This window comes from Streptomyces sp. NPDC003284, assembly GCF_053589675.1.
This window is the reverse complement of sequence record NZ_JBSFSI010000002.1, coordinates 230,687-288,109: the sequence shown is the minus strand read 5'-3', so window position 1 is coordinate 288,109 and position 57,423 is coordinate 230,687. Positions and strand designations below refer to the sequence as shown.

Here is a 57,423-nt window from a genome sequence, read left to right as displayed (position 1 = left end):
GGAGAAGCGCGTGGCCGTGCCGGAGATGCGCAGCACGGACTACGTCAACACCATCCCCACCAAGAGCGAGCCGTTCTTCCCGGGCAACGAGGAGATCGAGCGCAAGATCCTCAACGCCACCCGCTGGAACGCCGCGGTGATGGTCTCCCGCGCCCAGCGCCCCGGGATCGGCGTCGGCGGCCACATCGCGACCTTCGCCTCCTCCGCCTCGCTCTACGACGTCGGCTTCAACCACTTCTTCCGCGGCAAGGACGACGGCCGGGGCGGCGACCAGGTCTTCTTCCAGGGCCACGCCTCACCGGGCATCTACGCGCGCGCGTACCTGCTGGACCGGCTGAGCGAACAGCACCTGGACGGCTTCCGCCAGGAGAAGTCCAAGGCGCCCCACGCCCTGTCCAGCTACCCGCACCCGCGCTCCATGCCGGACTTCTGGGAGTTCCCGACCGTCTCCATGGGCCTCGGCCCGATCGGGGCGATCTTCCAGGCCCGGATGAACCGGTACATGCAGGCGCGCGGCATCGCGGACACCTCCGACTCGCACGTGTGGGCCTTCCTCGGCGACGGCGAGATGGACGAGCCGGAGTCGCTGGGCCAGCTCTCCATCGCCGCCCGTGAGGGCCTGGACAACCTGACCTTCGTGGTCAACTGCAACCTCCAGCGCCTGGACGGCCCGGTGCGCGGCAACGGCAAGATCATCCAGGAGCTGGAGTCGGTCTTCCGCGGGGCCGGCTGGAACGTGATCAAGCTGATCTGGGACCGCACCTGGGACCCGCTGCTCGCCCAGGACCGCGACGGCATCCTGGTCAACCGGATGAACACCACCCCGGACGGCCAGTTCCAGACCTACGCCACCGAGTCCGGCGCCTACATCCGCGACCACTTCTTCGGCGACGACCACCGGCTGCGCGCCATGGTCGAGAACATGACCGACAACCAGATCCTGCACCTGGGCCGCGGCGGTCACGACCACCGCAAGATCTACGCGGCGTTCAAGGCGGCCGTGGAGCACAAGGGGCAGCCGACCGTCATCCTGGCCAAGACGGTCAAGGGCTGGACGCTGGGCCCGAACTTCGAGGGCCGCAACGCCACCCACCAGATGAAGAAGCTGACGGTCGACGACCTCAAGCGCTTCCGCGACCGGCTGCACCTGCCGATCTCCGACAAGGAGCTGGAGTCCGGCGCGCCGCCGTACTACCACCCGGGGCGCGACTCCGAGGAGATGCAGTACATGCACGACCGCCGCAAGCAGTGCGGCGGCTATGTTCCGACCCGGGTCGTGCGCGCGAAGCCGCTGCCGCTGCCCGACGACAAGACGTACGCGTCCGTGAAGAAGGGCTCGGGGCAGCAGGCCATCGCGACCACCATGGCCTTTGTGCGGCTCCTGAAGGACCTCATGCGGGACAAGGAGATCGGCAAGCGGTTCGTGCTGATCGCGCCGGACGAGTACCGCACCTTCGGCATGGACTCGTTCTTCCCGAGTGCGAAGATCTACAACCCGCTCGGCCAGCAGTACGAGTCGGTCGACCGCGATCTGCTGCTCGCCTACAAGGAGTCCCCGACCGGGCAGATGCTGCACGACGGCATCTCGGAGGCGGGCTGCACCGCCTCCGCCATCGCGGCGGGCTCGGCCTACGCCACCCACGGCGAGCCGCTGATCCCGGTCTACGTCTTCTACTCGATGTTCGGTTTCCAGCGCACCGGTGACCAGTTCTGGCAGATGGCCGACCAGCTCGCGCGCGGTTTCGTCCTGGGCGCGACCGCGGGCCGTACGACCCTGACCGGCGAGGGGCTCCAGCACGCCGACGGCCACTCGCAGCTGCTGGCCTCCACCAACCCGGCGTGCGTGGCCTACGACCCGGCGTACGGCTACGAGATCGCGCACATCGTGCAGGACGGCCTGCGCCGGATGTACGGCGGCGACGAGCAGCACCCGCACGGCGAGGACGTCTTCTACTACCTCACCGTCTACAACGAGCCGATCCGCCAGCCCGCCGAACCGGCCGACGTGGACGTCGAGGGCATCCTCAAGGGCATTCACCGGATCTCGGCGGGCACGGCGGGCGAGATCCCGGCGCAGATCATGGCCTCGGGCGTGGGCGTGCCCTGGGCGCTGGAGGCGCAGCAGATCCTCGCCTCCGAGTGGAACGTCAGGGCGGACGTCTGGTCGGCCACCTCCTGGAACGAGCTGCGCCGCGAGGCCGTGGCCTGCGAGGAGCACAACCTGCTGCACCCCGAGGAGGAGCAGCGGGTGCCGTGGGTGACGCGGAAGCTGAGCGGCGCCGAGGGGCCGTTCGTGGCCGTCTCCGACTGGATGCGCTCGGTGCCGGACCAGATCGCGCGCTGGGTGCCCGGTCCGTACCAGTCGCTGGGCGCCGACGGGTTCGGCTTCGCCGACACCCGCGGGGCGGCCCGGCGGTTCTTCCACATCGACGCCCAGTCGGTCGTGGTGGCGGTGCTGACCGAGCTGGCGCGCCAGGGGAAGGTCGACCGCTCGCTGCTCAAGCAGGCGATCGACCGCTACCAGCTGCTCGACGTGACGGCGGCGCACCCGGGCGCGGCCGGGGGCGACGCGTAGCGGCCGGGCCCGCGCACCCGCACACCGCGAAGGGGCGGTGGGGCCTCGGCCCCACCGCCCCTTCGGCGTACGTCCGTCCCGCGCGCGGCGGGCGCCGTCCGTCCGGCCGCTCAGAGCACGCCGTGCCCCCAGGCCACGGCTCCGGCGAGCGCGACCAGTGCGAGCAGGGTGTCTACGGCGCCCAGGACGAGGGCGACCAGGGCCGGGACGGAGCGGCTCGCGCCGGTCCAGCTGCGGCCCATCGACAGCCATCCGCAGACGACCGCCACCGGGCCGAGCACGATCCCGAGGGCGAAGAAGCCCGCGACCGCGCAGACGGTTCCGATGATCCCGAGCGTCGCGCGGTCCGGCCCCTCCCGGTGCCACGTCCGGCCCCGTGAACGGGGGTACCCGCGCGTTCGGTGTCCGAAGCCCGCCATCATCAACTCCCCGAACCCCGGGTCGGGTTGGAGTTCCATCGGGGTTCGGGAAGCGGGTACCCCGGTTCTGACGGGCCATCCGTACGGGCCATTCGTACGGGCCGTACGCGCGAGCCGCACGGCGCCCGCCGGTCCGGCCGGCGCGCCGCCCCCCTCCGGCGGCGTGCCGCGGACCGGCGCCCGCTGTTCCGCTCGGCCCGCTCGCCGGGCCCGTCTCCCCCGTACCGGACGTGGCCCACTGTCGCCCGCGGCCGGGACCGGGGGCGGCGATTGCGCGGTGCGGTCACCCTGATAGGGGAAACCGCACCGGACCGACCGCCGCGCGTCAGATGTGGCCGACGCCCGCGCCCGCCTCCGCGTTGACGCCGCGCTTGGTGAGCAGCGCGACCAGGACGGCCACCACGGCGACACCGGCGGCGACCAGCGAGGCGAGGCTCATCCCGGAGATGAACGTGTCGTGCGCGACCGAGGTGATCTTCGCGGCGACCTCCGCAGGCACCCCCTTCGGCACCGGGGCGACGCCGACCTGGACCGCCTCGGACGCCTGGTCCGCCTGGGCGGGGGTGAGCGGCGGCAGGCCCGCGTCCTTCCAGTTGCCCGGCAGCGCGTGGTCGACCTTGGAGGCCATCACACCGCCCAGCACGGCCGTACCGAGGCTGCCGCCGATCTGCATGGCGGCCTGCTGGAGACCGCCAGCCACACCGGACAGCTCCATGGGGGCGTTGCCGACGATGACCTCGGTGGCGCCGACCATGACCGGGGCCAGACCGAGGCCGAGCAGGGCGAACCAGACCGACATGGTGGCGCTGCCGGTGCCGGTGTCCAGGGTGGACATGCCGAACATGGCGAGGGCGGTGACGGCCATGCCGCCCGCGAGCGGGATGCGCGGTCCGGCCTTGGTGATCAGCGCGCCCGCGAGCGGCGAGCCGACGATCATCATGCCGGTCAGCGGCAGCAGGTGCAGACCCGCGCTGATCGGGCTCAGGCCGTGCACGTTCTGGAGGTAGAAGGTGACGAAGAAGAGGCCGCCGAGGAAGGCGATGGCCATCAGCACCATCAGGACCACACCGGCCGACAGCGGCACCGAGCGGAAGAGCCCGAGCGGGATCAGCGGCTCCTTGACCTTCGTCTCCCAGACGGCGAAGAGGACGAAGCCCAGCACGGACCCGGCCAGGAAGGCCCAGGTCTTGCCGTCGCCCCAGCCCCAGGCCGGGGCCTTGATGAGCGCCCACACCAGGCAGAACATCGCACCGGAGAGCAGCGCGATGCCGGGTATGTCGAAGGAGCGCGGCGCGTTCTCGGCGCGGTGGTCGAGCAGGATGAGCAGGCCGAGCACCAGGGCGAGGGCGCCGACCGGCACGTTGATGAAGAACACCGACTGCCAGTTGACGTGCTCGACGAGGACACCGCCGAGGATCGGGCCGCCGGCGGTGGAGGCGCCGATGACCATGCCCCAGATGCCGATGGCCATGTTGAGCTTCTCGGCCGGGAAGGTGGCCCGCAGCAGGCCGAGCGCGGCCGGCATCAGCAGCGCGCCGAACAGGCCCTGGAGGACACGGAAGACGACCACCATGGCGATGGTGCTCGACAGGCCGATCGCGCCGGAGGCGGCGGCGAAGCCGGTCACGCCGATCAGGAAGGTCTGCCGGTGCCCGAAGCGGTCACCGAGCTTGCCCGCGGTGATCAGGGAGACGGCGAGCGCGAGGAAGTATCCGTTGGTGATCCACTGGACGTCGGCGAAGCTGGCGTGCAGGTCCTTCTGGATCGCCGGGTTGGCGATGGCCACGATGGTGCCGTCGAGGGCCACCATCATGACCCCTACGGCGACGGTGATGAGCGTGAACCACGGGTGTCCGCGCATCCCCTTGGCCGGTGCGGGGTCCGACAGGGCTGACGCCTTGTCCCCCGGCCCTGTCGTGTCGACGGTGGTCTGACTAGTCATACATTCGAGGCTAATGTCAGCGACTGACAAATGACAAACCAATTCACAAGTCGGTAACTGACATGTCAGCCTCCTATAGGCTGAACTGGGGAAACAGTTCGCCGAGAGGTCCGGAGAGGCACATGGAGACGGCGGGGACCGCCGAGGCGGCACCACCACCGGGGCTGCGTGAGCGCAAGAAGCAGCGCACCCGGGACGCCCTGCTGCGGGCCGCGCTGGAGCTGTTCACCACCGTCGGCTACGAGCGCACGACGGTGGACGGCATCGCCGAGGCCGTCGGCGTCTCGCAGCGCACCTTCTTCCGGTACTTCCCCGGCAAGGAGGAGGCCGCCTTCGCCGTGCAGGACATGGTGGAGGCGCACTTCGTCGAGGCGCTGCGCGCCCGTCCGCCGCACGAGGCCCCGCTGGAGGCGCTGCGCCAGGCGGTCCTGGAGGGCTGGGACACGATCAGCGACGCCGTGCTGAGCGTCGTGCCCGTCGAGCTGTATCTGCGGATGTTCTGCACCATCGAGTCGACGCCCGTCCTGCTCGCCGCACAGCTGCGCCGTGCGGCGGAGACCGAGGAGCAGGTCGCCCGGCTGCTCGCCGCCCGCGAGGGCCTGGACGCGGACACCGATCCGCGCCCGCGGCTGCTGGTCGCCCTCTTCGGCGGGGCGATGCGGGTGACGGGCCGTCAGTGGAGCGCGGGCCCGGACCTCAGCCTGGAGGCGATCCGGACACTCACCGCCGCGTACCTCGATCAGGTGGGTCCGGCGCTCACCGGGAACTGGCGCACCACCCGTCCGTGACCCCGCGGCACTTACCGCGCGGATCTTGAACTTCCGTATGTGCGGCCGATCTTGAACAGCCGTGCGGGCGGTGACACACGGCACGCCACGTGAAACGTGATCCCGGTCACTCGATTGACGCGAGACCGCTCCGTTCTCCTAGTGTGTCCTCCCAGTGACTTCCTTCGACACCTCCCCGCAGCTCAACGTCTGGCGCGCGCTGCTCGCGCTGGCCGTGGTCTTCGTGATGCTGGCGACCACCGGCTGGACCGCCGTGCGCCACCAGCGCGGGACCACCGCCCTCCAGGCCTCCCTGTCCGCCTGGGAGCACGGGAGCCTGCACGGGCACCGGCTGCCGGACCCCGAGGCGGGCCCCGCCCGGCTGACCCGCTTCTTCACCTCGCTCACCGCGCAGGACCGCACCCGGCTCGCGCACCGCTACCCGCTCGCGGTCGGCAACATGAACGGCGCCCCGGTACCGCTGCGCTATCTGGCCAACCGGGTCGCGCTCGGCCAGGCCCGGGACGTCGAACGCGAACGCATGCACGACAACAGGCTCTCCCCCGCCGGGCAGCAGGCCGCCGGCCGGCGGATGCACCGCTTCGCCTCGCTGCTGGGCACGGGCCGCCAGATCCTCGCCTTCGACCCCACCGGCTCCGGCCGCGTCGCCGAGGTCTTCGGCGACCTGCCCCGGGCACAGCGGGTCTCCGTCGTCGTCCCCGGCGTCGACACCGACCTGATCACGTTCCGCAAGACCTACCGCCCCTACTCGGCGCCGTACGGCATGGCGCAGGCGCTGTACGCCGCCGAGCGCACCGCCGCCCCGGCCACCCGCACCGCCGTGATCGCCTGGGCCGACTACACCGCGCCCAGCGGCATCGGCGTGGACGCGGCCACCGCGATGCGCGCCGAGGAGGGCGCGGTGCGGCTGAACAAGCTGCTGCGCGCGCTGCCCGGCAGCGCGCCCGTCGCCCTGTTCTGCCACAGCTACGGCTCGGTGCTCTGCGGGGTGGCCGCCCGGGAGGTGCCCGGCCGGGTCACCGACATAGCGGTCGCCGCCAGCCCCGGCATGCGCGCCCAGAAGGCGTCCCGCCTGAACACCTCGGCGCACGTCTGGGCGATGCGGGACGCCACCGACTGGATCCGCGACGTGCCCTACCTGGAGCTGGGCGGTCTCGGCCACGGCGCCGACCCGGTCTCCGGCGCCTTCGGCGCCCGGGTGCTGTCCGCCGAGACGGCCGAGGGCCACGCCGGCTACTTCGAGCCGGGCACCGACAGCCTGGCCAACTTCGCCGAGATCGGCGTCGGCGCGTACGACGCCGTGCGGTGCGCCCATGACAACGACGGATGCCGGGCGGGTTTGTCCGGCACGACGACGGCCGAACGCGCGTAGAGACAGCAGGAAGTGCGGTCCGCGAGGGGAGGGACGAAGCAGCGCGTGCCCCCTACGATGAGCCGCATGGGTGACGTACTGGCCGGATTTCATGCTGCCTGGGAGTTCGCGTCCGATTCCGTGCTCATCCGTTACGAACGGGGGATACGGACACCGAAGCTCTTCCAGGCGCTCGGCGAGCGCCGCGTTCCGCTGGCCGCGCTCGCGTCGGTGACACTCACGCCGGGGCGGCGCGGGACCGTGGTCCTGCGCGCCGAGCCGCGGCCGGGCGCCGATCCGCTGATGGACGCGGCCGGCGGACAGCTCAAGGAGGGCTGCGACCCCTACCGGCTGGTGCTGCCCGCCGACCACGAGGCCCTCGCCGGGCGCTGCGCCGACGAACTGACCGCCCGGCTCACCGGGAGCGGACCCGCCGACCGCCATCTGGTCGCCGCGCCCGAGCCGCCGCTCCACTTCAAGGCGTACGACGGCAAGGCGTCCTTCGACGGCGCCGCCGTGCGCTTCCGCTGGTCCTGGACCGGGGCGTCCTCGGCCAAGTGGAAGACGGGCGACCAGCACTTCCCGGTGACCGCGCTGAGCGGGGTGGAGTGGCGCTCCCCGGAGTCCTTCGAGGGCCATCTGCGGCTGCTGCCGCGCGAGGGCTGCGGGGCGGCCGGTGCCGCCGGGGGCGCGGGACAGCCGCCGCAGCCCGACCAGGACCCGGCGGCGGTGGTGTTCGGCCGCGGCTACGGGCCGGTGCACGAGTCGCTGCCGTTCGCGGCGGCGGTGCTGGCCGCGGTGCGGGTGGCCGCGCCCGCGCCCGCGCTGTCGGTCCCGGCGGCCCGCCGCGACCCCGCCGACATCGCGGAGCGGATCCGCCACCTCGGGGAACTGCACCAGGCGGGTCTGGTGACGGACGAGGAGTTCTCGGTGAAGAAGGCGCAACTGCTCGCCGAGCTGTGAGCCCGCCACCGGGCCGTACGGCTGGGGCGGGCCCGGCGGTTCAGCGGGCCCGGCTCCCGGCCGCCGCGTAGAAGCCGATCTTGCCGTCCAGCACGGCCAGGGTGTCCTGGAGTTCGGCGATCCGGGACAGCACGTCCCGGCGGGTCGCCTCCAGCAGCGCGAACCGCTCGCCGTACGTCTGCTCGCCCTGGCGCACCAGCTCCGCGTACCGCACCATGTCGGCCACCGGCATCCCGGTCCGCCGCAGCTTGCCGACCAGGTCGAGCCAGTCCAGGTCGCGGTTGCTGTAGCGGCGCTGGCCGGTGTGCGAGCGGTCGACGTGGGCCATCAGACCGATCCGCTCGTACCAGCGCAGGGTGTGCGCGGTCAGCCCGGTGAAGGCGACGACCTCGCTGATGGTGTAGCTGTCCTGTCCGTCCGGGCGCGGACGCCGCCGCGGCTCGGCGCACAGGCCGGTGCTGGTGTCCTCGCTCTGCGGCGTCTCCCGGGTGGTCACGGCCGTGGTCTGCGTCACCGTCATGGTCCCCACGCTAGGGCCTTGGAGTGCGCTCGAAGCAAGGGCGGTCCCCCGGCCGGGCGGCAAAAGCGCGGGACACGGGCGGCCGGTGGTGACTAGCGTGCGAAGGCATGAGTCTCGTACGACGTGCCGAACCCGCGGACGCCGCCGAAGTGCTGCGGCTGCGCCAGGTGATGATCGACTCGCTGCCCGGTTCCGATCCGTCCACCGCCTGGCACCAGGAGTCCCTGCCCGCCCTGCGGGCCCGGCTGGGCGATCCGGACGGCGGCTTCGCGGCCTTCGTCGTCGACCACCCCGAGCGGCCCGGAGCGCTGGCGGCGCTGGTGGCCGGGACGGTCGACTACCGCATCGGGAAGGCCGGCGACCCCACCGGCACGGTCGGCTTCGTCTTCAGCGTCGCCACCGACCCCGACGCCCGCAGGCGCGGGTACGCGCGCGCGTGCATGGACACGCTGCTGGAGTGGTTCCGCGAGCGCGGCGCGCGCCGCGTCCAGCTCACCGCCTCCGCCGAGGCCGCCCCGCTGTACGCCTCGCTCGGCTTCCGTCCGAAGCCGGACCCGCTGCTGGAACTGCTGCTCTGAGACCGGGGCCCGCCTTTCCCGGCCGGGTCAGCCCGCGGTGCCGGGCTTGGTGCCCCAGACGTAGACGGCGTCGTGCAGGACGAGCAGGTCCCACAGGGCCGCCGCGTCGCTCACCGTGAGGTTGACGCAGCCGGCCGAGCCGCCGCCGTCGTAGAGGTTGCCCGGGTGCCCGTGCAGGGCCTGCCCGCCGTCGAAGAACTGCGAGTACGGCATCGGGGCGTCGTCGTACAGCGAGGAGACGTGGTCCTTGTCGCGCCAGTAGACGGAGTGCCAGCCGGGCCGGGTCTCCTGGGTGTCGCGGCCGGTGCGGATGGGCACCGGGCGGAAGTCGACGCGCGTGCCGGTCTGCACCCACAGCAGCTGCCGGTCCATGTCGACACAGGTGACCCGATAGCTGCGCACCGGGCAGTGGCCGGCCGCGTTGGGGTCGGCCGCGGCCTGCGCGGCGAGCATGTAGCGGTAGGTGGCCAGGTCCGCGTAGCCGTCGGTGCGGGGGACCTGGTGCGCGCTCTGGAAGGCGCGCACGGCCTCGCAGTCCGCCGGGGACTGGATCCCGTCGACGGGCAGGCCGAGGTACTGCTCCAGCGGCCGCTGGTAGGGGCCGGTCGGCGCGGTGCACTCGGCGGCCGCGCCGCCGGGAGCGGCGGCGGCGCCCGGCACGGCGAGCGCCACGCAGGCCAGCGCCGCCACCGTTGCGGTGGCGGCGCCGGATATGCGGATACGGGCAGGACCCACGGCGGAGACCTCCTGAGCGGAGCGGGCTTCTCCTGCCAGTGAAGCGCCGGGCCGGTCAGGCCGCCCTGGGGAGGACGGCCGAACCGGTGAACCGGCCGGGCCCGGACCGCCCGTCAGCGGGTCGGCAAGGCCGCCCGGTCAGTACCCGTACGAGCAGTCCTTGCCCTTGCAGGGCTCGCCGCGCTCGTTGGAGAGGCTGACGTCCACGGCGGTGGAGCTGTCGGTCACCCGGTAGGGACCGGAGACCGGGTTGCCGGGCAGGACGTAGCCCTCGGGCACGGCCGTCTCGCGCAGGTAGTACTCGCCGGCCGGGAGGTCGTCGAAGGCGCAGTGGCCCGCGGAGTCGGTCGAGCAGCCGCCGCCGACCCGGGTGTCCGGGTCCGCGCCGGTGGTCTGGAGACCGGGGACGCCGTTGGTCTCGCGCCAGGCCTCGAACACCGCGCCCGCCAGCGGGCTGCCGTCCTTGCGGTCGGTCTTGGTCAGGTGGATGGCGCCGTTGCCGTGCGGGACGCTGGAGCGGGTGTCGGCGGCCACGGCCTGCACACCGGCCTCCGCGTTGGCCTCGGTGAGGGTCAGCGGGCCGAACACGTTCGGGTCGGGCAGGTCGTAGCCGTCGGGGGCGGCGGTCTCCCGCCAGTAGTACGTGCCCGTCTCGACCGTGACCGAGCAGCGGCCGTTGGTGCCCGTGGTGCAGGAGGTGACCTGGGTGTCCGGGTTGGCGCCCGTGGTCTGGAGACCGGCCTCGCCGTTGGTCTCGCGCCACAGCTCGAAGTCCGCGCCCTCCAGCACGTCACCGGTGTCGGCGTCGGTCTTGAGGATGCGCACCTCGCCGCTGACCGGCGGCACGGTGCTGCGGGTGTCCTTGGCCACGGCCTGCACGCCCTGCGCCGCGTTGTCTGCGGTGAGGGTCAGCGGGCCGAAGACGTTCGGGTCGGGCAGGTCGTAGCCGTCGGGGGCCGCGGTCTCCCGCCAGTAGTACGTGCCGGTCGCCACGGTCACCCCGCAGCGGCCGTCGTCGCCGGTGGTGCAGGAGGTGACCCGGGTGTCCGGGTCGGCGCCCGTGGTCTGGAGACCGGGGACGTCGTTGGTCTCGCGCCACAGCTCGAAGTCGGCGCCCGGCAGGGTGTCGCCGGTGGTCGCGTCGGTCTTCACCACGCGCACCTCGCCCGTGGTCGGGCCGGTGCCGCCGCAGTCGGGCAGGTCACCGTCGAAGGGGTAGGCGTGGAACTCCTGGCCGCCGCCGCCCGTCGCCGCGCTGGTGTGGGTGAGCGAACCGGTCGTGAAGAAGCGGCCGTTGATGCCGGGCAGGGTGACGGTCGTCATCGACGCCTGGTCGCCCATGAGGAAGCTGCCCTGCATCTGCCCGGTGCCGCTGAGGTGGACCGTGGTGGCGTCGGGGAAGTTCCACAGCAGCCGCTCGCGGTAGGCGTTGAGCGGGTCGGTGCTGTCGTCGATGCCGCCGCTGTAGGTGTTGATGGTGCGGTCGCCGCCGACGATGTTGACCAGGACGGTGGCGTCGGCGGGGACGTTCTCGAAGACGATGCCCTGCTGGCCGCCGCCGGGCGCGGCCAGGTCGAAGTCGACGTTGAAGACCTGGAGGGCGGAGGTCCCGTCGCCCCGGAACACCGTCCGGGTGCCCTCGTTGACGGCGGTGCCGGTGGCCTGGCGGGGCTGGCCGCCGACGCGGGCGTAGCACTGGCTGGCCGCGGTGAGCTGGTTCCTGAGAGCCGTGTACGGCTGGGCGGCGGCCGGGTCGTGGACGAGTTCGCCGTTGACCGTGCCGGACTCGGTGCCCGCGTAGCGCACGATGCCCCGCTCGCCGACGATCCCGCCGGTGGTCTCCAGCCGCTGGCCGGGCGCGATGGTGACGTTGCCGCCGGTGGTCAGGAAGTCCGCGTCGGTGGGCGGCGGTACGCGCGAACCGACGCCGACGATGCCGAGGTTGTACAGGCTGCTGCCGGCCGGGTCCTTGTTCTGGTCGAAGTTGTCGAGGACGACGACCCGGCCCTCCGCCTCCGCGGCCCGGCCGCGCACCAGGAAGTCGTCGCCGACGAAGATGTTGATGGCGTTGTCGCGGCCGGCGAGGGGCCCGTTGTTGATGCCGGGGAACGGGTTCGGGCAGGAGCCGGGGACACACGGGCCGAGGCCGCCCGGCAGCGGCGCGGCGTGGGCGGGGGCCGCGCCGAGCCCGAGGGCGAGGGCGGGCGCCGCCGCCGCGGCCAGGGCCCAGGCGGTTCCGGTGGCACCGACGCGGGTACGCAGCGCGCCGAGGTGCTGGGAGAAGCGTTTCATGAGGGGCATGGTGGTCAGCCCCGGTGGCCGAACCGGTCGCGTGACACGTGCGGCTGAGCGCATCTTGCGACGTTTCTCATTCGACCGGAGCACCACGGAGGGGTATTTGTCACACCGGTGGTCCGGATCCTGGGAGCGCGGCCCGGCCGCGTAGGCTCGGCGCATGTCGTTGAACAGCCTGGCGTCGATCGAGAACTGGCCGGTGCCCACCGCCGCAGCGGGCGTGGTCCGCGCGGACGGCACGGTCGCCGGCACCCACGGCCCCACGGGGCACCGCTTCCCGCTGGCCTCGGTGACCAAGCCGCTGGCCGCCTACGCGGTCCTCGTCGCCTACGAGGAGGGCGCCGTCGAGCTGGACGAGCCGGCCGGGCCGCCCGGCGCCACGGTCCGCCATCTGCTCGCCCACACCTCGGGGCTGGCCTTCGACGAGCACCGGGTGACGGCGCCGCCCGGTGCGCGGCGGCTGTACTCCAACGCCGGTTTCGAGCAGCTCGGCGACCATGTGGCCAAGGCGACGGACATCCCCTTCGGGGAGTACGCGCGCCAGGCGGTCCTGGAACCGCTGGGCATGACCGCGACCGTCCTGGACGGCTCACCCGCCAAGGACGGCGTCTCCACCGTCGAGGACCTGCTGCGCTTCGCCGCCGAACTCCAGGCCCCCCGCCTGCTGGACCCGCGCACGGTCGCCGGGGCGATGACCGTCCAGTACCCGGGCACCAAGGGCGTCCTGCCGGGCTACGGCCACCAGAACCCCAACGACTGGGGTCTCGGCTTCGAGATCCGCGACGCCAAGTCCCCGCACTGGACGGGTACTTCCTCCTCCCCGCGCACCTTCGGCCACTTCGGCCAGTCCGGCACCTTCCTGTGGACCGACCCCGACGCGGGCGCGGCCTGCGTCGCCCTGACCGACCGCGCCTTCGGCCCGTGGGCGATCGAGGCGTGGCCGGTCTTCACGGACGGGGTGCTGGCGGAACTCCGGGGCGTGTGAGGAGGTCTGCGGCCTGCCGTCCGCGCAGCTCCCACACCAGCACCTCGGCGGCGCCCACCGCCACCGCCTCCCGCTCGGCCCCGGCCGGGTCGGTGAGGCGGGCCGCGTCGCCCGGGGCCAGGAGGTGGCCGGGCAGGCGCAGTTCGCCGCGCACGACGTGCACGTACACGTGCGCGGCGGACGGGAGCAGGGTGCGTCCGCCCGCGCGCAGCCGCAGGACGCGCAGCGTGGCGCCCGCCCCGGGCACGGGGTACGGGGTGTCGGCGGGCAGGGCGCGTACGGCCTCGTAGCGGGGCTCGCCGCCGGGGTGCGGCGGGGTCAGCCACATCTGGACGAAGGTCAGCGGGACGTCCGCGTCGTTGCGTTCGGTGTGGCGCACCCCGGCCGCCGCCGACAGGTGCTGGAGGTCGCCGGGGCGGATCACCGTGCGGCGGCCGGTGGAGTCGCGGTGGGTCAGTTCGCCCTCGACGACCCAGGTGACGATCTCGGTGTGGCTGTGCGGGTGTTCGGCGAAGCCCGCGCCCGGGGCCAGGTGCTCCTCGTTGCAGGCGATCAGGGCGCCGTGGCCGAGGTTGTCCGGGTCGTAGTGGGGGCCGAAGGAGAAGGCGTGCCGGGTGCTGATCCCGGCGCTCTCGTCGCCGCCCGGGTAGCGGTCCGCGGCGCGTCGTACGTCCGTGCTCACGCGCACCACCGTAGCCCCGCGGGACGGGACCGCGGGCCCCCGGTCCGACCCGCGGCACGCACGCACGTCCGGATAAGGCAGTCTTGTCCCCGTGCCCGAACCCGAGTCCCACCGCCCCGAAGCCGCCGCCCGCCCCGCCCACCGGCACTCCGCGACCCTGAAACGGCTGGAGAAGTCCTCCGGGTCGCTCGCCGCGCAGGCCATCGCGCGGATGGACGAATCGCTGCCGTGGTACCGGGCCATGCCACCGGAGAACCGGTCCTGGATCGGACTGGTGGCCCAGGCGGGCATCGCCGCGTTCACCGAGTGGTTCCGGCACCCGGACGCCCCGCAGGCGATCTCCACCGATGTGTTCGGGACGGCGCCGCGCGAGCTGACGCGGGCGATCACGCTGCGGCAGACCGTGGAGATGGTGCGCACCACCATCGAGGTCATGGAGAGCGCCATCGACGAGGTGGCCGCGCCCGGCGACGAGAACGTGCTGCGCGAGGCGCTGCTCGTGTACGCCCGGGAGATCGCCTTCGCCACCGCCCAGGTCTACGCCCAGGCCGCCGAGGCACGGGGTGCCTGGGACGCGCGCCTGGAGTCGCTGGTGGTGAACGCGGTGCTCAGCGGCGAGGCCGACGAGGGCGCCGTGTCGCGGGCCGCCGCGCTCGGCTGGAACTCCCCCGACCATGTGTGCGTGGTGCTGGGCACCGCGCCCGAGGGCGACTCCGAGCTGACCGTGGAGGCCATCCGGCGGGCCGCCCGGCACGCCAAGCTCCAGGTGCTCACCGGGGTGCTCGGCGACCGTCTGGTGGTGATCGCGGGCGGCGACGACAATCCGCTGGCCGTCGCCAGGTCGCTGATCGGGCCGTACGCGGCGGGGCCGGTGGTGGCCGGGCCGATCGTGCCCGATCTGCTGGCCGCCACCCGGTCCGCGCAGGCCGCCGCGGCCGGTCTGAAGGCCTGTTTCGCCTGGCAGGACGCGCCCCGCCCGGTGCTGGCGGACGATCTGCTGCCGGAGCGCGCCATCGCCGGGGATCCGAGCGCCCGTGAGCAGTTGGTAGAGGAGATCTACAGACCGCTGGAGGAGGCCGGGTCCGCGCTCCTGGAGACGCTGAGTGTCTATCTGGAGCAGGCGAGCAGTCTGGAGGGGGCGGCCCGGATGCTCTTCGTTCACCCGAACACCGTGCGCTACCGGCTCCGACGTGTGACTGACGTCACCGGATGGTCCCCCTCCGATGTACGATCCGCGTTCACGCTGCGGATCGCCCTGATCCTGGGGCGTCTGGCCGATGGAGATCCCCAGGCCTAGCCTTTTGTCGGGGGTCCACAAAACCCCTTCGTGTTCTTCGTCCCTGTCCTCACGGGCGGCCATGCCCGTCCCCAAGAGAGAGTGTGAGAGTGCTCGTACTCGTCGCTCCCGGCCAGGGCGCCCAGACGCCCGGCTTCCTGACCCCCTGGCTCGAACTGCCCGGTGCCGCCGATCGTGTGGCCGCCTGGTCGGACGCCATCGGCCTGGACCTCGTCCACTACGGGACGCAGGCCGACGCGGACGCCATCCGTGACACCGCGGTGGCGCAGCCGCTGCTGGTCGCCGCCGGGATCCTGTCGGCCGCGGCACTCGGTGACGTGGCACCCGGTGCCGTCGCCGGGCACAGCGTGGGCGAGATCACCGCCGCGGCCTTCGCGGGCGTGCTGGGCGACACCGCGGCGCTGACCCTGGTCCGCCGGCGCGGGCTGGCGATGGCCGAGGCCGCCGCGATCACCGCGACGGGCATGTCGGCGCTGCTCGGCGGTGACCCCGAGGTCTCCGTCGCGCATCTGGAGAAGCTGGGCCTGACCCCGGCGAACGTCAACGGCGCGGGCCAGATCGTGGCCGCCGGGACCCTGGAGCAGCTCGCCGAGCTGGCCGAGAACAAGCCGGAGGGCGTGCGCAAGGTCGTGCCGCTGAAGGTGGCCGGTGCCTTCCACACCTCCCACATGGCCCCCGCGGTCGACCGGCTCGCCGAGGCCGCGAAGGCGCTGGAGCCGGGCGACCCGAAGGTCACCTACGTCTCCAACAAGGACGGCCGGGCCGTGACGAGCGGCGCCGAGGTCGTGGAGCGGCTGGTCGGCCAGGTCGCCAACCCGGTCCGCTGGGACCTGTGCATGAAGACCTTCGAGGAGCTGGGCGCCACCGCGCTGATCGAGGTGTGCCCGGGTGGCACGCTGACCGGTCTGGCCAAGCGGGCGCTGCCCGGCGTGCGGACGCTGGCGCTGAAGACCCCCGACGACCTCGACGCGGCCCGCGAGCTCATCGCCGAGCACGCGAACGCCTGACGACCGAAGGAGCCGACGTTCATGTCGAAGATCAGGCCCAGCAAGGGCGCCCCGTACGCGCGCATCCTCGGTGTCGGCGGCTACCGCCCGACCCGGGTGGTGCCCAACGAGGTGATCCTCGAGAAGATCGACTCGTCCGACGAGTGGATCCGGTCGCGCTCCGGTATCGAGACCCGGCACTGGGCGGGCCCCGAGGAGACCGTCGCGGCCATGTCGATCGAGGCGGCCGGCAAGGCCGTCGCGGACGCCGGGATCACCCCCGAACAGATCGGCGCCGTGGTCGTCTCGACCGTCTCGCACTTCAGCCAGACCCCGGCCGTCGCGACCGAGATCGCCGACAGGCTGGGCACGGACAAGGCCGCCGCCTTCGACATCTCGGCGGGCTGCGCGGGCTTCGGCTACGGCCTCACGCTGGCCAAGGGCATGGTGGTGGAGGGTTCCGCCGAGTACGTGCTCGTCATCGGCGTGGAGCGGCTGAGCGACCTGACCGACCTGGAGGACCGCGCCACGGCCTTCCTGTTCGGTGACGGCGCCGGCGCGGTCGTGGTCGGCCCCTCCCCGGAGCCGGCGATCGGCCCGACGGTCTGGGGCTCGGAGGGCGACAAGTCCGAGACGATCAAGCAGACCGTCCCCTGGGACCGCTTCCGCAGCGGCGACCTCGACGGTCTGCCCCGGGACAGCGAGGGCGACGTCAAGTTCCCCGCGATCACGCAGGAGGGCCAGGCGGTGTTCCGCTGGGCCGTGTTCGAGATGGCGAAGGTCGCCCAGCAGGCGCTGGAAGCGGCCGGGATCACCCCGGACGACCTGGACGTCTTCATCCCGCACCAGGCCAATGTGCGGATCATCGACTCGATGGTGAAGACCCTGAAACTGCCGGAGCACGTCACGGTCGCCCGTGACATCCGCACCACCGGCAACACCTCGGCCGCCTCGATCCCGCTCGCGATGGAGCGGCTCCTGGCGACCGGCGAGGCGAAGAGCGGCGACACCGCGCTCGTCATCGGCTTCGGGGCGGGTCTCGTCTACGCCGCTACGGTCGTTACCCTCCCCTAGGCACTCCGTGCCGGATCATGGGGTCCGGTACGGCACTGCCCCACCTGCCGCTGCCGCGGCGGGCGCCACACCCTCTGAACATCTACGAAGGAGCGCCGACATGGCCGCCACTCAGAAGGAGATCCTCGACGGTCTCGCCGAGATCGTGAACGAGATCGCCGGTATCCCCACCGAGGACGTCCAGCTGGACAAGTCCTTCACCGACGACCTGGACGTCGACTCGCTGTCCATGGTCGAGGTCGTCGTCGCCGCCGAAGAGCGTTTCGACGTCAAGATCCCGGACGAGGACGTCAAGAACCTCAAGACGGTCGGGGACGCCACCGACTACATCCTCAAGCACCAGAGCTGATCTACCGATCACTGCTGTGGGCTGATGCCCCGCCACCCGGCGGTGGCGCCGTTTTTGATCCTCGTTCCGTTGGAGAAAGAATTCCCGTGAGCCCGACCAATCGCACCGTGGTCGTCACCGGTATCGGCGCAACCACACCGCTGGGTGGCGACGCAGCCTCTACCTGGGAGGGTCTGATCGCCGGCAAGTCCGGGGTCAAGCCCCTCACCCAGGACTGGGCGGCCGAGCAGGCCGTCCGTATCGCGGCTCCGATCGCCGTCGAGCCGACCGAGATCATCCCGCGTCCGCAGGCCCGCAGGCTGGACCGTTCGGCGCAGTTCGCGCTGATCGCCGCCCAGGAGGCGTGGCAGGACGCCGGTTTCTCCGGCAAGGCCGGCGAGGACGGCAGCGACGGCGCCGTCGACCCCGACCGGCTCGGTGCGGTCATCGCCTCCGGCATCGGCGGCGTGACGACCCTGCTGGACCAGTACGACGTGCTGAAGGAGAAGGGCGTACGCCGCGTCTCCCCGCACACCGTCCCCATGCTGATGCCGAACGGCCCCTCGGCCAACGTCGGCCTGCTCGTGGGCGCCCGCGCGGGCGTGCACACCCCGGTCTCCGCCTGCGCCTCGGGCGCCGAGGCCATCGGCTACGCCATCGAGATGATCCGTACCGGCCGGGCCGACGTGGTCGTCGCCGGCGGCACCGAGGCGGCGATCCACCCGCTGCCCATCGCCGCGTTCGGCAACATGATGGCGATGTCCAAGAACAACGAGAACCCCGAAACGGCGTCGCGCCCCTACGACGTCGCCCGGGACGGCTTCGTCCTCGGCGAGGGCGCGGGCGTGATCGTGCTGGAGTCCGCCGAGCACGCCGCGGCGCGCGGCGCCCGCGTCTACGCGGAGGCGGTCGGCCAGGGCATCTCCGCCGACAGCCACGACATCGTGCAGCCGGAGCCGGAGGGCCGCGGCATCTCGCACGCCCTGCAGAACCTGCTGGACCGCAACGACCTGGACCCGGCCGAGATCGTGCACGTCAACGCGCACGCCACCTCGACGCCCGCCGGTGACATCGCCGAGCTGAAGGCGCTGCGGAAGGTGTTCGGCGACGACGCCGACCACATGGCGGTCTCCGCGACCAAGTCGATGACCGGTCACCTGCTCGGTGGCGCGGGCGGTGTGGAGTCGGTGGCGACCGTGCTGGCCCTGTACCACCGGGTGGCGCCGCCGACCATCAACCTCGACGACATCGACCCCGAGGCCGAGGCCAACGCGGACGTGGTCCGCGGCGAGGCGCGCAAGCTGCCGGTCGAGGGCCGGATCGCCGCGCTGAACGACTCGTTCGGCTTCGGCGGACACAACGTCGTCCTGGCGTTCCGCACGATCTGAGGACGCCCGGCACCGTCCGAGTGAACGGCTGCGGCCCGGACCCCGTCGGGGGTCCGGGCCGCAGCCGTCGCCGTTCGTCCGCGCCCGCCCGCCGGGCTCAGACCACCTGGTGGAGCCAGCGGACCGGGGCGCCTTCACCCGCGTAGCGGAACGGCTCCAGTTCGTCGTCCCAGGGCTTGCCGAGGAGCTTGGCGATCTCGGCCTCCAGATCGGTCTCGCCGCGCTGGGAGCGGGTCAGCGCGGCGCGCAGGCGGTCCTCGGGGATGAGGATGTCGCCGTGGATGCCGGTGACGGCGTGGAAGATGCCCAGCTCGGGGGTGCAGCTGTAGCGCTCGCCCTCGGCGCTCGCGCAGGGCTCGGCGGTGACCTCGAAGCGCAGCAGGTGCCAGCCGCGCAGCGCGGAGGCCAGCTTGGAGGCGGTGCCGGCCTGGCCCTGCCAGGAGAACTCCGAGCGCCAGGTGCCGGGGGCGGCCGGCTGGCGGATCCAGTCCAGGCTGACGCGGGTGCCGAGCACCCCGGCGACGGCCCACTCGACGTGCGGGCACAGCGCGCGCGGCGCGGAGTGCACGTACAGAACTCCACGTGTCGTCACCGGGACCTCCGGGCAGAGCGGGGAAGGGGGCGGGCGGGCGGCAGTGGCGCGGGGCCACGTTGAGGGCGAGGCTACCGTGCGACGGGCCGGGGAGTGTGACGTACGGTCGGTCCCGGGGCCTGGAAACACCCGCCATTCACCCGGGGGGACGCTTGTACGGGTGTGCGCCGTCACATCGGGTGAGGCTGGGAACCCTCAGGCGTTGTTCTGGAAGGGACCACCGCACGACGACCGAGGGGAAGACCGGCATGCCCAAGCGAAGTCACCGGCTGCGGGCCGCCCATGCCGTCGTGGCGGCCGCCGTACTGACCGCGGCGGGCTGCGACGCGGCCGGTGCGGGCGCCTCCGGCGGGCGGGAGGCGGGCACCGCGGCCGGCCGGTCCGCGTCGCCCGCGCCGGTGTGGAACACCCGTCCGGACTCCATCGCCGCGGTGGGCGACTCCATCACCCGCGGCTTCGACGCGTGCATGGTGCTGACGGACTGTCCGGAGGTCTCCTGGGCGACGGGCAGCGACGCGGGCGTGGACAGCCTGGCCGTGCGACTGCTCGGGGTGACCGGGGCGGCGCAGCGCAGCTGGAACGACGCGGTGACCGGTTCCCGGATGGCCGATCTGCGCGCGCAGATGGAGCGGGCGGTGCTGCACCGGCCGGAGCTGGTGACGGTGATGGCCGGGGCGAACGACGCGTGCCGGGACTCCACCGGCCAGATGACGCCGGTGGCGGACTTCCGCCGCCAGTTCCAGTCCGCCCTGACCGCCCTGCGGCAGGCGCTGCCGAAGACGGAGGTGTACGTCTCCAGCGTGCCGGACCTGAAGCGGCTGTGGTCGCAGGGCCGGACCAACGCGCTGGGCAAGCAGGTCTGGAAGCTGGGCATCTGCCCGTCGATGCTGGGCGACGCGGACGCGCTGGACGCGGCGGCCACCCAGCGGCGGGACACGGTGCAGGCCCGGGTGGTGGAGTACAACAAGGTGCTGGCCGAGGTGTGCGCGAAGGACCGCCGCTGCCGCTTCGACGGCAACGCGGTCTTCGACTACCGGTTCGGCACCAAGCAGCTGAGCCACTGGGACTGGTTCCACCCCAGCCGCAACGGCCAGGCCAGGCTGGCGGAGATCGCCTACCGCACTGTCACGGCCACAGATCCGTGACCTAGGGTTCCCCCATGAACGAACTTTTCAGCACACTTTCCGACGGCACGCCGGTGCACCGCTGGACACTGGAGCGGGCCGGGGTGCGGGTACGGGTGCTGTCCTACGGCGGGATCGTGCAGTCGGTCGAGGTCCCGGACCGGGACGGGCGTACCGCGGACGTGGTGCTGGGCTTCCCCTCGGTGGACGGCTACCTCGCCCATCCGGAGCCGTATCTCGGCGCGCTGATCGGGCGGTACGCCAACCGGATCGAGGGCGGCCGCTTCGCCCTGGACGGGCGGACGTACACGGTCACGCCGAACGAGGGGGCCAACACGCTGCACGGCGGCGCGCGCGGCTTCGACAAGCGGGTGTGGGACGCGGAGCCGGTCGAGCACGGCGTACGCCTGTCCCGGGTCAGCCCGGACGGCGAGGAGGGCTTCCCGGGGCGGCTGGAGACCGCGGTCACCTGCACGCTGGACGCGTCGGGCGCCCTGCACCTGGCCTACGAGGCCGTCACGGACGCGCCGACCGTCGTCAACCCGACCAACCACACCTACTGGAACCTGGCCGGGGCCGCCTCCGGGACGCCCGCGACCGGGCACACGCTGCGCCTGGCCGCCTCCCGGTACACCCCGGTCGACGCGCGGCTGATCCCGGCGGGCGACGCGGCGGACGTCTCCGGCACCCGCTTCGACTTCCGCGCGCCGCGCTCGGCGGGCCCCGGCTACGACCACAACTTCGTCCTGGACAAGGGCGTCACCGCGGGCCCCGAGGAGGCCGCCGAGCTGTACGACGCGGAGTCCGGGCGGGTGCTGACGGTGGCCACCACCGAGCCGGGACTCCAGGTCTACACCGCCGACCACCTGGCCGCGGGGCCGTTCGCGTCCGGCGCCGGGATCGCCCTGGAGACCCAGCACTTCCCCGACTCCCCCAACCGCCCCGGCTTCCCGAGCACCGTGCTGCGCCCGGGTGAGGTGTTCCGCTCGGAGACGGTGTACGGCTTCTCGGTGCGCTGATTCCGGTGGGCCGGTCCGTCGCTTCCGGTGGGCCGGTGCGCTGATCCCCGGTGGGCCGACCGGGCGGGCCGCCGCGCGTCCGGGCGCGGGGCCACGGGCGTCGGGCCACGAGCCACGGGCCCCGGTCCAGGGGTCAGGTCCCGGGCCGGGGCGGTACGCGGGGGAACCCGTCCCGGACCCGACCCTAGTCGCGCCGGCCCCCGCGCCGTCCGGCACCCCGGCGCCCGGCCGCAACCTCGTACGAACCCTTCACATCTACGCGGCCTTCACCTCCGCGCCGGTCACGCGCGGCCGGGCACCGCCGCCACGACCTCCACCTCGATCAGCGCCTCGGGCCGGAACAGCCGGGGCACCTCGACGGTCATGCTGGTGGGCGGGGTCCCGGTGAGGTGGCGCCCGCGCACGGCGGCGTACTCGGCGATGCCGCCGATGTCGGTCAGATAGGTGCGGATGCTGATGACGTCCGCCAGACCCGCGCCGTGCGGCTCCAGCAGCGCGGCGAGGGTCTCGAAGATCCCCTGGCTCTGCTCGGCGAGCGTGGCGCCCTCGGCGATCTGGCCGGAGACGAACAACAGGGCCCCGCCGCCGGCCTGTTCGACCCGGGCGACCTGGGAGTAGTAGGGGCTCAGCGGCTGCGGGGCGCCGGCGGGGCTGTCCAGGGTGATCTGCACGGTGGTGCTCCTCAAGCGGGGATGCGGGTACGGATCCGGGCGGCGGCCCGGGAGAGGTCGGCGGCGGCGAGGGCGGGTTCGTCCTCGGCGGCCCGCCGGTAGGCGTCCGACGCCGCCCGGACGACGGGGAGTTCGGCGCGGGCGGTGGCCAGCGCCAGGTCCTTGACGGCCAGGGCGGTGGTGAAGCGGGCGTCGGCGGAGAAGGCGCGGGCGACTGCTCCGGCGAGCGGTCCTGCGGCCAGCGCGCGCCGGGCGGTGTCCTCGTCGAGGCCGAGGGCGTCGGCGAGCCGCAGCGCCTCGGCGACCAGCGCGACACCGCTGACCGCGGCGGTGTTGAGGACGAGTTTCAGCGCGGCGCCCGTGCCGGAGGGGCCGGTGCGGGTGACGGTGCCGAGGTGCGACAGGACGCGTTCGACTCCGGTGCTGTCGCCGCCCGCGAGGATGCCGAGACGGCCCTCGGCCGCCCGGTCGGTGCTGCCCATGACCGGGGCGTCCACGAGGCGGGCCCGGCCGTCCAGACGGGCGGCGAGCGCGTGCACCGCGTCCGGTCCGACCGTCGACATCTCCACCCAGTGGGCACCGGCAGGCAGCGCGGGCAGCACCGCGTCGGCGACCTCGGCGAGCGCGTCCGGACCGGTGAGCATCGTGATCACCACATCGGCGTCCCGGACCGCGTCGGCGGGCCCCTCGGCGGCGCGGGCGCCCTCGGCGGCCAGCGGGGCCGCCCTGGCCGCCGTGCGGTTCCAGACGGTCAACGGGTGCCCGGCCGCCAGGAGCCGGCGGGCCATGGGCGTGCCCATGCTGCCGAGCCCCAGGAAGGCGATCTTCTCGTTCTGCTCCATGACGCCGACGCTAGGGCGGCCCGAGGGATGCGACAAGCGAATGTCTAGCATGACAGCCATGCCGAACCCGCATGATTCTGCCGTGCCCGCGCCCGATCCCGGCCCCGGCCCCGGCCCCGGCCCCGGCCCCGGCCAAGAGGGTGCCGCCCCCGAGGGTGCCGTCCCCGATCTGTCCACGCTCTGGCTGCGGGTGTTCCTGGAGGTGGCCCGGCACGGCTCGTTCACGGTGGCGGCGCGGGACCTGGGCTGGACCCAGTCGGCGGTGTCCCGGCAGATCTCCGCGCTGGAGTCGGCCCTCGGCGGCGGCCCGCTGTTCGACCGGCTGCCGCGCGGGGTGCGGCTCACCGCGGCGGGACAGGTGCTCGTGCCGTACGCGCGGGCCGTCGCCGAGTCGCTGCGCGGCGCCGTGCGCGAACTGACGGCGCTGCGCGAAGTGGCGGGCGGGCGGCTGCGGTTCGGCGCGTTCGCCTCGGCCGACGTGGCGCTGGTGCCGTGGGCGCTGGCCGCCTTCCGGGCCCGCCATCCCGGTGTGCGGATCTCCCGGGAGGAGGGCCTGACCCCCGGTCTGCTGGACCGGCTGGGCGCCGGGCACCTGGACCTGGCGGTGGTCTCGACCACCGGTGACGCCCCGCTGGCGGCGTACACGCTGCACCATCTGCTCGACGAGCCGCTGTACATCGCCGTACCGGCCGGGCATCCGCTGGCGGGGCGGCCGGGACCGGTGCGGCTGCGCCGCTTCGCGGACGCCGACTGGGTGTCGGGCGGCCCCCGCCCGGAGGGCACCCTGCTCGACGCGGCGCTGCGTGCGGGCTTCCGCCCCCGGGTGGCCCATGTCGTCGCCGAGTGGACCGCCAAGCAGGGGTATGTGGCCGCCGGTCTGGGCGTGGCCCTGGTCCCGGCCCTCGCCGCCGCCTCCGTACGCCCGGACGTCGCCCTGCTCCCGCTGTGCGCGCGGGACACCCCCGCCAGGGCGGTCTACGCCGCGACCGCCCCCGGCCACTCGCTGTCCCCGGCCGCCCGCGCCTTCCTGGGGGCCCTGCGGGAGGCGGCCGCGACGGTGCTGGAGGCGCCGGGGGCGACCGGGGCCGCGGGAGCCTAGGTGTGCTGTCCGGCCGGTACGGGGGCCGGGCGCCGGGGCCGGGTCAGGGGCGGGGGTGGCTGCGGGCGCCCGGGGCCGGTTCGGTGTCCGGGGTGCCGGTGGTGTGACCGTGGGCGGGGGCGGGGCGGCCGTCCGCGGGGGCGGCGTCGCCGTCGTCGCCGGTGCCGGTGTCGCCGGTGCTCCCGTTCGGCTCCGTCTCCTCCCCCAGGAGGTCGCGGGCGAGCAGGGTCGCACCGGCGACCGCGCCCGGCATCAGGAGGACGGCGACGAAGGGGACGAGGAAGGCGAGGCCGAGCGGGGTGCCGAAGCCCCAGACGAGGGCCTTGCGGGAGCGCAGGAGCCCGAGCCGGGCGCGGAGGTCGACGTCCCGGCGCTGGAGGGCGACGGCGGCCAGTTCCTCGGTGAGGAAGAAGCCGGTGACGAAGAAGCCGATCACCGGGACCGCCGTCTGCCCGACGAACGGCAGGAAGCCCAGGGCGAAGAGCAGCACGGCCCACAGCGCCGCCCGGACCAGGACCCGCAGGCTGTCGCGGGCCGAGATCCACAGCTCGCGCCAGAGCGGCAGGCCGGACTCGGGCGCCGTGCCGTCCGGGGAGACGTCCCGGTCGACCTGCTCGGAGAGGCTGTCGTAGAAGGGCTGGCCGATGAGCAGGGTGACGGCGGTGAAGGTGACGACGGCCAGCAGCAGGCCGAGGGCGAACAGCACGGCCGTCAGGAAGCCGCGGAAGAGCCCGAGCCAGGGGCTGGGCCAGCCGTCGGCGAAGGGGGTGGCCCAGCCGACCGCGTCCGCGCCCCACAGGGCGAGTGCGGTGAGCGCGGCGGCGTACAGGACGAGGGTGATCAGGCCGGGGAGCAGGCCGAAGCCGTACGACCGCCCGTGCCGGGCCACCCATCGCTGGCCCTTCAGGAGATACCCGAAGCCCACCCCAAGATCACGCATGCGCACACTGTAGCGACGGCGGCGGCCGCACCCCACGTCCAGAGGTACGACCGCCGCCGCCCTGGGCAACGAGCCGGTTCAGGCCAGCGTCACGGTCACGTCGCCGCGGGTGGCCTTCGAGTACGGGCACACCTGGTGCGCCTTCTCCACCAGGCTCTTCGCGGTGGCCGCGTCGACGTTCGGGATGGCGGCCGAGATCTCGACGATGATCCCGAAGCCGTCGTCGTTCTTGCCGATGCCGACCTTCGCGGTGACGGTCGAACCGGAGATGTCGGCGCCCTCCTGGCGGGCGACGACACCGAGGGCGCCCTGGAAGCAGGCGCTGTACCCGGCGGCGAACAGCTGCTCGGGGTTGGTGCCGGCGCCGCTGCCGCCCATCTCCTTGGGCGGGTTGACGACGATGTCGAGCCTGCCGTCGTCGGTGGCGACCCGGCCGTCGCGTCCGCCCTCGGCGGTGGCGACGGCGGTGTACAGGACGTCGGACTGCTGGATGGCCATGGCTGCGTTCCTCCTCGGTCCGCGGCGACTCGCGCCCACGATCGCCCACGGTTTCGGAAAGAAGTTACCGCATGTCGGAAACTGAGGGAATGCCGGCCGGGCGCGGGCCGCCCGCGGGGGTCAGAGCTCGACGATCATCTTTCCGGTGTTGTCGCCGCGCAGCACGCCGAGGAACGCCTCCAGGGTGTTCTCCACCCCTTCGACGACCGTCTCGCGGTACTTCAGCTCGCCCGAGCGCACCCACGGGCCGACCTCCTGGACGAACTGCGGCTGGAGGTCGTAGTGGTCGCCCACGAGGAAGCCCTCGATACGGCCGCGGGTCTGGATCAGCCGGGCCATGTTCCGCGGGCCGGGGGCGGGCTCGGTGTTGTTGTAGACCGAGATGGCGCCGCAGACGGCGATGCGGCCGTCCCGGTTCAGGGAGCCGATGGCGGCCTCCAGGTGGTCGCCGCCGACGTTGTCGAAGTAGACGTCGATGCCGTCGGGGGCGGCGGCGCGCAACTGCTCGGCCACGGGGCCGTTCTTGTAGTTGAAGGCCGCGTCGAAGCCGTACTCGTCGACGAGCAGCGCGACCTTCTCGTCCGACCCGGCCGAGCCGATGACCCGTGCGGCGCCCTTCAGCCGGGCGATCTGCCCGACCTGGCTGCCCACGGCACCGGCCGCGCCGGACACGAAGACGATGTCGCCCTCCTTGAAGGACGCGGTGCGCAGCAGTCCGGCGTAGGCGGTCAGACCGGTCATGCCGAGCACACCGAGGTACGTCGACAGGGGTGCGGCCTGCGGGTCGACCCTGACGGCCTGGGCGGCGTCCACGGCCGCGTACTCCCGCCACCCGGCGAAGTGCAGGACGTGGTCACCGGGGCTGATCCCCTCGGCGCGCGAGACGACGACCTCGCCGACGGCGCCGCCCTGGAGGGGCTTGTCCAGCTCGTACGGCGCCACGTACGACTTCGCGGCACTCATCCGGCCGCGCATGTACGGGTCCACGGAGAGGTACTCGTTCCGTACGAGGACCTGGCCCTCGCGGGGTTCCGGCATCGGGGACTCCACCAGGGCGAAGTCCTGGGGCTCCGGCCAGCCGACGGGGCGGCTGAGCAGGTGCCATGCGCGGTTGACGGCGGGCAGTGCGGGGGTGTCGGTCACGGTGCGCCTCTCCTCGGTGGGGGGCTCCGCCCGGTGCGGCCGGGCGCGGGAGCGAGATGCTTCAGGTTCTGAAACAACCATGCGCCTGAATATTTCAGGTTGTCAAGTAACGCGGTACCCTGGACCCCATGGCACCGACTCCCCCGCCCGCCCGCCGCCCCGACGCCCTGACCATGGAGGTCGTCGAGCTGATCGGTGACGTGGTGGCGCGGTTCTACGAGGACTACGAGGAGGCCGCGGGCGAGCACGCGCTGACCGGCCCGCAGGCGCGGCTGCTGAGCCTGCTGTCCCTGGAGCCGCTGCCGATGCGCAAGCTCGCGCAGCGGCTGAAGTGCGAGCCGTCGAACGTGACGGGGATCGTGGACCGGCTGGAGGCGCGCGGGCTGGTGGAACGGCGGCCCGACCCGGACGACCGGCGGGTGAAGGTGGCGGCGGCCACCGAGCAGGGCCGCCGGGTGGCCCGGGACCTGCGGGAGGGGCTGCGCTTCGCGCGCGAGCCGCTGGAGGGCCTGAGCGACGCGGAGCGCCGGGCGCTGCGGGATCTGCTGCGCAGGATGCTGGGCGGCGGCTCGACGGACTGAGCCGGTCCGGCCGGTGGCCGGGAGAAACACGAAGGCGAGGAGAACATTCTCCTCGCCATGCTCAATTTATAGCGCACCTGGGGGCTTGCGGCAAGGCCCCCGTCATGCCGCACAATCGACGGCCGAGCCCACGACCTGCGGAAACGAGGGCGATGTGGGCCGGTGCGTGCGGCGGGCCACGCCGCCCGGGAGGTGTCGCCATGACCGAGCAGTACGTCCTGGATCTCCAGGAGATCCACGCAGGAGAGGCAGCAGAGGCGGGAGAGGCGGGAGAGGCGGGAGAGGCGGGAGGCGCCGAGTTCGACAGGACGGCCGCCCTCGTCGGGGGCAAGGCCGCGGGCCTGGGCCGGCTGGCCGGGATCGAGGGCGTCCGCGTGCCGGGCGGATTCTGTGTGACGACGCACGCCTTCCGGCGCGTCCTGGCGGCGGCGCCCTCGCTCGGCGGCCTGCTCGACCGGCTGGCGCGCCTCGGCCCGGACGACGTGGAGGCGGTCCGCGCGCTCAGCGCGGAGATCCGCCGGACCGTCGAGGAGACCGCCGTCCCGGACGACGTCGCGGCCCGGATCACCCGCGCGCTCGCCCGCGACGGCGCGAGCGCCGCCTACGCGGTCCGCTCCAGCGCGACGGCGGAGGACCTGCCCACGGCGTCCTTCGCGGGCCAGCAGGACACGTATCTGAACGTCGTGGGGACGGAGGCGGTCCTCGCGCACATCAGCCGGTGCTGGGCCTCGCTCTTCACCGAGCGGGCCGTCGTCTACCGCCGTCGGCACGGCATCGACCACCGCGGGGTGCGCATGGCCGTGGTGGTGCAGCGGATGGTCTTCCCGCGGGCGGCGGGCGTCCTGTTCACCGCCGACCCGGTGACGGGCGACCGGCGGGTCGCCACCGTGGAGGCGGCGTTCGGCCTCGGTGAGGCGCTGGTCTCCGGGGCGGTGAACCCGGACGTGTTCCGCGTACGGGACAACGAGGTCGTCAGCGAGACGACCGGCGCCAAGGAGCGTGCCGTGCACGCCCTGCCGGGCGGCGGTGTGCGCGAGGAGGCGGTCGCCGCGGAGCTGCGGGAGCGGCCCGCGCTGACGCGGGCGCAGGCCGTCCGGCTCGTGCGGCTGGGGCGGCGGATCGAGGAGCGCTTCGGCTGCCCGCAGGACATCGAATGGTGCCTGGCCGACGGGGAGTTCCAGATCGTGCAGAGCCGGCCGGTCACGACGCTGTTCCCCGTCCCCGGGGACACGGGGGACGAGGAACAGCGGACGGACGGGACGGACGGGACCTCCGGGACGGACGGGCGGGACTACCGCGTCTATGTCTCGGTCGGCCACCAGCAGATGATGACCGACCCCATGAAGACGCTGGGGCTCTCCGTGTGGCGGCTGACGGCCATGGTGCCGATGCGGGTCGCGGGCGGCAGGCTGTTCGTCGATGTGACGCCGCGGCTGGCCTCGCCCGGGAGCCGCGGCGCCCTCCTGGACCTGATGGGCCGGGGCGATCCGCTGGTCAGGGACGCACTGGAGTCCGTCCTGGCACGCGAGGGCGAGCGCGTCGCCCTGGCCGCGCCGTCCCCGGCGCCGGGCTCCGCCGGGGCCGCTCCGGCGCGCGCCGGGACCGCCCCGCCGCCGCTGGAGACCGATCCGGCCGTCGTCGCCGGGCTGATCGCGCGCAGCGAGGCGTCCGTCGCCGCCCTGCGGCGCGAGATCCGGACGAAGAGCGGACCGGAGCTGTTCGACTTCCTGCTCACGGCCTTCGAGGAGCACAAGCGGGTCCTCGGCGATCCGCTGAGCATCCGGGTGATCATGGCGGGGATGGAGGCCACCTGGTGGCTCAACGACAAGCTGGCGGAGTGGCTCGGTGAGACGAACGCCGCCGACACGCTCACCCTGTCCGCGCCCGGCAACATCACCTCGGAGATGGGCCTCGCCCTGCTCGACGTCGCGGACGTGATCCGGCCGCATCCGGAGGTGGTCGCCTGGCTGCGGGACGCCCGGGACGAGGACTTCCCGGACGGGCTGGACAAGATCGCGGGCGGCGCCGAGGCGCGCGCGGCCGTCGAGGGCTATCTCGACCGGTACGGCATGCGCTGCGTCGGCGAGATCGACCTCACCAGGCCGCGCTGGAGCGAGCGTCCCACCGCGCTCGTCCCCGTACTCCTGGACCACGTACGGAACTTCGGGCCGGGGGCCGCAGCGCGGCGCTTCGAGGAGGGGCGCCGGGCCGCGCGGGAGAAGGAGGAGGACGTGCTGGCGCGGCTGCGGGCGCTGCCGGACGGTGCGCGCAGGGCCGCCGAGACCAAGCGGATGATCGACCGGGTCCGGACCTTCATCGGGTACCGGGAGTACCTGAAGTACGGGATCGTCAGCCGCTACTTCCTCTACCGGCAGGCCCTGCTGGAGGAGGCCGGGCGCCTGGTACGGGACGGGGTGCTCGCCGCGCGGGAGGACGTGTACCACCTGACGTTCCAGGAGTTCGCCGACGCGGTGCGCACGCGCCGGGTGGAGCCGGGGCTCGTGCGGCGGCGCCGGGAGGAGTTCCGCTCCTACCGGGCGCTGACGCCGCCGCGGGTGCTGACCTCGGACGGCGAGTGCGTCACCGGGGAGTACCGGCGCGGGGACGTGCCGGACGGTGCGCTGACCGGTCTGCCGGTCTCCGCCGGGACCGTGGAGGGGCGGGCCCGGGTGGTCACGGACCTCGCCGGGGCCGCACTGGAGGCGGGCGACATCCTGGTCACCGCGTACACGGACCCCAGCTGGTCGCCGCTGTTCGTCGGTGTCGCGGGCCTGGTGACGGAGGTGGGCGGTCTGATGACCCATGGCGCCGTGATCGCCCGGGAGTACGGCCTGCCCGCCGTGGTGGGGGTGGACGGCGCCACCCGGCTGATCCGGGACGGGCAGCGGATCCGGGTGCACGGGAGCGGGGGGTACGTGGAGATCCTCGGCTGACCGGCCGCCGCACCGGTCGCGGGGCCGCCGTCCCCTATGTGCACCACCCCTATGTGCACCACCACAGGAAGCGGTTGCAGGTGTGGGTCGGGGACGGGCTGGGCGGCGGCGGGGCCGGGGCGGAGGACGCCGGGGCGGGCGGGGACTGCGGGTCCTGCGGGGTCGCCCGGGGTGACGGTCCGTCACCGGTGGAGCCGCCGGGGCCGGTCACCGCGCCCGCCGGGGAGGTCGGCGCGCCCGCCGAGCGCGACGCGCTCGGGTCCGCTCCCGGGGAGCGGTCCGGCGCGGAGGCGGACGGGTCGGCCCGGTGGGAGGCCGAGGCCGTCGCCGAGGCCGTCGTCGTGCGCGCACCGGCCGCGTCGGCGGTCGCCGCGCCGGACGGCCGGGCCGTGCCGTCGTCGGCCGGACCGGTGTGGGCGCTGTCGGCCGCCGGGTCGCCCGCCGCTTCCGGGCCCGAGCCGGACAGCCCCGGCAGGCCGGGCGCGTCCGAGCCCAGCTCGGCCAGGCTCAGCCCGCCGGCCGCCAGGACGAAGCCCGCGGTGACCAGCAGGACCCTGCGGCGGCGCCTGCGGTGCGCCGCCGCCTTGCGGGCACGCCGTCCGGCGCCGCGGTCGCCGGACGGGTCGCCGTCGCCGGAGGAGTCTCGCTCGGCGGTGCGGGTGTCGGTGCGCGTGTCGGTGTGGGCGTCGGCGGCAACGATGTCATCGGCTTCGGCGGCGCCGCCCGCGCGTTCCGTGGTTCCGGCGCTCCGGGCACTTCCGGCACTTCCGGTGCTCCCGGCATCCGCCGCAGGCCCGTACCCGTACGCGAACTCGTGCGGCCGGGCCGGGGGTTCGGGTTCCCGTGCGTACACCGGGGCGGTTTCGGCCGGGGTGCCGCACCCCGGACAGGCGAGGGCGCCGTTGAGATGCCGTCGGCACGGGTGGCAGTAGTTCATGACGCGGGAAGACTAAGTTCCGGGCGGGGCGCGTTCCTAGGGGCGTCTGTGAAGGTTCCGTGGGGGATCGAGAGAACTCCCTGACGGCGCGCCGGAACCGATCCCCGTCCGCCCCATTGACACTGCCCGCGCCGCGTCCTTACTGTCACGCCAGCATTTCGAACGTGTGTCGAAATATCGAACAGCAGGGACCGCACCGGCAGCGCACCACCGCCGGAGACAGTCGAGCCGTCGCGATCAGCTGAGGGGCAACCGCCGTGCGCATCACCGGAATCAGCACACATGTGGTCGGGACGCCGTGGCGCAACCTGACCTATGTCCAGGTGCACACCGACGAGGGGATCACGGGGGTCGGCGAGACCCGCATGCTGGGCCGCACCGACGCGCTGACCGGCTATCTGCGCGAGGCCGAGGCCAACCACATCCTCGGTTCCGACCCGTTCGCGGCCGAGGACCTCGTCCGCCGGATGAAGTACGGCGACTACGGCCGCGCCGGTGAGATCGTCATGTCCGGCATCGCCGTCGTGGAGATGGCCTGCTGGGACATCAAGGGCAAGGCGCTGGGCGTGCCGGTGTGGCAGTTGCTCGGCGGCAGGGTGACGGACCGGGTCAAGGCGTACGCCAACGGGTGGTACACGACCGAGCGGACCCCGGAGGCGTACCACAAGGCCGCGCAGGGGGTCATGGCGCGCGGGTACCGGGCGCTGAAGATCGACCCGTTCGGCACCGGGCACTTCGAACTGGACCACGAGCAGACCTGTTACGCCGTCTCGCTGATCGAGGCTGTACGGGACGCCATCGGTCCGGACGCCGAGCTGATGCTGGAGATGCACGGCCGCTTCTCGCCCGCCACGGCCGTCCGGCTGGCCCGGGAGATGGCGCCGTTCCGGCCGGCCTGGCTGGAGGAGCCGGTGCCGCCGGAGAACCTGAAGGCGCTGGCGAAGGTCGCCGCGAAGGTGGACCTCCCGGTCGCCACCGGCGAACGCATCCACGACCGGACCGAGTTCCGCGAGCTGCTGGAGAGCCAGGCCGCCGACATCCTCCAGCCGGACGTCGGCCATCTGGGCGGCATCTGGGAGACCCGGAAGCTGGCGGCGGCCGCCGAGACGCACTACATGCTGGTGGCCCCGCACAACGTCGGCGGGTCCGTGCTGACCGCCGCCTCCCTCCAGGTCGGTTTCTGCACACCCAACTTCAAGATCCTCGAACACTTCAACGACTTCGCGGACGCGGAGATCAAGAAGGTGGTCAGGGGCGCCCCGCGGGTGGACCCGGAGGACGGCTGCTTCCACCTCTCCCACGCGCCCGGCCTCGGCGTGGAGCTCGACGTCGAGGCGGCGGCCGCGTTCCCGCAGCAGCAGGCGCGGTTCGACCTGTGGGCCGAGGGCTGGGAGACGCGCAGGCCCAAGGACGCGGGCGGGGACACCGGCCGGGCCGGTTCCGGGGGCGGCGCGTGAGCGGCGCCGTCGTCGTCGAGGCGCCGGGCGAGCACCGGATCGTGCCGCACACGCCCCGGCCGCCGGGGCCCGGCGAGGCCCTGGTCGCGGTGCACGCGGTCGGCCTGTGCGGCAGCGACCTGGAGGTGTACCGGGGCAACCGCCCCGCCGCGTACGTCCGTTACCCGCTGACGCCCGGCCACGAGTGGTCGGGCACGGTGCGCGCGGTGGGCGCCGGAGTGCCCGCTGCGCTGACCGGGCGCAAGGTGGTCGGCGAGGGGTTCCGCAACTGCCAGGTCTGCGACCGCTGCCACGCGGGCGAGACCACGCTGTGCGCCGCCGGGTACGAGGAGACCGGTTTCACGCTGCCCGGCGCGATGGCGGCCACGCTCACCCTGCCGGCCCGGCTGCTGCACGTCCTGCCGGACGGCGCCGACCTCACCGCCGCCGCCCTGCTGGAGCCCGCCGCCTGTGTGGCCGCCGCCGCGCTGAAGGCGGACGTCCGGCCGGGCGAGCGGGTCGCCGTGGTGGGCACCGGCACGCTCGGCCTGCTCGCCGTGCAGTTCCTGCGGGCGGTCTCCCCGGCCGAGCTGCTGGCGGTGGGCCTGCACACCGAACGGGCGGAACCGGCACGGGCGTTCGGCGCCACCGGCTTCCGTGCCGCGGACGATCCGGCGCTCCCGGACGGCTTCGACGTGGTCGTGGAGGCGGCCGGATCGGCGGACGCGGCCCGGCTCGCCGCCTCGCTGCTCCGGCGCGGCGGCCGCCTGGTGCTGACCGGCCTCCCGGCGCCGGGCGCCACCGGCCTCGACCCGGCCGGCCTGGTGGTACGGCAACTGGAGGTGCGCACCGTCTTCGGGGCACCGCCGGGAGCCTGGGCGCACGCCGTGCGGATGTTCACCGCGCGCCTGCTCGACCCGCTGCCGCTGGTCACCCATGAACTCCCGCTCACCGAGTTCGCGCGCGCCGTCGGCCTGGCCGGGTCCGGCGACCCCCGGGTGGGCAAGGTGCTGCTCCGCCCCTGAGCCCGCCCCTGGCCCTGCCTCTGCCTCTGCCTCTGCCTGTGCCTCTGCCTCTGCCTCTTGCCCTGGCCGTACGCGGGGCGCGCACCGCTCCGCTCCTTCGCTCTCCCTTTCCGTCGCTCTGCACGCCCCGAACCGCGAACGCCGTCCGATATACCGGACGCACGGTTCGCACGAACCCGGAGGACAGCCCGTGACCGACGCTTCCGCCACGGCGGCCCGCAGGCCCGGTGAGCCGGCGCTCACCGCGCTCGGCCTGGCCGCCCCCGACCCCGACCCCGCCGACTCCTCCCCGCACTCCTTCCCCGGCGGGGGCCGCTGGCGCACCGAGATCCCCTCCTGCGAGGGCCCGGAGGCGCTGGCGGTGGTCCTGGAGGAGTCCGCGCGGCTCGACGTCCCGGTACACCGGATCAGCCAGGGCAGCGGGGTGTGGATGCTGACCGACGCCGAGATCACCGAGATGGCCGGGGCGAGTGCCGAACGGGGCGTCGAGCTCTGCCTGTTCACCGGTCCGCGCGGCACCTGGGACACCGGCGGCTCGGTGCGCACCGACTCGGGCGGCGCGGGGCCGCGCGCCCGCGGCCACGACGCGGTCGCCGGGTGCGTCGAGGACGCCCTGCGCGCCACCGCACTGGGGGTGAGATGCCTGCTGGTGGCCGACGAGGGCGTGCTGTGGACGCTGCACCGGGCGCGGACGGCGGGTCTCCTCCCGGCCGACACCACCCTGAAGGTGTCCGCGCTGATCGGTCCGGTGAATCCGGCCGCGTACGCCGTCCACGAGCGGCTGGGCGCCGACTCCGTGAATGTGCCGAGCGATCTGACGCCCGCTCATCTCACCGAGATACGGCGGGTGTCGGCGGCGCCGATGGACATGTACATCGAGGCACCGGACGACCTCGGCGGCTATGTGCGGATGTACGAGGTCGCCGAGCTGATCCGGCGCGGGGCGCCGCTGTACCTGAAGTTCGGCCTGTCCAGGGCGCCCGGCATCTACCCGTACGGGCACCATGTCCGCGACGTCGCCCTGGCGAGCGCGCGGGAGCGGGTGCGGCGCGGACGGCTGGCGCTGGACCTGCTGGAGCGGCACGGGGCGGCCGGTGACATGGCGCCGCTCGGCTCGCGGCTGCCGGGCCCGCTCACCCGCTTCGACACACCGGCATAACGTTCCGGAAACTGAGCTTCACAGAAGGCGACACAGCCGCGCACAATCCCACACATCTGTTTCTGGGGCCGATCCGGGCCCCCGCAGTGCCCCGCAGTCGCACGCCCGCAGTCGCACCGCCCGCCGCGCACCGCCCGGCAGCACCACGGCACCACGGCACAGCACGACCGGCACTCCCGGCTCCACCCCCACAGCGTCGCCGCACCGCCATGCACCGCCATGCACCGCCACGCACCGCCGTGCACCGCCCGCACCGCCGGACCACCCGCACTCACATCGAGGATGATGACCATGCGCAACCGCAGCGCCGCACTCGCCGCCACCGCCACCGCCGCCTGCCTCTGTCTGGCCCTGTCCGCCTGCGGGCAGAACAGCGAGGGCGGCAGCAAGGAGGACAAGGGCAGCGCCAAGGGCGGCACCATCGGTGTCGCGATGCCGACCAAGTCGTCCGAGCGGTGGATCGCCGACGGCAATAACGTTGTCAAGAACCTGGAGTCCAAGGGGTACAAGGCGAAGCTGGTCTTCGGCGAGGACGACCCGGACACCCAGGTCTCGCAGATCGAGAACCTGATCACCCAGGGCGTCAAGGGCCTGATCGTCGCCGCCATCGACAACAAGTCCCTGAACAACGTGCTCCAGCAGGCCGCCGACGCCAAGATCCCGGTGATCTCCTACGACCGGCTGATCCTCGGGACCAAGAACGTCGACTACTACGCGTCCTTCGACAACGAGAAGGTCGGGCAGCTCCAGGCCGGTTACATCGCCGAGCGGCTCGGCCTGAAGGACGGCAAGGGCCCCTTCAACATCGAGCTGTTCGCCGGTTCCAACGACGACAACAACACCAAGTACTTCTTCGACGGCGCGCTGAGCGTCCTCAAGCCGTACATCGACAGCAAGAAGCTGGTCGTCAGGTCCGGCCAGACGAAGCTGAACCAGGTGACCACGCTGCGCTGGGACGGCGCCACCGCCCAGCGGCGCATGGACGACATCCTCACCTCGGCCTACAAGAGCGCCCGGGTCGACGCGGTCCTCTCCCCCTACGACGGCATCTCCATCGGTGTGCTGTCCGCGCTGAAGTCGGACGGCTACGGCTCCGGAAGCAAGCCGCTGCCCGTCATCACCGGCCAGGACGCCGAGCTGGCCTCGGTGAAGTCGATCATCGCCGGGCAGCAGACGCAGACCGTCTACAAGGACACCCGCAAGCTCGCCGAGGTCGCCTCGACGATGGTCGACGACGTCCTCAACGGCAAGAAGCCCGAGGTCAACGACACCAAGTCGTACGACAACGGCGCCAAGGTGGTGCCGTCCTACCTGCTCCAGCCGGTCAGCGTCGACAAGTCGAACTACGAGGACGTCCTGGTCAAGGGCGGCTACTACACCGACGCGCAACTGGGCAAGTAGCGCCCTCCCGCACCCACCGGAACGACGACCACCGAACCGACCGACCACCGACCGGAAGGCACGACCATGGCGGGACCCGTCCTGGAAATGCGCTCGATCGTCAAGACCTTTCCCGGTGTCAAAGCGCTGTCGGACGTCACCCTGACCGTCCGCCGGGGCGAGGTCCACGCCATCTGCGGGGAGAACGGCGCCGGCAAGTCCACCCTGATGAAGGTGCTCTCCGGCGTGCATCCGCACGGGAGTTACGAGGGCGAGATCCTCTTCGAAGGGGGGACCTGCCGGTTCCGGGACATCCGGGCCAGCGAACAGCGCGGCATCGTCATCATCCACCAGGAACTGGCGCTGGTGCCCTATCTCTCCCTCGCGGAGAACATCTTCCTCGGCAACGAACACGCCAGGCGCGGGTTCATCGACTGGAACGACACGCTCAGGCACGCCGCGGAACTGCTGCGCCGCGTCGGCCTCGACGACCACCCGGAGACCCGGGTCTGTGACATCGGGGTCGGCAGGCAGCAGCTCGTGGAGATCGCCAAGGCGCTGTCGAAGTCGGTGAAGCTGCTCATCCTGGACGAGCCGACGGCCGCGCTCAACGACGAGGACAGCGGCAAACTCCTCGATCTCATCCTGGAGCTGAAGAACCAGGGCATCACCTCGATCATCATCTCCCACAAGCTGAACGAGATCCGCAAGGTCGCCGACTCGGTGACGATCCTGCGCGACGGCCGCACCATCGAGACCCTCGACGTGCGGGCCGCCGCCACCACCGAGGAACGCATCATCTCCGGGATGGTCGGCCGCGACCTCGACCACCGCTTCCCCGAACGGACCCCGCACCGGCCCGAGGAGGGCGCGGCGCCCGCCCTGGAGATCCGCGGCTGGACCGTGTTCCACCCGATCGACCAGCAGCGCAAGGTCGTCGACGACGTGTCGGTCCAGGTGCGGCGCGGGGAGATCGTCGGCATCGCGGGCCTGATGGGCGCCGGCCGCACCGAGCTGGCCATGAGCGTCTTCGGCCGCTCCTACGGGCGCTACGCGTCCGGCACGGTCCTCAAGGACGGCACCGAGATCCGTACGAAGACCGTCGCGGAGGCGGTCGGGCACGGCATCGCGTACGTCACCGAGGACCGCAAGCACTACGGCCTGAACCTCATCGACACCATCAACCGCAACATCTCGCTGACCGCGCTGCGGAAGGTCGCCCGGCGGGGCGTGGTCGACGAGCACCAGGAGCGGCAGGTCGCCGAGGGGTTCCGCACCTCCATGAACATCAAGGCGCCGACCGTGTTCGAGCCGGTGGGCAAGTTGTCCGGCGGCAACCAGCAGAAGGTCGTCCTCAGCAAGTGGATCTTCTCCGGGCCGGACGTGCTGATCCTGGACGAGCCCACCCGGGGCATCGACGTGGGCGCCAAGTACGAGATCTACACGGTGATCGACCGGCTGGCCGCGCAGGGCAAGGCGGTCGTCTTCATCTCCTCCGAACTGCCGGAGCTGCTCGGCATGTGCGACCGGATCTACACGATGGCGGCCGGCCGTCTGACCGGCGAGGTGCCGCGCGCCGAGGCCACCCAGGAGGTGCTGATGCGCCGTATGACCAAGGACACGCAGGACTCTCAGGACACGCAGGACTCTCAGGACGAAGAGGTGTCGCGATGAGCACGGATGTGAGCGCCGAGAGCCCGGCCCCGGCCCCGGCGCCGCCGGGCCGGGCCGGGGCGGAGTCCGGCGGCGGACTGCTCCAGCTGATGCTGGGCGGCCTGCGCCGCAACATGCGCCAGTACGGCATGCTGATCGCGCTCGGCCTGATCGTCGTCCTCTTCGAGATCTGGACCGACGGCGATCTGCTGCTGCCGCGCAACGTCTCCAACCTGGTCCTCCAGAACAGCTACATCCTGATCCTGGCCATCGGCATGATGCTGGTGATCATCGCCGGGCACATCGACCTGTCGGTCGGCTCGCTGACGGCGTTCGTGGGCGCCGTTGCGGCCGTGCTCACCGTCAGCCACCATCTCGCGTGGCCCGTCGCGGTGGTGCTGTGCCTGCTGGTGGGCGCGGCGGCGGGCTCGCTGCAAGGGTTCCTGATCGCGTATCTGGGGATACCGTCGTTCATCGTCACCCTCGCCGGGATGCTGCTCTTCCGCGGGCTGACCGAGATCCTGCTCAAGGGGCAGACCCTCGGCCCGTTCCCGGACGGCGTGCAGAAGTTCGGCAACGGCTTCCTGCCCGAGGTGGGCCCGCACACCAACTACCACAACCTGACCCTGCTCCTGGGCCTCGTCCTCGTCGCCTCCGTGGTCTGGCAGGAGGTGCGCGACCGGCGCCGCCAGCAGGAGTTCTCCCTCGATGTGCTGCCCGCGCGGCTGTTCGCGCTCAAGCTCGTCGCGCTGGTCGCCGCGGTGCTGGTCGTCACGCTGCTGCTGGCCAGCTACAAGGGCGCGCCGATCGTGCTGATCGTCCTGGGCGCGCTGGTCGTCGGCTACGGCTATGTGATGCGCAACGCGGTCTTCGGCCGCCACATCTACGCGATCGGCGGCAATCTGCCGGCCGCGAAGCTGTCCGGCGTCAAGGACCGGCGGGTCACCTTCCAGGTGTTCCTGAACATGGGCGTGCTCGCCGCCCTGGCCGGCCTGGTCGTCGCCGCCCGGCTCAACGCGGCCTCCCCGAAGGCGGGCGTCAACTACGAGCTGGAGGCCATCGCGTCCTCCTTCATCGGCGGCGCCTCCATGAGCGGCGGTGTCGGCACCGTGCTCGGCGCGATCATCGGCGGTCTCGTCCTCGGCGTGCTCAACAACGGCATGAACCTGCTCAGCGTCGGCACCGACTGGCAGCAGGTCATCAAGGGCCTCGCCCTGCTCGCGGCGGTCGGCTTCGACGTGTGGAACAAGCGCCGGTCCGGCTCCTGAGACCGGGCGCCCGCCCCGTCCGCCGCGCACCGCCCCGCGGACATCCGTACCGGCGGGCGGCCCGTGCCCCGTGCACGGGCCGCCCGCGCGGTCACGGGTTCTCCCACGCCGCCGGTTCCGCCGCCAGGGTGCGTACCGTCTCCGGCAGGGCGCCCGAGGCGATGTCGGCGACGGTGACGCCCTCCAGGATCCGCCGGACATTGGCGCGCAGCGCGATCCACAGGGGCAGCAGCGGCTCGGCCGAGCCCGTGTAGGTCAGGCCGGTGGGGCGTTCGCCGCGTACGGACACGATGGGGCCGTCCACCGCACGGATGACATCGGCCACCGTGATCTGCGCCGCGTCCCGGGCCAGGGTGTAGCCGCCGCCCCCGCCGCGCCGGCTGGTGACCAGACCCGCGCGGCGCAGGTCGCCGAGGATGCCCTCCAGGAACTTGTGCGGGATGCCCTGCTCGGCGGCGACCGTCTCGGCCTTCACCGGGCCGGCCTGGTCCTGTCCCCCTCGTACGGCCAGTTCCAGAACCGCCCGTACCGCGTAGTCCGCCCGTGCCGAGATCCTCATGGGTCCATTGTGGGGCCCGGGACAGTGGAGAATGGCGGGACCCGCGCCCCGTACCATCCGCCCGGGAGGCACTCACCTTGGCGCTCAGCAGACGTACATTCAGCGCCCTCGCGGGCTCCGCCGCGCTCGGTCTCGCGCTGGGCGGCAGCGGCGGGCCGGGGGCGCCCGCGGCGTTCGCCGCGCGCGGGGTGCCGACGGGTCCGCCGCCGCCTGTTCCGGCCGCCGACGGACGGCGCCACACCGTGGCCTTCGACCACTACTCGCTGCTGGTGGACGGCAGGCGGCTGGTGCTGTGGTCCGGCGAGATGCACCCGTTCCGGCTGCCCAGCCCCGGCCTGTGGCGGGACGTCCTCCAGAAGATGCGGGCGCACGGCTACAACGCGGTCACCGCGCGGGTGGCGTGGAACTACCACTCCGCCGCCCCGGGCACGTACGACTTCACGGGGGTGCGGGACCTCGGGCTGTTCCTGCGCACCGCCGCCGAGACCGGGCTCTACGTCGTCCTGCGGCCGGGCCCGCACATCGGCGCCGACGTGGACGGCGGCGGCCTGCCCGGCTGGCTGCCCGCCTCCGCGGGCGCCTCGCCGGCCGCCGGTCCCGGGTACGCGCGGCACGCCGAGGAGTGGCTGGGCCGGGTCGACGCGATCGCCGCCCGGCACCTGTACACCCGGGGCGACGGCACGGTGCTGCTCTACCAGGTGGACAGCGGGGCGGCGGCGGACACCGGCGGCGCCCTGGTGTCCCGGCTGCTCGACAAGGTCCGCGCCGACGGCATCGACGTCCCCCTCTTCCGCGGCGACGGCGACGGCCGGTGGATGCCGCCGTCCTTCCCGCGCCCCGCCGGGTTCCTGACGGACACCGGCGACCGGCCGGACACCGGGGCACCGCGCGCGCGGGACGCGGCCGCCGTGCGGCACGCCCAGCTCACGGACCTGGCCGGCGGCATCGCCCTGCACAACGTGTACCCGGCCTTCGGCGGCACCTCCTGGGGCTGGCTGCCCGGACCGGGCATGCCCGCGTCCTACGACCACGGCGCCGCCATCGACGAGGGACGCCAGGTGACCGCGGAGATGGTGCCCGCGCACCAGATCGGGCACATGCTGCGGCATCTGCCCGACTTCGCCAAGCTGGAGCGGGCCGGGGGCGCGAGCGCGCGCGGGCTCACCACGTACCACCTGCGCAACCCGGACACCGGCGGCCGGGTCCACATCCTGCGCAACGACAGCGACAAGGACGTCTCCTCGCTGCTGCCCGCCGCCGGTGAGAACCTGCCGGTGACGGTCCCGGCCCGGGACGCCCGGCTGGCGGTCTCCCGGATGCGGCTGGGACTGCTCAGGGTGCGGTACTCCACCGCGCACCCGATGCTGTACCTCTCGGCCGGGCCGCTGGACATCGTCGTGTTCTGCGGGCGGCGCGGCGACACGGCCCGGCTGGCGCTGGAGGCGGCCGGAGAGCCGATGGTCACCCGGCTCAGCCAGCAGGTCGCCTATGTGTACGAGCGCCGCCTGGTACGGATCACGGTGCCCTTCGGCACCGGCCTCGCCGGGGCCCGGGTGGAGGCGGGCGAGACCGTCGACCGGCCGGTGCTGATGCTGTTCGCCGACGACAGGACGTCGGCGCGGCTGTGGCCGTACGAGACCCCGTCGGGCTCGCTGCTGGTCTGCGGGCCGAGGCTGCTGCGCACCGCCGCCGTCCAGGGGGCCACGCTCCACCTCACCGGCGACACCGTCGAGGCGACACGGCTGGAGGTCTGGCCCCCGCGCGGCGTCACGGCGGTGACGTGGAACGGCCGCCCGGTGCGCACCGCCCGCACCGGCTCGGGCAGCCTGCGCTCGATCGCGCCGCTGCCGGGGGTGGCCGAGGTGGAGCTGCCCGTGCCGGGCGGCTGGCGGGCGCGGGCGGAGAATCCCGAGTCCGCGCCCGGCTTCGACGACTCGGCGTGGCGGACCGCCGGCCTGGCCCCGGCGGACGGCGGCACGGCGGACGGCGGCACGGCCGGTGCGCGGACGCGGCCGGTGCTGTCCGCCGACGCCTACGGCTTCCACTACGGCGACGTCTGGTACCGGGGTGCCTTCACGGACGCCTCGGGCATCCGGTCGGTCTCGCTGGAGCACGGCACGGGCCCCGGGGGGCTGCTGATGGCGTGGCTGGACGGGGAGCCGCTGGGCACGCACCGAGTGCCGGACCCGGGGCACGAGGGCGGCACCGACGCGGGCACCGCCGTTCTCGCCGTGCCGCCGCGGCTGCGGACCGGCGGGCGGCATGTGCTGGCCGTGCTGGTGCGTCCGGCGGCGCGGGCGCAGGACGACACGGCGCCCGGTACGGCCGCCGGGGCGGTGCGCGGACTGGCGGCGGTCGACTTCACCGGGGGCGCGCCGCGGGTGCGCTGGCGGATCCAGGGCGCGGGCCCGGCCGACCCGGTGCGCGGGCCGCTGAACAACGGCGGCCTGTACGGGGAGCGGGAGGGCTGGCACCTGCCCGGCTTCCCGGACGGCGGCTGGGACAAGGTGTCCTTCCCGCGTGCCGTGCGGCGCCAGGGGGTCATCTGGTACCGGACCACGTTCAAGCCGTCGGTCGCGGCGGGCACGGACGCCTCGGTGGGGCTGGTGCTCGACGACGACCCGCACCGCGAGTGGCGGGCGCAGGTCTTCCTGAACGGCTGGAACCTGGGCGAGTACGTCAACGGCGCGGCCGGGCGGCGCCCGCTCGTCCTGCCGGACGGCATCCTGCGCACCCGGGACACCAACACCCTGGCCCTGGCCGTCCTGTCCGGGGCGGACACGGAGGCGGGGCCCGGCCGGGTGCGGCTGACGCTGCTGGGATCCGCGTCCGGCGGGGTGCCGGTGGCGCCGGTGTCCTCCCCCGGCCGCTGAACCGGCGGCACCGGCGAGCGGGACCGGCGGGCAGCCCCGGCGCGCGGGGCCGCCGACCCGGCCGGGCTCCGCACTCCGGGTCCGGGGGACCGCACTCCGGGTCCGGGGGACCGCGATCCGGGCAGCGCGGTCCGGGCGAGAGCGCCGCGAAAGAACCTTTCCCCGGTGCGGTCGGCCCGGAGATGATGGGGGGTCCCGGCAGACCGAGGGGGGCGACAAAGGGAGATGAGTGCGTAGGAAACGGGAGATGCGGCGCCTCGCCGAGACTCTCATCGGGCCGCTCCGGGTACCGGTCCCCGCGGACCCGGAGACATTGTTCGCCGCCCTCGTCGACTCGGTCGCCGCCTGGCGCGGCCGTCCGGTCGTCGTCCGCCGGGAGATCTTCCCGCCGCACACCGCGAGCGGGCTGTGGCTGGAGGGCGAGACACAGGACGTGGTGGTCATCGACCGGCGGGCCGCCGCGTGGCACCAGATCGTGATCTTCTGCCACGAGGTGTGGCACATGAGCAGACGGGCCGCGGACACCGCGGACGCCGCCGCGGGCCCGGTCCCGGCGGGCGGCCCGCCCCGGCCGGTCGCCGCCCGCACCGACTTCAGCCTGGCCGACGAGCAGGAGGCCGACCGGTTCGGCATGCTCATGGGCGGCAGACTGCGCGGCTGGCTGGAGGAGGCCCCGGCGGGCGGCGCGTCCGCCGCCGCCCCCGGCGCCGACGAGGACATCGCCGGACGCATCGGCTCGGCACTCAACTACCGGGGAACGCCCAGGACATGAGCGGGATGATCAACTACGTCAGCTGCGGCGCGCTGTGGCTGGGCCTGGCGGTGAAGACCCCCGATCTGGTCAGCCGCCGGCACGACCCGTATCTGCGCACGCTCTGCGTGGTGCTGGCCCTGGCGGGCACCTGCTTCGTCCTGGGCGCCGCGCCGACGGTCGGCGCCGTCAACCGGCTCAGCGGCGTGCCGAACATCGCCGCACCCCTCACCTACGCGTCGATCACCGCCTACAGCGCCGCCTCCCAGGTCCTCGTCGTCCACTGGCGGGGCGGAGGGCGGGTGCGCCGGGTGACCCGGCGCTGGGTGGCGGCCTACGCCTGCGTGATCGTCGGCATCGCCGTCCTGTTCGCGCTGGGCGAGGCGCCGGTGGAGCGCCGTACGGATCTGGACACGTACTACGCGACGACGCCGTTCATCGCCGAGATGATCGTGCTGTACCTGGCCGGGCACCTCGTCGCGGTGAGCGTCACCACGGTCTCGGCGCTGCGCTGGGCCCGCACGGTGCACGGCTGGCTGCGCGCGGGGCTGGTGATGCTGGGTCTCGGCTCCCTGTGCAGCGCCGGATACGCGGTGACCAAGTTCGTCGCGGTGGTGGCCCGTTGGTGCGGGCGCGACTGGTCCTCGCTCGGCACCGACGTGTCACCGGCCGCCGCGGGCCTGGGCGCGCTGGTGACCACGGTCGGCATCCTCGTACCGCTGGCGGGGCCGCGGCTGACGCGGTGGCGGCGGTCCTGGCGGACGTACACCCGGCTGGCGCCGCTGGAACGGCTGCTGGACGACCTGCTCACCCGCCACGCCCTCCGGCTGCCCCGTCCGCGCTGGTGCTCCCCGACGACCCGGCTGATGTGGCGCCAGACGAGCATCCACAACGCGCTCGGCTATCTGGACGCGTTCTTCGACGGCGCCCTGTACGAGCGCACCCGCGCCGGGACCCTGGCGGCCACCGGCGACCACGAGCGGGCGGAGGCCGCCGCCTGGGCGGCGGTCATCACCGCGGCCCTGCGGCAGCCGTCCGGGGACGGCCCGCGCTCCCCGCACCCGCAGGGCGGCGGTACGGCGCTGGAGGCGGCGGTACGCGGTCCGGCGCCCGCGCCCCCGGCGGGCGAGACCGGCCGGGCGGCGGAGGCCGGGAGCGCGGCCGGGCAGCATCTCGTCCTGCTCGACGGGATCGGCCCCACGGCGGGCCCCGAGGGCATCGGCGGCCCGTGGCCGGTCCTGCTCGACGGTGTCGGCCGCCCCCCGGCCCCGCTGGACGCCGGGCACGGCGAGGGTGCCCGGCCGGGCGGGCGGACCCCCGGCCCCGCGCTGCTCCTGCGGATCGCCGACGCCCTGCGGGCCCCGGAGCCCCCGGCGCCCGGCACCCGGCCCTCGGGGGCGGTGTGAGCAGGCGCCCGGCACCGCCGCCGCCCCCGCGCACGGTGTCCCCGGCGCGGCGGGGGTGGTGTCCGTGAGTCTCGTCGTGTACCTGGCGGCCGGGCTGCTGGGACTGGCCGCGATCGTGCTGTGCCGCCGCCCGCCGCGCGCCGGGTGGGACCCGCTGACCGTGTCGACGTGCGTGTCGATCCTGCTGGCCTCGCTGGTGTTCGTCTGCTCGGCGCCGCTGACGCTGGCGGCCGTCAACCGCCTCACGGGCATCCCCAACTTCGGCGCCCCGCTGACCTACGGCATGATCAGCGCGTACAGCTGCTCGCTGCTGATCCTGCTGGTGCACTGGCGCGGCGGGCCCCGGCGGCAGGTGCGGCGGATGGTGCTGCGCAGCGTCGCCGCGTACGTGGCGCTGATCGCCGTGATCATCGTGCTGTTCCTGCTGGGCGACGCGCGCACCGAGCGGCTCAACGACCTCGACACGTACTACGCCAACACGCCGTACCTGTGCGAGATGATCCTGCTCTATCTGATCGGGCACAGCGCGGCGACCCTGGCGATGTGCACGCTGTGCGTGAAGTGGAGCCGGGAGGTGACCGGGCTGCTGCGGGCCGGGCTGCGGCTGATCCTGGCCGGTTCGGCGCTGGACGTGGCCGGGTTCCAGCTCACCAAGTACACGGCGGTGGTGGCGCGTTGGTCGGGCCACGACCTGGACGTGCTGTCCACGCAGGTGGCACCGCCGCTGGCGTCGCTGGCCGCGCTGCTGTGCTCCGCGGGTTTCGCGCTGCCCCGGCTGCTGCCCTCGGTCCTCGCGCAGGTGCGCAGCCTGGACGACTACCGCAGCCTGGCTCCGCTGTGGACGCGGGTGCGGTTCGTGTCCACCGCGCCCAAACCGCCCAGCGGCTGGTGGCAGTTGCCGCGGGCCCGGCTGCACTGGCGGGAGGTGTCCATCCACGACGCGCTGCTCGGCCTCGCCCCGTACTTCGACGACGAGGTCCGCGAACGCGCCCTGGCCGCCGCCCGGCGCGCGGGCCGCACCGGGCACGAGGCGCGGATCGCGGCGGAGGCGGCGATGCTCGCCGACGCCGCGCGCCGCGCCGCCGCACGCGAGGAACCGCTGCCCACGCCGAGCGGTTACCGTCTGCACGCCACGGAGGTGTCCGGGACGGGGGGTCTGGTGGAACTGGCGCAGGCACTGGTCAGGCCGCCCGCCGGAACCCCCGTGCGGGGAGGGGCGGTACGGACCTCCCCCGGCTGAGCCCGCGATCCACTCCGAGGAGCCCGTATGTCCCCCTCCCCCAGTCACCGTCCGCGCAGAGCCGTGGTCGTCGGTGCCGGTCTGGCCGGCATGCTGGCCGCCGCGGCGCTGTCCTCCGCCGTGGACGACGTGGTCGTCCTCGACCGGGACGACCTGCCCGACGGCCCCGAGCACCGCAAGGGGCTGCCCCAGGGGCGCCACGCCCATCTGCTGATGGCCGGGGGCCTGGCCGCGATGGAGGAACTGGTGCCGGGCGGCGGGGTGCGCGAGCGGCTGCTCGCGGCGGGCGCCCGGGAGATCCCGCTCGGCTCGGGCATGCTGGCCCTCACCTCCGAGGGCTGGTTCCGGCGCTGGCGGCACGACGGTCCGCGGGTGCTCAGCTGCACCCGCGCGCTGCTGGACTGGACCGTGCGCGACCTGGTCCTCACCCGCACCGGCACCGAGATCCGCAGGGCGCGGGCGGTGGGCCTCACGGGCGACGCGCGGCGGGTGCGCGGGGTGCGGATCGCACCGGCCGGGGGCGGGACGGCGGGTGGCGGGGCGGCCGGTGACGGGACGGCCGGTGACGGGACAGCCGGGGGCGGCGAGGAGACGGAACTGGCCGCGGATCTGGTCGTCGACGCGAGCGGGCGCGGCTCACGGGTCGTCACCTGGCTGGCGGAGACGGGCATCACGGACGTACGGACCAGGAGCGTCGACTGCGGGCTGGTGAACGCCACCCGCGTCTACCGGACCCCGGCGGGCGCCGAGCAGTTCCCGCTGACGGTCGTGCAGGCGGACCCCTACCGCTCCGCGCCCGGCCGCAGCGGCATGCTGCTGCCGATCGAGCGGGACCGCTGGATGGTCAGTCTCGCCGGGACGCGCGGCGGCGGTGAGCCGCCGGCCGACCCGGACGGCTTCCTGGCCTACGCGTTCGCCCTCGCCAGCCCGGTCGTGGGCCGGCTCGCCGCCGGGGCCGAACCGCTGACCGGGGTGCACCTCAGCCGCAGCACCAGCAACGAGCGGCGCTATCTGGAGCGGACCGCGCGCTGGCCCGAGGGCTTCGTCGTGCTGGGCGACGCGCTGGCCACCTTCAACCCGGCCTACGGGCAGGGCATGTCGGTGGCCGCGCTGGGGGCGAAGCTGCTCGCCCGGGAGCTGCGGCACGGCGGCCCGGACGCGCCCGGCCTGTCCCGGCGGGTGCAGCGCGGGGCCGCCCGGTCGGTCGACGCGGCCTGGGCGGCGGCGGTCGGCCAGGACGTCTGGTACCCGCAGACACGCGGCGCCCGGCCGACCCCGGTGGACCGCCTCACCACCGCCTACAGCCGCCGTCTCACCCGCTCGGCCACCGGCTCCTACCGGGCGGCGGCGGCCCTGTGGGACGTGACCAGCATGCGCACGGGCCCCGAACGCCTCTTCCGCCCCACCACCCTCCTGGACGTCGCCTGCGGCCCCCTCCTCCCCCCGCTCTCCGGCCCTCCGCTGACCCCGTCCGAACGCAAGATCCTGGACACCCTGGACCACCCCGGCCCAAGGACACCGTCCGCGCCTCCGGTGCGGCGGGGTTGAGGCGGAGGCCGGACGGACGGCCCGGTCCCGGGAGGGCGGACCGGCCTGCGGGCCGGGGCCCGGGGGCCGGGGCCGGGGCCTGGGCTGCCCCCGCCTTCCGGCCCGGGGGCGGAAGCAACCCACCGGGGGTACCGGGGAAGGCCCCGGCCCCGAGACACAGGTGTGGTACGGCCGCGGGCGGGCGGCGGACCCCGGGACAGCGGCCGACGGAGCCCCCGGCGGGCCCAGAGACCGAGGCAGGGGCCCTGGCCCGCTGCCACCCTCCGGCCCGGGGCCTGGAACAGCCCACCAGCGCAGCCAGCGAAGCCCCCCCCCCCCGGCCCCAGGCATTGCTGAGGCCGGGCGACCGGACCCAGGACAGCAACCGGCGGACCGGCCAGCGGGCCCAGAGGCCGAGGCAGGGGCCCTGGCCCGCTGCCGCCCTTCGGTCCGGGGCCAGGAGCCCGGGGCCGGGAACAGCCCGCCCGGCTGCCGGGAAGGCGCCGGGCCCGAGACACCCGGTGCGGCATGGTGACGCCGGGCAACCGGGCCCAGGGACGGCGGACCGTCCTGCGGCGGGCCGGGGTCGGAACTCCGGGGGCGCTGTCGCCCTCCGGGCCGGGGCCAGGAGTCCGGGGCCGGGGGCAGCCCGCCCGGCTGCCGGGGAAGACCCTGGGCCTGCACCACCGGCACGGCTGGCTGCTCGTCGGGCGGCAGGGACGGCGGACCGGCCAGCGGGCCCGGGGCCGGGGGCCCGAGGCCCTGGGCCGCTGCCGCCCTCCGGCCTGCGAGCCGGGAACAGCCCACCAGGGCTGTCGGCGAAGGGCCCGTGCCCCAAGCATTGCCGAGGCCGGGCGGCCGGGCCCAGGGCAGCAACCGGCGGACCGGCCCGCGGGCCCTCGGGCCGGGGCCCTGGGCTGCTGTCGCCGTCCGGTCCGCGGGCCGGGAGCAGCCCACCGGGGCTTCGGCGAAGGGCCCTCGCCCTCGCCACCGGCACGGCACGGCGCCGCACAGCCGGGGCCGCCGCCTCCGGCCCCGCCCGGGGCCCGGCAGGGCGGTCGACGGGCCGGCCGGTCCCGGCCGGCCGCTGCGCCGTGGTCAGCCCGCGAAGGCGGGCTGGGGGAGGCCGTGGCCCGCGTCCGGGACGACCAGGAGGGCGCCCGCGAGGGGGTGCGGTGCGGAAGGGCCCGTGCGGGCCGAGGTGATGTACAGGTCGGTCAGCCCGGCGCCGCCGAACGCGCACGCCGTGGTCCGGGCGACGGGGAGTTCCACGACCCGGTCCAGCGTGCCGTCCGGGGTGTAGCGGCGTACCGCCCCGCCCTCCCACAGGGCCACCCACACGCAGCCGTCCGCGTCGACTGTCAGGCCGTCCGGGAAGCCCGCGCCCTCCTCCACCCGGGCCAGCGGACGCCGGTTCACCGGCTGCCGGGCGCCGTCGGCTCCGTCCGGGACGTCGAAGACGTCGATCCGGCCGGTGGGCGTGTCGGCGTAGTACATCCGGCGGCCGTCCGGGCTCCAGCCGATGCCGTTGCTCACCGTCACGTCGGTCAGGAAGGGTTCGGCCGCGCCGTCGCCGGTGACCCGGGTCAGCGTGCCGCCGCCCGGTGCCTCGTCGTAGCGCATGGTGCCCGCCCACAGGGAGCCGTCCGGGGCCACGGCGGCGTCGTTGCCCCGGCGGCCGGGCACCGGGTCGCGGTGCAGCCAGCGGAACGCGCCGTCCGGGCCCGGGTCGACCAGGCCCACCCCGTCGCGCAGGTTCAGCACCAGGCCGCCGCCGGTGCGCGGCTTGGCCGCGCCCACGTGCTGCCCGGTGGCGCGGACCGTGCGCCGCCCGGTGGCCGGGTCCCAGGTGTGCACCCGGCAGGAGAGGATGTCGATCCAGATCAGGTGCCCGGCCGCCGGGTCCCAGGTGGGCCCCTCGCCCAGCTCGGCCCGCTCCGGCGCCGCCGCCTCGTACTCCGGCCGCCTCATGCCGCGCTCCGGTGGCCGAGGCGCTCGGACAGCTCGGCGGCGCCCCGTACGGCGAGCCGCTCCAGTTCGCCGGTGCGCTCCTCGCTCCAGCGGACCATCGGCACCGAGATGGACAGGGCGGCGACGACCTCGCCGGTGCGGTCGCGCACCGGGGCGGCGACGCAGCTGACGTCCGGGTTCGACTCGCGGTTCTCCACGGCGAGCCCGCGCTGCCTTATCCCGGCCAGCGCCGCGCGCAGCACGGCCGGGTCGGTGATGCTGTCGGGCGTCATCGCGGCCAGCACCGCGTCGTCCGGGACGCGCGCGGCGAGTTCGGACTCGGGCAGCGAGGCGAGCAGCATCTTGCCGACCGAGGTGCAGTGGGCGGGCAGGCGGCGGCCGGCCGCGGAGACCATGCGCACCGCGTGGGTGGAGTCGACCTTCGCGATGTAGATGACGTCGGTGCCCTCCAGTATCGCGACGTGCACCGTCTCGTCGCAGGTCTCGGCCACCGAGCGGGCCACCTGCTGGCCCTCGGCGGCCAGGTCGAGCTGCTCGGCGTAGCGGCTGCCCAGCTGGTACGGGCGGACGCCGAGCCGGTAGCGGCCGGGCTGCCCGGTGACCGGGACGAGGTACTGGCGGGCGGCGAGCGTGGTGACCAGCTCGTGCACCGTGGTGCGCGGCAGCTGGAGGCGGCGCACGATGTCGGGGGCGGAGAGCGTGCCGTCCCCGTCGAGGAAGAGCTCCAGTATGTCCAGAGCCCGGGTCACGGCGGGTACGAGACGTCCCACGGCCGGCCCCCTCCCTGAATCCGGCCTGTTCGAGATTTCAACAGGCGACCGACATGGCGAACGACGAACGTTCACAGGCTAGCCACGGGGGTGGGGCGCGGCAATGGGGCGGCGGTGGCGCGCGGGGCACATGCCGCCGGGTGGGCGATCATGGAGCGTATGACCGCCTCCGCCTCCGCCGCCGGTTCCCGGCCGCCGTTCACCGCGCGCGACGTCCAGTTGGTGCTGCTGCGCCGCATGGCCGACCACCAGCCGGACCTGGTGGCCGAGGCGCGCCGCGAGCTGGGCGCCACGGCGGCGGAGATGCGGGAGGCGAACAAGCGGTGGCAGGCGATGGCGCACACACCGCGCGGCCACTCGGACGCCGTCTTCCGCGGCGCGCTCGGCGCGCCCGAGTCCACGGCGGCCCGCCGCGTCGGCGACATGGAGTGCGAGGCGCGGCAGTGGCCGCTGCCGCTGTGGCCCACGCTGCGCCTGGAGGTGCTGAGCGGGCCGCGCGGCCGGGTCTGGAACGCCTGGCTGGTCCGGGCGCCGGGCGCCCCGGCGCCCGTCCTGCGCACCCTCGACGACCTCACCCCCTGGTCCTGCACGGTCGACGAGGCCGCCCGCGCCTTCGCCCCGGCCCGCCCCCTGGAGGGCACGGCGCCCACCCGCTGGGGGCTCGCCTTCACCGCGCCCGACGCGCGGGGCGCGGCGCACGAGGTGGCCGCGGAGTTCACCTGGGGGCTGCTCCAGCGCACACGCGTCAAGGACGCGTAGGCGCCGCGGCGGCGGCCAGGATCTCCGCGACGACCCGCTCCAGCGAGCCCGGGTGCAGCCACAGGAACAGGTTCGGCTCGACCAGTTCGAGTTCCATCACGCACGGCGCGCCGTCCGGTCCGTCGACCAGGTCCACCCGGGCGTACAGCAGCTCGGGCGCGCCCGGTACGGCGGCCAGCGCGCTCTCGGCGACGGCGAGTTCGGCGCCGGTCGGGGTCCACGGCTCAAGGCCCGGGTGGGCCGTCTTCTGAGCGTCGTAGGCGGTGCCGGGCGAGAGCACGGCCCGCTTGCGGCTGGCGTGCAGCAGCCGGCCCCCGGCGTACTGGAGCGCCCGCTCCCCGCTGACGTCGATCCGCTCCAGATAGGGCTGCACCATCGCGGTCAGCCCCCCGGCGTGCAGCCGGGCCACCTGCGCGGCGGCCGTCCCGCGTTCGGCGGGCGTGTAGCGGGCGGCGAGCCGGGCGCCCGCGCCGAAGACCGGCTTGACGACGAAGTCGTGGCCGCCGGGCAGGTCCCGCGGCCCGCAGGGCTCCCCGGGCGGCACGTACCGGGTGGGCACCACCGGCACCCCGGCGGCGGCGAGGTCCCCGAGGTAGCGCTTGTCGGTGTTCCAGCGCACGACGGCGGCCGGGTTGGCGAGCCGCGTCGCCTTCGCGCAGCGCTCCGCCCAGGCGGTGAACTCCGCCGCGCGCCCGCTGTAGTCCCACGTGGACCGTATGACGACCAGGTCGTACCCGGCCCAGTCGGCGTCCGGATCGTCCCAGTGCACGGCCTCGGCGTCCGCTCCGGCCGCGCGCAGCGCCGCGACCAGCGGCCCGAGGTCACGGTCCCGGCTCGGGGCGGTGCCGGGGTCGTAGGTGGCGAGGGCGACACGGGACACGGCGGGCTCCTTCGGCGGGCGCGGCACGGCACGGCACGGCACCGCAGGGGTGGGAACGGACGGCGGACCGCCCGCACGCTAACAACCCCCGCCGCAACCGGAACACCCCTGTTGACCTTCACCTTCGGGGAAGCCCCAGCATCGGTGGCGGGAACGGAATCGAGGTCCACATGCACACGGGCACGGCCATGCTGACGATCGGCGCCTTCGCGAAGGCGTCCCGGCTCTCGCCGAAGGCGCTGCGCCTGTACGACGAACTGGGGCTGCTGCGCCCGGCGCGGGTCGACCCGGACACCGGGTACCGCTACTACGCGCCGGACCAGTTGGAGCAGGCGCGGCTGGTGGCGTGGCTGCGGCGGCTGGGGATGCCGCTGGCCGGGATCCGCCGGGTGTGCGCGCTCGCGCCGGACGCCGCCGCCCGCGAGATCCGCGCCCACTGGGGCCGGGTGGAGGCGGAGACGGCCGTACGGCGGGACCTCGCCGCGTTCCTGGCCGACCACCTCGACCACCTCGCGGACCACGTGCCTGACCGACGTTCGGACCGCTCTTCGACACCGCCGAGGAAGGACATCACCATGCTGGAACTGCGCTACGCCGCCCGCTCGGACCGCGGCAGGGTGCGCCCCGCCAACCAGGACACCGCCTACGCCGGGACCCGGCTGCTCGCCGTCGCCGACGGGTACGGGCCCGCCGGGGCGCGGGCGGGCGGCGCGGCCGTGACGGCGCTGAAGGCGCTGGACACGGCCGAACCGCCTGCCGGGAGCGTGCTGAACCTGCTGGAGGACGCGGTCCAGGGCGCGACCCGGGCGGTGGCGGACGCGGCGGGCGGCGCGGAGGCCGGTACGACGCTCACCGCGCTGCTGTGGACCGGTTCCCGGCTCGCCCTGGTGCACATCGGGGACAGCAGGGCGTATCTGTTGCGCGAGGGCGGGCTGTTCCGGGTCACCCACGACCACACCGTGGTCCAGGCGATGCTGGACGAGGGGCGGCTGACGCCCGAGGAGGCGGTGAGCCACCCGCAGCGCGCGCTGCTGCTCAGGGCCCTGGACGGCACCGCCACCCCGCCCGTCCCGGACCTGCGTCTGCACGACGCCCTGCCCGGCGACCGGTATCTGCTCTGCTCGGACGGCCTGACCGCGGTCGTGCCCGACGACCGGATCAGGTCCCTGCTCGCCGCCGCCGGGGACCCGGACGCGGCCGTACGGTCCCTGATCGGCGCGGCGAACGCGGCGGGCGGCCCGGACAACGTGAGCTGTGTGGTCGCGGACGTGGTGGAGTCCCGCTGAGGCGAGGACGGGGCCGCCTTGCGGCGTGCGCGGCACACCGTCGCTCCGGCGCCGGGGCATCCCGCGCCGCGCGCCGCCGAAGTCCGGCTCGCGGCCGGCCTGAGCGCGGTCGTGGGACGACGGCGTCCGGGGTAGGACGGTGCTGTCGGTCCCACGGCCGACCCGGGCACCTGTCCGGCGGCCACGGCGCCCCCTGGGGCGACCGGGCCGGTGGCCGGGTCCGGTGACCGGGTCCGGTGACCGGGACACTGGTCAGGTGACCGGCCGGTCCATCCGGTGCCCCGGACGAACACGACAAACACCGTGAACACGACGAACACCACGAACACCCTGAAAACGACGAACACGACGAAGGAGTCCGCCGCGTGTCCTCCCTCTTCCCGGCCCTGACGGATGCCCCGGGGCCCCGGCCCGCCCTGCGGTTCGGCGACCGGGCGCTGACCTATGCGGAACTGGCGGCGGCGGCCGGTGCCGTCGGCGCGCGGGTGCGGGACCAGGAGCGGGTCGCCGTCTGGGCGACGCCCGCGCTGGAGACGGCCGTGGCCGTGGTGGGCGCGCTGCTCGCCGGGGTGAGCGTCGTACCGCTGAACCCGAGGTCCGGCGGGACGGAGCTGGGGCACATCCTCGCCGACAGCGCCCCCTCGCTGGTGCTGGCCGCCCCCGGTGACGAACTGCCCGGCGTGCTCGCCGGATCGCGCCGCGTCGACGTCGACGTACGGGAGCGGGGGCCGGTCCCGGCCGAGGACGGCCGGGCGGGCGACGAGGACCCCGCGCTGATCGTCTACACCTCCGGCACCACAGGACCGCCCAAGGGCGCCGTCATCCCGCGCCGGGCCGTCGCCCACACCCTGGACGCGCTGGCGGACGCCTGGGCGTGGACCGCCGGGGACGTGCTGGTGCACGGGCTGCCGCTGTTCCATGTGCACGGTCTGGTGCTCGGCACGCTCGGCACGCTGCGGCGCGGCGGCTCGGTGCGGCACCTGGGGCGGTTCACGACGGAGGGCGTGGCCCGGGAGCTGTCGGACGGGGCGACGATGCTGTTCGGGGTGCCGACCATGTACCACCGGATCGCGGAGGCGCTGCCGGACTCCCCCGAGCTGGCCGGGGCGCTGGCGGGTGCCCGGCTGCTGGTCTCCGGTTCGGCCGCGCTGCCGGTGCACGACCACGAGCGGATCGCGGCGGCGACCGGGCGGCGGGTGATCGAGCGGTACGGGATGACCGAGACGCTGATGAACACGAGTGTGCGGGCGGACGGCGAGGCCCGCGCGGGCACGGTCGGGCCGCCGCTGCCGGGCGTCGGTCTGCGGCTGGTGGAGGAGGACGGGACACCCCTGACCGCGTACGACGGCGAGAGCGTCGGCGAGATCCAGGTGCGCGGCCCGAACCTGTTCACGCGGTACCTGAACCGGCCCGACGCGACGGCCGCCGCCTTCACCGGCGACGGCTGGTTCCGCACCGGGGACATGGCGGTGCGCGACCGGGACGGCTCGGTCCGGATCGTCGGCCGCAAGGCCACCGACCTGATCAAGAGCGGCGGTTACAAGATCGGCGCGGGCGAGATCGAGAACGCGCTCCTGGAGCATCCCGGTGTCCGCGAGGCCGCCGTCACCGGGGAGCCGGACGCCGACCTCGGTGAACGGATCGTCGCCTGGATCGTCCCGGCGGACCCGGCCGCCCCGCCCGGCACCGAGGAGCTGGCCGGGCATGTGGCCGGGCGGCTGGCCCCGCACAAGCGGCCCCGGGTGGTCCGGCTGCTCGACGCGCTGCCCCGCAACGAGATGGGCAAGATCATGAAGCGGGCGCTGCCGCAGGGCGACCCGGCCGCCGAAGGCGGGCGCTGACCATGGCCGACCGCCTCTCCGCCCGCCAGGCGATAGCCCTGGTCACCGACGACTTCACCGAACTGCCCGACGCCCCGGCGCCGTCCGGCTCCCTGGGCGCCCCGGACGCCGCCGCGCCGGACACCGCGGCGCCGGACACCGTCGCGCCGGACGGCCCCGACGGGCCGCTCGGCTGGGAGGGCTACGACGCCTCCCGCGCCCGCGCGACGGCGCGCACCGGCGAACAGGAGTCCGTCGTGTGCGGCACCGCGCGGATCGAGGGCACGCCCGCGGTGCTGGTCTCCTTCGAGTTCGGCTTCCTCGGCGGCTCGCTGGGCACCCGCACCGGCGACCGCCTGGAGGCCGCGTACACCTACGCCCGCGCGCACCGGCTGCCCGTCGTGCCGCTGGTGGCCACCGGCGGCAGCCGGATGCAGGAGGGCATGCTCGCGCTGACGCAGCTCCAGCGCGTGGCACGGCAGTCCGCGCTGACCCGGGCGGCCGGTCTCGCGCAGCTCGCGGTGCTGCGCGATCCGACGACCGGCGGCGGCTGGGCCACGCTGGGCGCGGGCGCCGACGTGGTGCTGGCGCTGCCCGGGGCCCAGGTGGGCTTCGCCGGTTCCCGGGTCCGGCCGCCGGACGCCGATCCGGCGGCGTACACGGCCGAGGCGCAGGTGGCGGCGGGCTCCGCGGACGCCGTCGTACCGCCCGGGGAGCTGCGCGCGACGCTGGGCCGGTGGCTGCGACTGCTGACCGCGCCCTCGACCGCCCCCGCTCCCCCACCGCGCGCGCTGCCGACGGCGACGACCGCCACGACCGCTGCGACCGGCACGACCGCTGCGGATACGGCGGCTACGGCGAGCACGACGCCCGCGACCGGGCTGCCCGCCACCGGCTGGGAGGCCGTCCGGCGGGCCCGCGCCCCCGAACGCCCGCGCGCCGAACGGTATCTGGACGCCTATTTCACCGACCGCGTCGCCCTGCGCGGCGACCGCTGCGGCGGCGGCCCCTCCCCCGAGACCGGCACCGAGACCGGCACCGGCACCGGCGGCCGGGACGAAGTGGGCGGCATGCTCTGCGGGTTCGGCACGCACCAGGGCCGTACCGTCGCCTACGCCGCCCAGAACGGCACCGCCACGCGGCCGGCCGGGTACCGTACCGCCGCCCGGCTGGTCCGGCTCGCGGACCGGCTCGGGATCCCGGTGCTGACGCTGGTGGACACCCCGGGCGCCGCCAACGACGCCGAGGCGGAGCGGCAGGGCGCGGGCGCGGCCATCGCCGACCTGTTCGGCGCGGTGGCCGCCGCCCGGACGCCGGTGACCACGCTGGTGATCGGGGAGGGCGGTTCGGGCGGCGCGCTCGCGCTGGCGGCGCCGGGCAACACCTGGGCCGTGCCCGACAGTTACTTCTCGGTGATCGCCCCGGAACTGGCCGCCGCCATCCTCAAGCGCCCGCCCGAGCAGGCACCGGCCACGGCCGAGCAGTTGCGGCTGCGCCCGCAGGACCTGGCCGGACTGGGCGTGGTGCGGGGCGTGGTGGAGCCGTAGCGGGCCGGGAAGACCCAGGAGCGGGAAGGAATCCATCAGCCGTTCCGAACATCCGAACAAGGGATCAGTTGTTCCCTGGAACAGGTGATCGTCGCAGAAGTGATCGGTACCGGGCCCGTGGGGCGGACGATACTGACGGTGCGCAAGCGACGGGCTGCAGACCGTGGTCGGCGCAGGTCCCACACGTGGCAACACAAGGAGAAGCACGATCATGAATTTCCTCACTGACGTCCTCGCCGGCCTGATCCACATCGTCGGCTGGCTGATCTGACGGCAGCGAAGCAGCACGGCGGCGCCGCCTCCCCGTCCCAGGGAGGCGGCGCCGCCCGCGTGTGCGCGCGGCGCTCAGCTCACCGCTGCCGCACCCCCACGGCCCGGACCAGCTCCTGGTGCACGGAGCCGCCCCGGTCGTCGCCCGCCGAGGCGCGCAGCGAGACGGTCGCCGCGCCCCGGGGCACGCTCAGCGTGCCCTTCCAGGAGGCGTGCCCGCCGGAGAGCCGCACCTGCTGCCAGGTCGCGCCCTCGTCGTAGGAGACCTCCAGCCGGCCCCCGGAGAGGGTGCCGGTGCCGGTCGCGCCCGCCACGTACGCGGCGCTCAGGCCCACCGGGATCCGGCTGCCCGCCCGCACCGTGCCCGCGAGGTCGGTGCCGACGTCGAAAGCGAGGTTGATCAGGGGCAGGAAGCTCCAGTGGTCCTCGGGGGTGGCGGCCGAGCGGAACGTCCACTCGGCGTGGCCCCGCCCGGCGAGCTTCCAGCGGGCCGGGTCCAGCGCGGTGTCGGTGACGAGCTTGTACGTGTGCGCGTCGGCGGGCGCGTCCCAGACGTAC

At 74.2% G+C, this 57,423-nt stretch carries 49 protein-coding genes (2 of these 49 only partly in view); 31 read left to right on the top strand and 18 right to left on the bottom strand.

All coding sequences use genetic code 11. The annotated features are described in order from the left end of the window. Nucleotides 1-2,575 carry the 3' portion of a pyruvate dehydrogenase (acetyl-transferring), homodimeric type gene (aceE, locus tag ACWDYF_RS04760; protein WP_389467038.1) on the top strand. Its footprint begins 173 nt before the window's first position, so the window shows 2,575 of its 2,748 coding nt (coding positions 174-2,748); its start codon lies off the left edge, out of view; it ends in the stop codon at nt 2,573-2,575. A 110-nt stretch (nt 2,576-2,685) separates the two neighbouring features. On the opposite strand, the gene ACWDYF_RS04755 is transcribed toward aceE, so the two are convergent. Beyond that, nucleotides 2,686-2,994 (bottom strand): small hydrophobic protein, encoded by a 309-nt coding sequence (locus ACWDYF_RS04755; RefSeq protein ID WP_389467389.1) that lies wholly within the window; start codon nt 2,992-2,994, stop codon nt 2,686-2,688. A gap of 325 nt (nt 2,995-3,319) precedes the next feature. Next, nucleotides 3,320-4,855 carry an MFS transporter gene (locus ACWDYF_RS04750; RefSeq protein WP_389467391.1) on the bottom strand — a complete coding sequence of 512 codons (1,536 nt, stop codon included), beginning with the start codon at nt 4,853-4,855 and terminating at the stop codon, nt 3,320-3,322. A 203-nt stretch (nt 4,856-5,058) separates the two neighbouring features. Here ACWDYF_RS04750 and ACWDYF_RS04745 point away from each other — a divergent pair, with 203 nt between their 5' ends. From ACWDYF_RS04745 to ACWDYF_RS04735, 3 genes are all read left to right on the top strand, one after another. Continuing rightward, nucleotides 5,059-5,724 (top strand): TetR family transcriptional regulator, encoded by a 666-nt coding sequence (locus tag ACWDYF_RS04745; protein WP_018570628.1) that lies wholly within the window; start codon nt 5,059-5,061, stop codon nt 5,722-5,724. Nucleotides 5,725-5,878: 154 nt separating this feature from the next. Beyond that, complete coding sequence (locus ACWDYF_RS04740; protein ID WP_389467041.1) at nt 5,879-7,096, top strand: alpha/beta hydrolase; 1,218 nt, start codon at nt 5,879-5,881, stop codon at nt 7,094-7,096. Nucleotides 7,097-7,162: 66 nt separating this feature from the next. Further along, nucleotides 7,163-8,038 carry a DUF4429 domain-containing protein gene (locus ACWDYF_RS04735; protein WP_389467043.1) on the top strand — a complete coding sequence of 292 codons (876 nt, stop codon included), beginning with the start codon at nt 7,163-7,165 and terminating at the stop codon, nt 8,036-8,038. 40 nt (nt 8,039-8,078) lie between these two features. Here ACWDYF_RS04735 and ACWDYF_RS04730 read toward each other — a convergent pair whose 3' ends face one another. Further along, the gene (locus ACWDYF_RS04730; RefSeq protein WP_381743408.1) at nt 8,079-8,558 is read right to left on the bottom strand and encodes a MerR family transcriptional regulator; all 480 of its coding nucleotides are present in this window, start codon (nt 8,556-8,558) and stop codon (nt 8,079-8,081) included. A gap of 107 nt (nt 8,559-8,665) precedes the next feature. Here ACWDYF_RS04730 and ACWDYF_RS04725 point away from each other — a divergent pair, with 107 nt between their 5' ends. Beyond that, nucleotides 8,666-9,136 carry a GNAT family N-acetyltransferase gene (locus ACWDYF_RS04725; RefSeq protein ID WP_381743406.1) on the top strand — a complete coding sequence of 157 codons (471 nt, stop codon included), beginning with the start codon at nt 8,666-8,668 and terminating at the stop codon, nt 9,134-9,136. A gap of 27 nt (nt 9,137-9,163) precedes the next feature. Here ACWDYF_RS04725 and ACWDYF_RS04720 read toward each other — a convergent pair whose 3' ends face one another. Together ACWDYF_RS04720 and ACWDYF_RS04715 are read right to left on the bottom strand one after the other, a co-directional pair. Beyond that, nucleotides 9,164-9,871: a L,D-transpeptidase family protein gene (locus ACWDYF_RS04720; protein WP_106967276.1), complete on the bottom strand. Its 708-nt coding sequence runs from the start codon at nt 9,869-9,871 to the stop codon at nt 9,164-9,166. Between the two features lie 138 nt (nt 9,872-10,009). Then, a complete protein-coding gene (locus ACWDYF_RS04715; RefSeq protein WP_381743404.1) occupies nt 10,010-12,163 on the bottom strand; it encodes a choice-of-anchor A family protein in 2,154 nt (717 codons plus the stop codon). Between the two features lie 163 nt (nt 12,164-12,326). On the opposite strand from ACWDYF_RS04715, the gene ACWDYF_RS04710 reads away from it, so the two are divergent. Next, nucleotides 12,327-13,151, top strand: coding sequence for a serine hydrolase domain-containing protein (locus ACWDYF_RS04710; RefSeq protein WP_389467047.1), 825 nt, complete (start codon nt 12,327-12,329; stop codon nt 13,149-13,151). On the opposite strand, the gene ACWDYF_RS04705 is transcribed toward ACWDYF_RS04710, so the two are convergent. Continuing rightward, nucleotides 13,114-13,833, bottom strand: coding sequence for a pirin family protein (locus tag ACWDYF_RS04705; protein ID WP_389467050.1), 720 nt, complete (start codon nt 13,831-13,833; stop codon nt 13,114-13,116). The genes ACWDYF_RS04710 and ACWDYF_RS04705 overlap by 38 nt on opposite strands. A 91-nt stretch (nt 13,834-13,924) precedes the next feature. On the opposite strand from ACWDYF_RS04705, the gene fasR reads away from it, so the two are divergent. From fasR to ACWDYF_RS04680, 5 genes are all read left to right on the top strand, one after another. Beyond that, nucleotides 13,925-15,130: a fatty acid biosynthesis transcriptional regulator FasR gene (gene fasR / locus ACWDYF_RS04700; protein ID WP_018570636.1), complete on the top strand. Its 1,206-nt coding sequence runs from the start codon at nt 13,925-13,927 to the stop codon at nt 15,128-15,130. An 89-nt stretch (nt 15,131-15,219) separates the two neighbouring features. Further along, entirely contained in the window at nt 15,220-16,137 is a 918-nt protein-coding gene (locus tag ACWDYF_RS04695; RefSeq protein ID WP_381743399.1) for an ACP S-malonyltransferase, read from the top strand. A gap of 21 nt (nt 16,138-16,158) precedes the next feature. Further along, the gene (locus ACWDYF_RS04690) at nt 16,159-17,190 is read left to right on the top strand and encodes a ketoacyl-ACP synthase III (protein WP_381743397.1); all 1,032 of its coding nucleotides are present in this window, start codon (nt 16,159-16,161) and stop codon (nt 17,188-17,190) included. Nucleotides 17,191-17,290: 100 nt separating this feature from the next. Next, entirely contained in the window at nt 17,291-17,539 is a 249-nt protein-coding gene (locus ACWDYF_RS04685; RefSeq protein WP_018570639.1) for an acyl carrier protein, read from the top strand. A gap of 86 nt (nt 17,540-17,625) precedes the next feature. Further along, nucleotides 17,626-18,906, top strand: a complete 1,281-nt coding sequence (locus ACWDYF_RS04680; protein WP_064533002.1) for a beta-ketoacyl-[acyl-carrier-protein] synthase family protein — start codon at nt 17,626-17,628, stop codon at nt 18,904-18,906. 97 nt (nt 18,907-19,003) lie between these two features. Here ACWDYF_RS04680 and ACWDYF_RS04675 read toward each other — a convergent pair whose 3' ends face one another. Further along, complete coding sequence (locus ACWDYF_RS04675; protein WP_026253000.1) at nt 19,004-19,498, bottom strand: DUF3145 domain-containing protein; 495 nt, start codon at nt 19,496-19,498, stop codon at nt 19,004-19,006. A gap of 248 nt (nt 19,499-19,746) precedes the next feature. Here ACWDYF_RS04675 and ACWDYF_RS04670 point away from each other — a divergent pair, with 248 nt between their 5' ends. Together ACWDYF_RS04670 and ACWDYF_RS04665 are read left to right on the top strand one after the other, a co-directional pair. Further along, on the top strand, nt 19,747-20,643 hold the full coding sequence (locus ACWDYF_RS04670; protein WP_018570642.1) for an SGNH/GDSL hydrolase family protein: 897 nt from the start codon (nt 19,747-19,749) through the stop codon (nt 20,641-20,643). A 14-nt stretch (nt 20,644-20,657) separates the two neighbouring features. Continuing rightward, a complete protein-coding gene (locus tag ACWDYF_RS04665) occupies nt 20,658-21,641 on the top strand; it encodes an aldose epimerase family protein (protein WP_389467055.1) in 984 nt (327 codons plus the stop codon). A gap of 281 nt (nt 21,642-21,922) precedes the next feature. Here the strand turns inward: ACWDYF_RS04665 and ACWDYF_RS04660 are convergent, their stop codons facing one another. Then, nucleotides 21,923-22,312, bottom strand: coding sequence for a RidA family protein (locus ACWDYF_RS04660; RefSeq protein ID WP_381743391.1), 390 nt, complete (start codon nt 22,310-22,312; stop codon nt 21,923-21,925). A gap of 11 nt (nt 22,313-22,323) precedes the next feature. After that, complete coding sequence (locus ACWDYF_RS04655; RefSeq protein ID WP_389467058.1) at nt 22,324-23,154, bottom strand: NAD(P)-dependent oxidoreductase; 831 nt, start codon at nt 23,152-23,154, stop codon at nt 22,324-22,326. A 169-nt stretch (nt 23,155-23,323) separates the two neighbouring features. Between ACWDYF_RS04655 and ACWDYF_RS04650 the strand changes: the two genes are divergently transcribed. Next, nucleotides 23,324-24,253 (top strand): LysR family transcriptional regulator, encoded by a 930-nt coding sequence (locus ACWDYF_RS04650; RefSeq protein ID WP_389467393.1) that lies wholly within the window; start codon nt 23,324-23,326, stop codon nt 24,251-24,253. Nucleotides 24,254-24,296: 43 nt separating this feature from the next. Here the strand turns inward: ACWDYF_RS04650 and ACWDYF_RS04645 are convergent, their stop codons facing one another. From ACWDYF_RS04645 to ACWDYF_RS04635, 3 genes are all read right to left on the bottom strand, one after another. Next, on the bottom strand, nt 24,297-25,193 hold the full coding sequence (locus tag ACWDYF_RS04645) for an EI24 domain-containing protein (RefSeq protein ID WP_389467061.1): 897 nt from the start codon (nt 25,191-25,193) through the stop codon (nt 24,297-24,299). A gap of 78 nt (nt 25,194-25,271) precedes the next feature. Further along, a complete protein-coding gene (locus ACWDYF_RS04640) occupies nt 25,272-25,691 on the bottom strand; it encodes an organic hydroperoxide resistance protein (RefSeq protein ID WP_018570648.1) in 420 nt (139 codons plus the stop codon). Between the two features lie 120 nt (nt 25,692-25,811). Further along, entirely contained in the window at nt 25,812-26,834 is a 1,023-nt protein-coding gene (locus ACWDYF_RS04635) for an NADP-dependent oxidoreductase (protein ID WP_389467064.1), read from the bottom strand. A gap of 128 nt (nt 26,835-26,962) precedes the next feature. Here ACWDYF_RS04635 and ACWDYF_RS04630 point away from each other — a divergent pair, with 128 nt between their 5' ends. Further along, nucleotides 26,963-27,415, top strand: coding sequence for a MarR family winged helix-turn-helix transcriptional regulator (locus tag ACWDYF_RS04630; protein ID WP_018570650.1), 453 nt, complete (start codon nt 26,963-26,965; stop codon nt 27,413-27,415). Nucleotides 27,416-27,615: 200 nt separating this feature from the next. Beyond that, entirely contained in the window at nt 27,616-30,348 is a 2,733-nt protein-coding gene (gene rph, locus ACWDYF_RS04625; protein ID WP_389467070.1) for a rifamycin-inactivating phosphotransferase, read from the top strand. Between the two features lie 49 nt (nt 30,349-30,397). Here rph and ACWDYF_RS04620 read toward each other — a convergent pair whose 3' ends face one another. After that, a complete protein-coding gene (locus ACWDYF_RS04620) occupies nt 30,398-31,285 on the bottom strand; it encodes an SCO2400 family protein (RefSeq protein WP_389467073.1) in 888 nt (295 codons plus the stop codon). Between the two features lie 257 nt (nt 31,286-31,542). Between ACWDYF_RS04620 and ACWDYF_RS04615 the strand changes: the two genes are divergently transcribed. From ACWDYF_RS04615 to mmsB, 6 genes are all read left to right on the top strand, one after another. Then, a complete protein-coding gene (locus ACWDYF_RS04615; protein ID WP_389467075.1) occupies nt 31,543-32,742 on the top strand; it encodes a mandelate racemase/muconate lactonizing enzyme family protein in 1,200 nt (399 codons plus the stop codon). Continuing rightward, nucleotides 32,739-33,746, top strand: a complete 1,008-nt coding sequence (locus ACWDYF_RS04610) for a zinc-dependent alcohol dehydrogenase (protein ID WP_389467078.1) — start codon at nt 32,739-32,741, stop codon at nt 33,744-33,746. Before ACWDYF_RS04615 ends, ACWDYF_RS04610 begins: the two co-directional genes overlap by 4 nt. A 190-nt stretch (nt 33,747-33,936) precedes the next feature. Then, the gene (locus tag ACWDYF_RS04605; RefSeq protein WP_037893233.1) at nt 33,937-34,905 is read left to right on the top strand and encodes a hypothetical protein; all 969 of its coding nucleotides are present in this window, start codon (nt 33,937-33,939) and stop codon (nt 34,903-34,905) included. Between the two features lie 291 nt (nt 34,906-35,196). Then, nucleotides 35,197-36,306, top strand: coding sequence for a multiple monosaccharide ABC transporter substrate-binding protein (gene chvE / locus ACWDYF_RS04600; RefSeq protein WP_381743374.1), 1,110 nt, complete (start codon nt 35,197-35,199; stop codon nt 36,304-36,306). A 66-nt stretch (nt 36,307-36,372) separates the two neighbouring features. Further along, nucleotides 36,373-37,959, top strand: coding sequence for a multiple monosaccharide ABC transporter ATP-binding protein (mmsA, locus tag ACWDYF_RS04595; protein ID WP_381743373.1), 1,587 nt, complete (start codon nt 36,373-36,375; stop codon nt 37,957-37,959). Then, a complete protein-coding gene (mmsB, locus tag ACWDYF_RS04590) occupies nt 37,956-39,206 on the top strand; it encodes a multiple monosaccharide ABC transporter permease (protein WP_381743372.1) in 1,251 nt (416 codons plus the stop codon). Before mmsA ends, mmsB begins: the two co-directional genes overlap by 4 nt. 91 nt (nt 39,207-39,297) lie before the next feature. On the opposite strand, the gene ACWDYF_RS04585 is transcribed toward mmsB, so the two are convergent. After that, nucleotides 39,298-39,765 carry an RrF2 family transcriptional regulator gene (locus ACWDYF_RS04585; RefSeq protein ID WP_018570659.1) on the bottom strand — a complete coding sequence of 156 codons (468 nt, stop codon included), beginning with the start codon at nt 39,763-39,765 and terminating at the stop codon, nt 39,298-39,300. Nucleotides 39,766-39,842: 77 nt separating this feature from the next. Here ACWDYF_RS04585 and ACWDYF_RS04580 point away from each other — a divergent pair, with 77 nt between their 5' ends. From ACWDYF_RS04580 to ACWDYF_RS04560, 5 genes are all read left to right on the top strand, one after another. Then, the gene (locus ACWDYF_RS04580; protein ID WP_389467083.1) at nt 39,843-42,638 is read left to right on the top strand and encodes a glycoside hydrolase family 35 protein; all 2,796 of its coding nucleotides are present in this window, start codon (nt 39,843-39,845) and stop codon (nt 42,636-42,638) included. Between the two features lie 247 nt (nt 42,639-42,885). Continuing rightward, the gene (locus ACWDYF_RS04575; RefSeq protein ID WP_389467085.1) at nt 42,886-43,410 is read left to right on the top strand and encodes a toxin; all 525 of its coding nucleotides are present in this window, start codon (nt 42,886-42,888) and stop codon (nt 43,408-43,410) included. Next, nucleotides 43,407-44,795 carry an MAB_1171c family putative transporter gene (locus tag ACWDYF_RS04570; protein WP_389467087.1) on the top strand — a complete coding sequence of 463 codons (1,389 nt, stop codon included), beginning with the start codon at nt 43,407-43,409 and terminating at the stop codon, nt 44,793-44,795. The genes ACWDYF_RS04575 and ACWDYF_RS04570 overlap by 4 nt, the downstream gene beginning before the upstream one ends. Before the next feature lie 64 nt (nt 44,796-44,859). After that, nucleotides 44,860-46,035: an MAB_1171c family putative transporter gene (locus ACWDYF_RS04565; RefSeq protein ID WP_389467089.1), complete on the top strand. Its 1,176-nt coding sequence runs from the start codon at nt 44,860-44,862 to the stop codon at nt 46,033-46,035. 27 nt (nt 46,036-46,062) lie between these two features. Then, the gene (locus tag ACWDYF_RS04560; protein WP_389467091.1) at nt 46,063-47,583 is read left to right on the top strand and encodes an FAD-dependent monooxygenase family protein; all 1,521 of its coding nucleotides are present in this window, start codon (nt 46,063-46,065) and stop codon (nt 47,581-47,583) included. 1,077 nt (nt 47,584-48,660) lie between these two features. On the opposite strand, the gene ACWDYF_RS04555 is transcribed toward ACWDYF_RS04560, so the two are convergent. Together ACWDYF_RS04555 and ACWDYF_RS04550 are read right to left on the bottom strand one after the other, a co-directional pair. Beyond that, nucleotides 48,661-49,533 (bottom strand): SMP-30/gluconolactonase/LRE family protein, encoded by an 873-nt coding sequence (locus ACWDYF_RS04555; RefSeq protein ID WP_381743364.1) that lies wholly within the window; start codon nt 49,531-49,533, stop codon nt 48,661-48,663. After that, a complete protein-coding gene (locus ACWDYF_RS04550) occupies nt 49,530-50,303 on the bottom strand; it encodes an IclR family transcriptional regulator (protein WP_018570666.1) in 774 nt (257 codons plus the stop codon). The genes ACWDYF_RS04555 and ACWDYF_RS04550 overlap by 4 nt, the downstream gene beginning before the upstream one ends. Nucleotides 50,304-50,462: 159 nt before the next feature. Here ACWDYF_RS04550 and ACWDYF_RS04545 point away from each other — a divergent pair, with 159 nt between their 5' ends. Further along, entirely contained in the window at nt 50,463-51,062 is a 600-nt protein-coding gene (locus tag ACWDYF_RS04545; RefSeq protein ID WP_389467098.1) for a hypothetical protein, read from the top strand. Here the strand turns inward: ACWDYF_RS04545 and ACWDYF_RS04540 are convergent. Next, nucleotides 51,049-51,942, bottom strand: coding sequence for an ATP-grasp domain-containing protein (locus ACWDYF_RS04540; RefSeq protein WP_389467101.1), 894 nt, complete (start codon nt 51,940-51,942; stop codon nt 51,049-51,051). The two genes, ACWDYF_RS04545 and ACWDYF_RS04540, sit on opposite strands and share 14 nt — an antisense overlap. A 170-nt stretch (nt 51,943-52,112) precedes the next feature. Between ACWDYF_RS04540 and ACWDYF_RS04535 the strand changes: the two genes are divergently transcribed. From ACWDYF_RS04535 to ACWDYF_RS04525, 3 genes are all read left to right on the top strand, one after another. Further along, nucleotides 52,113-53,228: a MerR family transcriptional regulator gene (locus ACWDYF_RS04535; protein WP_389467103.1), complete on the top strand. Its 1,116-nt coding sequence runs from the start codon at nt 52,113-52,115 to the stop codon at nt 53,226-53,228. A 365-nt stretch (nt 53,229-53,593) separates the two neighbouring features. After that, a complete protein-coding gene (locus ACWDYF_RS04530; protein ID WP_389467106.1) occupies nt 53,594-55,069 on the top strand; it encodes an acyl-CoA synthetase in 1,476 nt (491 codons plus the stop codon). A gap of 2 nt (nt 55,070-55,071) precedes the next feature. Further along, nucleotides 55,072-56,595: a carboxyl transferase domain-containing protein gene (locus ACWDYF_RS04525; RefSeq protein ID WP_389467109.1), complete on the top strand. Its 1,524-nt coding sequence runs from the start codon at nt 55,072-55,074 to the stop codon at nt 56,593-56,595. A gap of 350 nt (nt 56,596-56,945) precedes the next feature. On the opposite strand, the gene ACWDYF_RS04520 is transcribed toward ACWDYF_RS04525, so the two are convergent. Continuing rightward, a protein-coding gene (locus ACWDYF_RS04520; protein ID WP_389467112.1) for a S8 family serine peptidase crosses the window boundary here: on the bottom strand, nt 56,946-57,423 show its 3' end. Its footprint extends 3,239 nt past the window's final position; only the last 478 of its 3,717 coding nucleotides appear in the window; the start codon falls outside the window, past its right edge — the gene reads right to left on this strand; the stop codon is at nt 56,946-56,948.

Coding starts and splice junctions, on each gene's coding strand:
- ACWDYF_RS04750 (WP_389467391.1), bottom strand. CDS start 4,855: ATGCGCGGACACCCGTGGTTCACGCTCATCACCGTCGCCGTAGGGGTC.
- ACWDYF_RS04665 (WP_389467055.1), top strand. CDS start 20,658: ATGAACGAACTTTTCAGCACACTTTCCGACGGCACGCCGGTGCACCGC.
- ACWDYF_RS04710 (WP_389467047.1), top strand. CDS start 12,327: ATGTCGTTGAACAGCCTGGCGTCGATCGAGAACTGGCCGGTGCCCACC.
- ACWDYF_RS04685 (WP_018570639.1), top strand. CDS start 17,291: ATGGCCGCCACTCAGAAGGAGATCCTCGACGGTCTCGCCGAGATCGTG.
- ACWDYF_RS04730 (WP_381743408.1), bottom strand. CDS start 8,558: ATGACGGTGACGCAGACCACGGCCGTGACCACCCGGGAGACGCCGCAG.
- ACWDYF_RS04735 (WP_389467043.1), top strand. CDS start 7,163: ATGGGTGACGTACTGGCCGGATTTCATGCTGCCTGGGAGTTCGCGTCC.
- ACWDYF_RS04620 (WP_389467073.1), bottom strand. CDS start 31,285: ATGAACTACTGCCACCCGTGCCGACGGCATCTCAACGGCGCCCTCGCC.
- ACWDYF_RS04715 (WP_381743404.1), bottom strand. CDS start 12,163: ATGAAACGCTTCTCCCAGCACCTCGGCGCGCTGCGTACCCGCGTCGGT.
- ACWDYF_RS04560 (WP_389467091.1), top strand. CDS start 46,063: ATGTCCCCCTCCCCCAGTCACCGTCCGCGCAGAGCCGTGGTCGTCGGT.
- chvE (WP_381743374.1), top strand. CDS start 35,197: ATGCGCAACCGCAGCGCCGCACTCGCCGCCACCGCCACCGCCGCCTGC.
- ACWDYF_RS04655 (WP_389467058.1), bottom strand. CDS start 23,154: ATGGAGCAGAACGAGAAGATCGCCTTCCTGGGGCTCGGCAGCATGGGC.
- ACWDYF_RS04545 (WP_389467098.1), top strand. CDS start 50,463: ATGACCGCCTCCGCCTCCGCCGCCGGTTCCCGGCCGCCGTTCACCGCG.
- ACWDYF_RS04755 (WP_389467389.1), bottom strand. CDS start 2,994: ATGGCGGGCTTCGGACACCGAACGCGCGGGTACCCCCGTTCACGGGGC.
- ACWDYF_RS04555 (WP_381743364.1), bottom strand. CDS start 49,533: ATGAGGCGGCCGGAGTACGAGGCGGCGGCGCCGGAGCGGGCCGAGCTG.
- ACWDYF_RS04640 (WP_018570648.1), bottom strand. CDS start 25,691: ATGGCCATCCAGCAGTCCGACGTCCTGTACACCGCCGTCGCCACCGCC.
- ACWDYF_RS04725 (WP_381743406.1), top strand. CDS start 8,666: ATGAGTCTCGTACGACGTGCCGAACCCGCGGACGCCGCCGAAGTGCTG.
- ACWDYF_RS04585 (WP_018570659.1), bottom strand. CDS start 39,765: ATGAGGATCTCGGCACGGGCGGACTACGCGGTACGGGCGGTTCTGGAA.
- ACWDYF_RS04575 (WP_389467085.1), top strand. CDS start 42,886: ATGCGGCGCCTCGCCGAGACTCTCATCGGGCCGCTCCGGGTACCGGTC.
- ACWDYF_RS04570 (WP_389467087.1), top strand. CDS start 43,407: ATGAGCGGGATGATCAACTACGTCAGCTGCGGCGCGCTGTGGCTGGGC.
- ACWDYF_RS04690 (WP_381743397.1), top strand. CDS start 16,159: ATGTCGAAGATCAGGCCCAGCAAGGGCGCCCCGTACGCGCGCATCCTC.
- mmsA (WP_381743373.1), top strand. CDS start 36,373: ATGGCGGGACCCGTCCTGGAAATGCGCTCGATCGTCAAGACCTTTCCC.
- rph (WP_389467070.1), top strand. CDS start 27,616: ATGACCGAGCAGTACGTCCTGGATCTCCAGGAGATCCACGCAGGAGAG.
- ACWDYF_RS04645 (WP_389467061.1), bottom strand. CDS start 25,193: ATGCGTGATCTTGGGGTGGGCTTCGGGTATCTCCTGAAGGGCCAGCGA.
- ACWDYF_RS04670 (WP_018570642.1), top strand. CDS start 19,747: ATGCCCAAGCGAAGTCACCGGCTGCGGGCCGCCCATGCCGTCGTGGCG.
- ACWDYF_RS04745 (WP_018570628.1), top strand. CDS start 5,059: ATGGAGACGGCGGGGACCGCCGAGGCGGCACCACCACCGGGGCTGCGT.
- ACWDYF_RS04630 (WP_018570650.1), top strand. CDS start 26,963: ATGGCACCGACTCCCCCGCCCGCCCGCCGCCCCGACGCCCTGACCATG.
- mmsB (WP_381743372.1), top strand. CDS start 37,956: ATGAGCACGGATGTGAGCGCCGAGAGCCCGGCCCCGGCCCCGGCGCCG.
- ACWDYF_RS04525 (WP_389467109.1), top strand. CDS start 55,072: ATGGCCGACCGCCTCTCCGCCCGCCAGGCGATAGCCCTGGTCACCGAC.
- ACWDYF_RS04535 (WP_389467103.1), top strand. CDS start 52,113: ATGCACACGGGCACGGCCATGCTGACGATCGGCGCCTTCGCGAAGGCG.